The 57,671-nt window shown below is 70.2% G+C and carries 48 protein-coding genes and 4 pseudogenes; 25 read left to right on the top strand and 27 right to left on the bottom strand.

The genetic code is table 11. The features are described 5' to 3' along the window. Positions 1 to 1,115: 1,115 nt before the first annotated feature. The 9 genes and pseudogenes from ADK36_RS49720 to ADK36_RS36160 all read left to right on the top strand — a co-directional run. Positions 1,116 to 1,234 (top strand): annotated as a pseudogene (locus ADK36_RS49720) (IS5/IS1182 family transposase); the annotation flags it as partial. A 151-nt stretch (positions 1,235 to 1,385) separates the two neighbouring features. Further along, entirely contained in the window at positions 1,386 to 1,571 is a 186-nt protein-coding gene (locus tag ADK36_RS49200) for a hypothetical protein (RefSeq protein WP_159029190.1), read from the top strand. Between the two features lie 132 nt (positions 1,572 to 1,703). Continuing rightward, positions 1,704 to 2,252, top strand: coding sequence for a GrpB family protein (locus ADK36_RS36190; RefSeq protein WP_053200599.1), 549 nt, complete (start codon positions 1,704 to 1,706; stop codon positions 2,250 to 2,252). A 118-nt stretch (positions 2,253 to 2,370) separates the two neighbouring features. Further along, positions 2,371 to 2,745, top strand: a pseudogene (locus ADK36_RS36185) (helix-turn-helix domain-containing protein); the annotation flags it as partial. 93 nt (positions 2,746 to 2,838) lie between these two features. After that, positions 2,839 to 3,540 (top strand): annotated as a pseudogene (locus ADK36_RS47120) (transposase). Between the two features lie 616 nt (positions 3,541 to 4,156). Continuing rightward, entirely contained in the window at positions 4,157 to 4,582 is a 426-nt protein-coding gene (locus ADK36_RS36175; protein ID WP_053200595.1) for a WXG100 family type VII secretion target, read from the top strand. Positions 4,583 to 4,646: 64 nt separating this feature from the next. Further along, the gene (locus ADK36_RS36170; protein ID WP_053200593.1) at positions 4,647 to 6,263 is read left to right on the top strand and encodes a WXG100 family type VII secretion target; all 1,617 of its coding nucleotides are present in this window, start codon (positions 4,647 to 4,649) and stop codon (positions 6,261 to 6,263) included. Between the two features lie 17 nt (positions 6,264 to 6,280). Beyond that, complete coding sequence (locus ADK36_RS36165; protein WP_048582736.1) at positions 6,281 to 6,721, top strand: protease inhibitor I42 family protein; 441 nt, start codon at positions 6,281 to 6,283, stop codon at positions 6,719 to 6,721. A gap of 17 nt (positions 6,722 to 6,738) precedes the next feature. Then, entirely contained in the window at positions 6,739 to 7,128 is a 390-nt protein-coding gene (locus tag ADK36_RS36160; protein WP_107086942.1) for a hypothetical protein, read from the top strand. Positions 7,129 to 7,335: 207 nt separating this feature from the next. On the opposite strand, the pseudogene ADK36_RS50700 reads toward ADK36_RS36160, so the two are convergent. Further along, positions 7,336 to 7,422 (bottom strand): annotated as a pseudogene (locus tag ADK36_RS50700) (GNAT family N-acetyltransferase); the annotation flags it as partial. Between the two features lie 141 nt (positions 7,423 to 7,563). Here ADK36_RS50700 and ADK36_RS36155 point away from each other — a divergent pair. From ADK36_RS36155 to ADK36_RS36140, 4 genes are all read left to right on the top strand, one after another. Next, the gene (locus tag ADK36_RS36155; protein ID WP_159029189.1) at positions 7,564 to 8,112 is read left to right on the top strand and encodes a hypothetical protein; all 549 of its coding nucleotides are present in this window, start codon (positions 7,564 to 7,566) and stop codon (positions 8,110 to 8,112) included. A 59-nt stretch (positions 8,113 to 8,171) separates the two neighbouring features. Further along, positions 8,172 to 8,618, top strand: coding sequence for a hypothetical protein (locus tag ADK36_RS36150; protein ID WP_048582733.1), 447 nt, complete (start codon positions 8,172 to 8,174; stop codon positions 8,616 to 8,618). 34 nt (positions 8,619 to 8,652) lie between these two features. Further along, on the top strand, positions 8,653 to 9,216 hold the full coding sequence (locus ADK36_RS36145; protein WP_048582732.1) for a hypothetical protein: 564 nt from the start codon (positions 8,653 to 8,655) through the stop codon (positions 9,214 to 9,216). Between the two features lie 755 nt (positions 9,217 to 9,971). Then, positions 9,972 to 11,537 carry a hypothetical protein gene (locus ADK36_RS36140; protein ID WP_048582731.1) on the top strand — a complete coding sequence of 522 codons (1,566 nt, stop codon included), beginning with the start codon at positions 9,972 to 9,974 and terminating at the stop codon, positions 11,535 to 11,537. Positions 11,538 to 11,970: 433 nt separating this feature from the next. On the opposite strand, the gene ADK36_RS36135 is transcribed toward ADK36_RS36140, so the two are convergent. Further along, positions 11,971 to 12,507: a hypothetical protein gene (locus ADK36_RS36135; RefSeq protein ID WP_053200589.1), complete on the bottom strand. Its 537-nt coding sequence runs from the start codon at positions 12,505 to 12,507 to the stop codon at positions 11,971 to 11,973. Between the two features lie 323 nt (positions 12,508 to 12,830). On the opposite strand from ADK36_RS36135, the gene ADK36_RS36130 reads away from it, so the two are divergent. Further along, positions 12,831 to 13,568: a VOC family protein gene (locus ADK36_RS36130; RefSeq protein ID WP_053200587.1), complete on the top strand. Its 738-nt coding sequence runs from the start codon at positions 12,831 to 12,833 to the stop codon at positions 13,566 to 13,568. Positions 13,569 to 14,010: 442 nt separating this feature from the next. Here ADK36_RS36130 and ADK36_RS36125 read toward each other — a convergent pair whose 3' ends face one another. After that, complete coding sequence (locus tag ADK36_RS36125) at positions 14,011 to 14,724, bottom strand: alpha/beta fold hydrolase (protein ID WP_053200585.1); 714 nt, start codon at positions 14,722 to 14,724, stop codon at positions 14,011 to 14,013. A 167-nt stretch (positions 14,725 to 14,891) separates the two neighbouring features. Here ADK36_RS36125 and ADK36_RS51665 point away from each other — a divergent pair, with 167 nt between their 5' ends. Continuing rightward, the gene (locus ADK36_RS51665; protein ID WP_425315458.1) at positions 14,892 to 15,227 is read left to right on the top strand and encodes a transposase family protein; all 336 of its coding nucleotides are present in this window, start codon (positions 14,892 to 14,894) and stop codon (positions 15,225 to 15,227) included. Positions 15,228 to 15,291: 64 nt separating this feature from the next. On the opposite strand, the gene ADK36_RS36120 is transcribed toward ADK36_RS51665, so the two are convergent. After that, entirely contained in the window at positions 15,292 to 15,747 is a 456-nt protein-coding gene (locus ADK36_RS36120) for a hypothetical protein (RefSeq protein ID WP_234330010.1), read from the bottom strand. Between the two features lie 531 nt (positions 15,748 to 16,278). Beyond that, entirely contained in the window at positions 16,279 to 16,827 is a 549-nt protein-coding gene (locus ADK36_RS36115; protein ID WP_053200583.1) for a GNAT family N-acetyltransferase, read from the bottom strand. Between the two features lie 371 nt (positions 16,828 to 17,198). On the opposite strand from ADK36_RS36115, the gene ADK36_RS51660 reads away from it, so the two are divergent. Then, the gene (locus ADK36_RS51660; protein ID WP_078916321.1) at positions 17,199 to 17,405 is read left to right on the top strand and encodes a DUF2180 family protein; all 207 of its coding nucleotides are present in this window, start codon (positions 17,199 to 17,201) and stop codon (positions 17,403 to 17,405) included. Positions 17,406 to 17,734: 329 nt separating this feature from the next. On the opposite strand, the gene ADK36_RS51655 is transcribed toward ADK36_RS51660, so the two are convergent. The 5 genes from ADK36_RS51655 to ADK36_RS36095 form a co-directional block, all read right to left on the bottom strand. Beyond that, on the bottom strand, positions 17,735 to 17,908 hold the full coding sequence (locus ADK36_RS51655) for a hypothetical protein (RefSeq protein ID WP_159029187.1): 174 nt from the start codon (positions 17,906 to 17,908) through the stop codon (positions 17,735 to 17,737). A gap of 362 nt (positions 17,909 to 18,270) precedes the next feature. Beyond that, positions 18,271 to 18,570, bottom strand: a complete 300-nt coding sequence (locus ADK36_RS36110) for an AMP-binding protein (RefSeq protein WP_048582724.1) — start codon at positions 18,568 to 18,570, stop codon at positions 18,271 to 18,273. Between the two features lie 57 nt (positions 18,571 to 18,627). After that, positions 18,628 to 21,576, bottom strand: a complete 2,949-nt coding sequence (locus tag ADK36_RS36105) for a hypothetical protein (RefSeq protein WP_053200581.1) — start codon at positions 21,574 to 21,576, stop codon at positions 18,628 to 18,630. A 2-nt stretch (positions 21,577 to 21,578) separates the two neighbouring features. Beyond that, on the bottom strand, positions 21,579 to 23,417 hold the full coding sequence (locus ADK36_RS36100; RefSeq protein ID WP_053200579.1) for an HSP90 family protein: 1,839 nt from the start codon (positions 23,415 to 23,417) through the stop codon (positions 21,579 to 21,581). A gap of 88 nt (positions 23,418 to 23,505) precedes the next feature. After that, positions 23,506 to 24,498 (bottom strand): hypothetical protein, encoded by a 993-nt coding sequence (locus ADK36_RS36095; protein ID WP_053200578.1) that lies wholly within the window; start codon positions 24,496 to 24,498, stop codon positions 23,506 to 23,508. Positions 24,499 to 24,678: 180 nt separating this feature from the next. Between ADK36_RS36095 and pgm the strand changes: the two genes are divergently transcribed. Continuing rightward, entirely contained in the window at positions 24,679 to 26,322 is a 1,644-nt protein-coding gene (gene pgm, locus ADK36_RS36090) for a phosphoglucomutase (alpha-D-glucose-1,6-bisphosphate-dependent) (protein WP_048582720.1), read from the top strand. A gap of 59 nt (positions 26,323 to 26,381) precedes the next feature. On the opposite strand, the gene ADK36_RS36085 is transcribed toward pgm, so the two are convergent. The 8 genes from ADK36_RS36085 to ADK36_RS36050 form a co-directional block, all read right to left on the bottom strand. Then, a complete protein-coding gene (locus tag ADK36_RS36085) occupies positions 26,382 to 27,179 on the bottom strand; it encodes an endo alpha-1,4 polygalactosaminidase (RefSeq protein WP_048582719.1) in 798 nt (265 codons plus the stop codon). Next, positions 27,176 to 27,838, bottom strand: a complete 663-nt coding sequence (locus ADK36_RS36080; RefSeq protein WP_048582718.1) for a spherulation-specific family 4 protein — start codon at positions 27,836 to 27,838, stop codon at positions 27,176 to 27,178. Before ADK36_RS36080 ends, ADK36_RS36085 begins: the two co-directional genes overlap by 4 nt. Then, on the bottom strand, positions 27,835 to 28,773 hold the full coding sequence (locus ADK36_RS36075; RefSeq protein WP_053200576.1) for an NAD-dependent epimerase/dehydratase family protein: 939 nt from the start codon (positions 28,771 to 28,773) through the stop codon (positions 27,835 to 27,837). The genes ADK36_RS36080 and ADK36_RS36075 overlap by 4 nt, the downstream gene beginning before the upstream one ends. Positions 28,774 to 28,779: 6 nt before the next feature. Further along, the gene (locus ADK36_RS36070; RefSeq protein WP_053200574.1) at positions 28,780 to 29,493 is read right to left on the bottom strand and encodes a nucleotidyltransferase family protein; all 714 of its coding nucleotides are present in this window, start codon (positions 29,491 to 29,493) and stop codon (positions 28,780 to 28,782) included. A gap of 31 nt (positions 29,494 to 29,524) precedes the next feature. After that, complete coding sequence (locus tag ADK36_RS36065; protein ID WP_053200572.1) at positions 29,525 to 30,526, bottom strand: GDP-mannose 4,6-dehydratase; 1,002 nt, start codon at positions 30,524 to 30,526, stop codon at positions 29,525 to 29,527. 89 nt (positions 30,527 to 30,615) lie between these two features. After that, entirely contained in the window at positions 30,616 to 32,028 is a 1,413-nt protein-coding gene (locus tag ADK36_RS36060) for a hypothetical protein (protein WP_048582714.1), read from the bottom strand. Next, positions 32,025 to 33,536, bottom strand: coding sequence for a GT4 family glycosyltransferase PelF (gene pelF, locus ADK36_RS36055; protein WP_048582713.1), 1,512 nt, complete (start codon positions 33,534 to 33,536; stop codon positions 32,025 to 32,027). The genes ADK36_RS36060 and pelF overlap by 4 nt, the downstream gene beginning before the upstream one ends. A gap of 114 nt (positions 33,537 to 33,650) precedes the next feature. Beyond that, a complete protein-coding gene (locus ADK36_RS36050) occupies positions 33,651 to 35,777 on the bottom strand; it encodes a hypothetical protein (RefSeq protein ID WP_048582712.1) in 2,127 nt (708 codons plus the stop codon). Between the two features lie 520 nt (positions 35,778 to 36,297). Here ADK36_RS36050 and ADK36_RS36045 point away from each other — a divergent pair. Together ADK36_RS36045 and ADK36_RS36040 are read left to right on the top strand one after the other, a co-directional pair. Beyond that, complete coding sequence (locus ADK36_RS36045) at positions 36,298 to 37,659, top strand: APC family permease (RefSeq protein WP_048582711.1); 1,362 nt, start codon at positions 36,298 to 36,300, stop codon at positions 37,657 to 37,659. A gap of 629 nt (positions 37,660 to 38,288) precedes the next feature. Then, entirely contained in the window at positions 38,289 to 38,837 is a 549-nt protein-coding gene (locus ADK36_RS36040) for a hypothetical protein (protein ID WP_053200603.1), read from the top strand. A gap of 266 nt (positions 38,838 to 39,103) precedes the next feature. Here the strand turns inward: ADK36_RS36040 and ADK36_RS49190 are convergent, their stop codons facing one another. Both ADK36_RS49190 and ADK36_RS36035 read right to left on the bottom strand, forming a co-directional pair. Further along, positions 39,104 to 39,280: a hypothetical protein gene (locus tag ADK36_RS49190; RefSeq protein ID WP_159029186.1), complete on the bottom strand. Its 177-nt coding sequence runs from the start codon at positions 39,278 to 39,280 to the stop codon at positions 39,104 to 39,106. A 383-nt stretch (positions 39,281 to 39,663) separates the two neighbouring features. Then, positions 39,664 to 40,932, bottom strand: coding sequence for an MFS transporter (locus ADK36_RS36035; protein WP_199830322.1), 1,269 nt, complete (start codon positions 40,930 to 40,932; stop codon positions 39,664 to 39,666). A gap of 212 nt (positions 40,933 to 41,144) precedes the next feature. Here ADK36_RS36035 and ADK36_RS36030 point away from each other — a divergent pair, with 212 nt between their 5' ends. Continuing rightward, positions 41,145 to 41,579 (top strand): hypothetical protein, encoded by a 435-nt coding sequence (locus ADK36_RS36030; RefSeq protein ID WP_053200570.1) that lies wholly within the window; start codon positions 41,145 to 41,147, stop codon positions 41,577 to 41,579. Between the two features lie 14 nt (positions 41,580 to 41,593). Here the strand turns inward: ADK36_RS36030 and ADK36_RS36025 are convergent, their stop codons facing one another. Together ADK36_RS36025 and ADK36_RS36020 are read right to left on the bottom strand one after the other, a co-directional pair. Then, positions 41,594 to 42,151: a hypothetical protein gene (locus ADK36_RS36025; protein ID WP_048582710.1), complete on the bottom strand. Its 558-nt coding sequence runs from the start codon at positions 42,149 to 42,151 to the stop codon at positions 41,594 to 41,596. Positions 42,152 to 42,224: 73 nt separating this feature from the next. After that, positions 42,225 to 42,944: a haloacid dehalogenase type II gene (locus ADK36_RS36020; protein ID WP_048582709.1), complete on the bottom strand. Its 720-nt coding sequence runs from the start codon at positions 42,942 to 42,944 to the stop codon at positions 42,225 to 42,227. Positions 42,945 to 43,438: 494 nt separating this feature from the next. On the opposite strand from ADK36_RS36020, the gene katG reads away from it, so the two are divergent. From katG to ADK36_RS36000, 4 genes are all read left to right on the top strand, one after another. Beyond that, positions 43,439 to 45,628 (top strand): catalase/peroxidase HPI, encoded by a 2,190-nt coding sequence (gene katG, locus ADK36_RS36015; protein WP_053200567.1) that lies wholly within the window; start codon positions 43,439 to 43,441, stop codon positions 45,626 to 45,628. Between the two features lie 174 nt (positions 45,629 to 45,802). Continuing rightward, positions 45,803 to 47,755, top strand: a complete 1,953-nt coding sequence (locus ADK36_RS36010) for a pentapeptide repeat-containing protein (protein WP_048582707.1) — start codon at positions 45,803 to 45,805, stop codon at positions 47,753 to 47,755. Between the two features lie 235 nt (positions 47,756 to 47,990). Further along, positions 47,991 to 50,942 (top strand): hypothetical protein, encoded by a 2,952-nt coding sequence (locus ADK36_RS36005; protein ID WP_048582706.1) that lies wholly within the window; start codon positions 47,991 to 47,993, stop codon positions 50,940 to 50,942. 67 nt (positions 50,943 to 51,009) lie between these two features. After that, positions 51,010 to 51,516, top strand: a complete 507-nt coding sequence (locus ADK36_RS36000) for a GNAT family N-acetyltransferase (protein WP_053200564.1) — start codon at positions 51,010 to 51,012, stop codon at positions 51,514 to 51,516. A 27-nt stretch (positions 51,517 to 51,543) separates the two neighbouring features. On the opposite strand, the gene ADK36_RS35995 is transcribed toward ADK36_RS36000, so the two are convergent. The 4 genes from ADK36_RS35995 to ADK36_RS35980 are packed head-to-tail and all read right to left on the bottom strand — an operon-like array spanning position 51,544 to position 55,416. Beyond that, on the bottom strand, positions 51,544 to 52,758 hold the full coding sequence (locus tag ADK36_RS35995; protein ID WP_048582704.1) for a beta-ketoacyl-[acyl-carrier-protein] synthase family protein: 1,215 nt from the start codon (positions 52,756 to 52,758) through the stop codon (positions 51,544 to 51,546). Further along, on the bottom strand, positions 52,755 to 53,015 hold the full coding sequence (locus ADK36_RS35990) for an acyl carrier protein (RefSeq protein WP_048582703.1): 261 nt from the start codon (positions 53,013 to 53,015) through the stop codon (positions 52,755 to 52,757). Before ADK36_RS35990 ends, ADK36_RS35995 begins: the two co-directional genes overlap by 4 nt. A 41-nt stretch (positions 53,016 to 53,056) precedes the next feature. Next, on the bottom strand, positions 53,057 to 54,646 hold the full coding sequence (locus ADK36_RS35985; protein WP_234330009.1) for an MFS transporter: 1,590 nt from the start codon (positions 54,644 to 54,646) through the stop codon (positions 53,057 to 53,059). Beyond that, positions 54,643 to 55,416, bottom strand: coding sequence for a thioesterase II family protein (locus ADK36_RS35980; protein WP_234330008.1), 774 nt, complete (start codon positions 55,414 to 55,416; stop codon positions 54,643 to 54,645). Before ADK36_RS35980 ends, ADK36_RS35985 begins: the two co-directional genes overlap by 4 nt. A gap of 345 nt (positions 55,417 to 55,761) precedes the next feature. Between ADK36_RS35980 and ADK36_RS35975 the strand changes: the two genes are divergently transcribed. Beyond that, positions 55,762 to 57,186 (top strand): Gfo/Idh/MocA family protein, encoded by a 1,425-nt coding sequence (locus tag ADK36_RS35975; protein ID WP_048582700.1) that lies wholly within the window; start codon positions 55,762 to 55,764, stop codon positions 57,184 to 57,186. 271 nt (positions 57,187 to 57,457) lie between these two features. Here ADK36_RS35975 and ADK36_RS51650 read toward each other — a convergent pair. Continuing rightward, positions 57,458 to 57,671 (bottom strand): hypothetical protein (locus tag ADK36_RS51650; RefSeq protein ID WP_425315504.1); only part of this gene is annotated, 214 nt, incomplete at its 5' end.

The raw sequence follows: 57,671 nt of genomic DNA, 5'->3' as shown, positions 1-57,671 counted from the left end.
ACGAACCGAAAGGTCCATGCCGCGTAGACGGCCAGGACAGATCCGTGCCGGCGCCCCCGCCAGCCACCGGACAACGGGTGCAAGGCCAGTCATCGACGGCCTGTCTTCGCGTGCACTGTCCGAGATCATCCGTCTCGAGCACACCCGCAACTATCTGCAGCCAGGCGACGTCAGCGCGGCTGTGGGCCTGTGGAAGGACTACGTCCACCAGCCCGAGCGCGATCTGTGGCACGACTACGAGTGGGGCAATGTGCACTGGTACTGCTGCGGCAACCCTCTCGAAGCCCGAGCCCTCCTCGACACCGTGATGCAGGCTATGTCGCCACGAAGCGCCCGCGAACTTCGAAAGATCGTCAGCCGGTCAGACGCCGTCTGGAACCTTCCGTCCCCGCCCTACGACGCGGACGGAAGATAGAGAACAAGCTCCGTGGCCGCCGCCATACCGACCGTACGCGGCCCCACACCATGGCCGAAGCCCGAGATGGCCCCGGGCTGGGGAAGGGCGGCGCGGCGCGGCCACTGGTGTGCGGGCGGGCTTGACTGGTGGGGCAGACAGCCCGAAAGGCCGGCCGACTCAAGAGCATCGGCCGGCGGGAGTTCCGGTTGGGGCGGTGCTTCAGTGGCGGCTACGCGAGCCAGAGCGAGCTACGCCGATGACGCGCCGGCGATATCTCCACCTTGTCCACGGCATCGAGTGCGAGTTCGTTGGAGCTGGAATTCACCAGCCTCAGGAGAGTCCCTACTTGGGCTCGCAGCCGCTGCCGCGCCCTGCGTTCCTCCACTGCGGACCACTGGGCGACGGAACGGTCCTCCTGGTGTCGAGCAAACGAGTAGACATCCACCGCGCGGCGGACCATGCGAGGTTGGGGCCTTCTGGACTCTCGTGCCGCATCGGCGAAGCAGTGTGCGCTGTACCTGAGGTCGTAGAGAACCACGGAGCGCCAGGGGTTTCCTGATGACCAGTCGTGTGCACTCTGGCTGAGTGAAGCGGGAAGATGGTGGGCGGTGCGTGTCACGGGACTCCGTTCGCAGCAACCGCCAGGTAGCTCCTGGCGGGCTACCTGAAGCCCGTTGGCCCCGTCGAACGTGTGCGTTCCATGCGCGTAACCCTATCTCGCGGATTCTTCGCAGACCGCGGTTACGACTTCGACAAGCACGGGACATGATCCGCAAGCGCACAATCACCCCAAAGATCGCCCGGCGCGGCGGCCCGCACGGCTCCGGCCTGGGCAAGCCGTTCGGTGGTGGAGCGGACCTCTCCTCGACTACAGAAGACCAGCGAGGATCCAGCGTTCTTCGGTCTGCCTGCGATAGTTGAATTGCGACGCGAACTACACGAAAGGGGGCTTTGGGTGGCTGTGTGTACTCAATGCAATGTCGGCGACGTGTCGGCATTCAGGCTGATCAAGGACGGCCGTCGCCTGTGGGTGTGCCACGAATGTGACGCCGTATGGTTCGGCCATGCCCCACCCAAAGGCCCTGCGGAAGGCACGCTCTACCAGTACGTCGAGCCCTACGGAGGCCCGGGTACTCCCGCGGACTGGGAGCAGATAGAGGCCGTCGGCGAGTGACCAAGCGCGACGTGGACGAGCCCGGAGCCTCTACTTCGAGCAGCCAGTGAGCCTTTTCCAACCTCGGACGGTGAGGGCGGGCGTGGTGGCTGGGCGGAATTCCGATGGACATCGCAGCCTGCGTTGACCAGGATGACGGCCGTGCCCAGCGCCATCCACGTAGCCGACTATGACCCGAGCTGGCCACGGCAGGCCGCTACCGCCATCGAGGCTCTCCGAGCAGCGGCGCCTGGGCTGTTCGTGGAGATCGAGCACATCGGCTCGACAGCTGTCCCGGGACTGGCGGCCAAGCCCGTCAACGACCTGATGGCCGCAGTCCACGACCTCACGCATGCTGCACCCCACCAGGCGGCGCTCGCCGACCTCGGCTTCCACCCGCACGACAACGGGATGACTGACCGGCTGCTGTACGTCCGCGCAGATAACGGGGCCCGCAGCCATATCCTGCACGTGGTGACCCTGGAGAGTTGGCCTACCCGGAACCAGCGGATCTTCCGGGACTACCTGCGCGCCCATCCCAAGGACGCGACCCGATACACGCAGCTCAAGCGGGCGATCGTCGCCTCTGGTACAGGGCCGGGTGAGTATGCGCGAGCCAAGACGGCGCTGGTGCAGGAACTCACCGACCGTGCTCGCGCACAACTGGGTCTGCCATCGGTACCCGTGTGGGAGAAGCACTGAAGTCTTTGCCAATATGGCTGTTTGCAGGACGGGTTGACAAAGGCTGCGTGCGGGAAGGGGTGAAGCTCCTGGTAGATGGGTTGTCGACCAAGAGCAACCTGTCCGCCCGGAGCTTCGTGTGCTTGTCCACCCATCGGGTATCGATTTGTCCAGCTCGACCCTGCGGTTCCTGTCCGGCCTGCTGGTCGCGCGACAGAGCGAGCGAGGGACCCGGTGGCGTCGGCTTCCGGCGGGCCGGCAGGCCCTGCTCGTACTGGCCCATCTGCGGTGCGGACACACCTACGCCCAGCTCGCCGCCGGTTTCGGCGTCGGGACCACCACGGCCTATCGGTACGTGGCCGAAGCCGTCGAGATCCTTGCGGCCCGCGCGCCGGATCTGGCCGCTGCTGTCCGGACAGCAGCCTGTAAGGCGTTCGTGATTATCGACGGGACGCTGCTGCCCGGCGCGGTCCACGACATCCGGGCGGCCCGCACCCGTGAGATTGGAAAAGCCTCAAGCAGAGTCTTGCGCCGTTTCTTCACCATGACCTGACGCCATTTTTTCAGTCGGCGGCTTTCCCACATCGAGGTCGGTGAGTTTCCGGATGTGGTGCACTTGGACGTCTTCCGACGTCCCGCAGATCTTTTGGGTGCCGTTCAGCGTGGTCCCTGGCGGCTGCCGCTGGAGGGCCGGGTGTTGCTGGTGACGACGTACTGGCGCACGAACCTGACGTTGCGGCAGGTGGCGCCGCTGTTCGGGGTCTCGAAGTCTGCGGCCGGCCGCATCCTTGATCACCTGGCGCCCTTGCTGGCCATCTGGCGGGCTCGTCGGCCGCGCAAGGACACCGTCTACATCGTCGACGGCACCCTGGTTCCCACCGGCGCCCGCAGCGTGGCCGCCTCCAGCAAGGAGCTATCGCTACTCCACGAACCTGCAGGCGTCATCGACGCCAACAGTCGCCTGGTGGTGGCGATCGGCCTGCCGCTGCCAGGCAGCCGCAACGACTGCCGGGCCTTCAGGAGTCCGGTGTCGACCGGGCCTGCTGCGGCGCACCGACCATCGCCGACGGCGGCCATCAGGGCACCGGCCTGCTCATCCCGTACCGCAGACGACGCGGTCAGAACCATCTCAGCCCACAGCAGGAAGCGGAGAATGCCGTCCACCGTCGGGCCCGGGACCGGGTGGAACACGCCCTGTCCCGGCTGGAGGACTGGGAAAATTCCGGCCGTCTGCCAGCTCAAGGGCAACAGCGTTCACCAGGCCATGCTCGGCATCGCCCGGCCCTACAACCTGGCCCTCACCGGATAACTCACACCCCATACGGGACAACCTCTACCTGCCGGACCGTCGGAGCGCCCGCGACCTGACGCGAACTGCCCTCACCCCCGCCGGCCGGGCCCCGCGGCGTACGAACTGTTCGCCGGCCGCTCCGACGGCGTCCGCAAGATCCTTCTCGACCCCACACGCTGACACTCCCCCGCGGACCGCCGCATCAGCCCCGCTGCGGACCCGGCGGACTCGGCGGACCCGGCAGACTCGAATGAGGTGCCGGGTTGCCGGCCTCGAATGGTGAGGACCGATGGGGGCAGCCCCACGCGCGCGCAGCCCTCAGAAGTGTCGCTGCCTGCGAGTACGCGGCACTCGGCCGTTTCCGGGTCCGGGAGGATGCTGCGCCCGCCGCTAGGCCCGATTCAGGCGCCGTCGGCCGCGCGAAGAGCTGGTTGACCGGAGTTCGGCGACCACGGCTTCCACAGGCCCTGGACCTTGCCTTGGAGGCCGATAGCCGACCCGGCTATGAGCCGTACCCGTCAGGGAGACGCGGTCACCACCCGCTGTTGTGCGCGGGGGCGGTGAAGGTCGTTGCGTTCATGCCACCGTCCGCTGCTACATTGCGCCCTCAAGATCAGAAAAACGGGGGCCGGACATGACCGTGCAAGGGCACGCCGGGGGCTATCGCGTCCAGGCGAGCGCGATGGACAGCGAGGCGCAGACACTCGACACGGCGGGTGACGACGTCGGTGCCGTCGCCAGGGCGGTCAGGGACACCGCCTGCTACAGCTCGGACGTCCTCGGCGGCTCCGACGCGGGCCCCGCCTACAACAACTTCGCCGGTGACTGGCAGGCAGAGGCCAAGGTCCTGGAGAGCGCCCTGCACGAACTGGCGGACAAGGTGCGGGTGTCCAAGGCGAACTACCAGGGCGCGGAGCACGCCTCCATCCGGGGCATGAGCGCGGCGAGCGGAGAGGGCGTGACGACGATGCCCGCGCCCGCGGGGGATGTTCCCGCGCCGGGCTACCGCACCATGCCCGCGCCCGGCACGCCGCCGCGCGGTCTGTCCGACTTCGGCTGAGCCTCCTTCGTACCGCGTACGAGTCAGCACTCCTGCCCTCACCACGACAGAAGGCCGTACCGTCATGCCCGACGCAGGCGAATCCACAACCGACCGCCGCCAGAAGCTCGCCGAGTACCACGACTCCATCTCCTCGGCCGACAGCAAGAACGATCTCATCGGGGCCATCAACAACGCCCTGGGCGTCTCGGCGCCGGTAGGTGACCCCGGGGTCATCGAGGGTCTCGCCAAGAACTACCGCAAGCAGATCGACGACGTCGCCGACGTGCGCCGGCGGGTGCAGAAGGTCGCGGGCGAGGGCCTGCCCGACGCGTGGGTGGGCAGCACCGGGGCGCGGGCGTCCGAGGTGGTGATGGCGGCGGCGCGCTCCGCCGAGCAGATGGAGCAGGCGTTCATCGGCGCGGCCGGGGCCCTGTTCCGCTTGGCCGACGCGCTGACCAACGCCAAGGCCCAGGACAAGGGCGGCCGCGAGCAGTTGCGCGAGGCGCTCGGCGTGCTCGGCGGTGAGGACGGCTTCTTCGACGACATGGTGGAGAAGGACGCCGAGGAGGCGGAGCGGCTGCGGGCCCGCAGCCTCGCGGCCGCGGGCGCCAAGACGATGCACACCGCGGCGGAAGTGGCCGACGACGCGGCGCGGGCCGCGGCGCGCGACCTCAACAAGCTGGCGTCCGAGGCCCGGGCGGGCCAGATGAAGACCGACAACATCTCCGCCGCCGACCGCCTCGTGCTCGCCGACATCGCGGGCCCCGGCGGCCCGGCGGACATGAACGAGCTGCTGACCGCGAACGACCTGGAGCGCTCGGGCCGCGCGATGGAGCGCCTCAATGCCCGCGAGGAGGCCGAGTTCGAGCGGATGCTCGCCGAGGCGAAGACCCCGCAGGAACGGGCGTACCTGATGAAGGCACTGGCCGCCGGGTACGACGTCAAGGAGGTCGGCGAGTTCCGCGACAAGATCCACGGCAAGGACCCGGACTGGCTGCAGCGGCACCTGACGCCGGTCACCACGGCCGGGGACAGCATGAAGGACGAGGGGATCAACACCAGCGGCCCCAACAAGGGTTCCAACCACAACACGGACCAGCAGACGTTCAAGGGCGAGAGGTGGTCGCAGGAAGGCAACACCTGCGTGCCGTCGACCGTCGTCACCGGGCGCGCCATGGTCGATCCGGTGTACGCCCTCGAACTCACCGGCGGTCCGTCCGGGCAGGAGGACGACCCTGGCGCCTTCCGGGAGCGGCTGCGCGACGAGCAGCTGCGGATGCACGACGAGGGCGACGGCAGCGACGCGTACGACTTCCCCTTCGGCACGACACCCGACGGCATGGACAACGACGGCAAGACCGAGATCTCCAACAAGGAGATCAGTCCGCACACGGGCGGCGAGTACGAGTTCCAGGAGGTCAGGAGCGCGGACGACCGCCGGGACGCCCTCCCCGACATCCAGCGGGCCGTCGCCGAGGGCAGACCGGTACCGATCGGCGTCGAGGGCAAGGACGAGGACGGCGACCGGGTCGGCCACTCCATGATGATCATCGGTCAGGAGGGCGACATGCTGCAGGTCTACAACCCCTGGGGGACGACCACGTGGGTCAGCGAGGACGACTTCGTCAACGGCAACATGGGCAAGGCCTCCGACAGGGACCTGCCCGACGCATACGGCGTCCACCTGCCCGCCCAGTGAACGGAAGGCCGATCCCCGTGAAGTCCAGCCACCGCCTGTCCACCGCCCTGGCCCTGCCGCTGACGGCCGTGATGCTGTCCGGGTGCGGCCTCTTCGGCCCCGAGACGTTCGAGGCCGACGAGCGGTCCATCGAAGTGGACGCGGGCGACACGTTCGAGCTGGTGCTCCCGGCCAACCCCTCGATGGGCCAGGACTGGAGCATCGTGCGCCCCGGTCCCGACCATGCAACGGTGCGCCAGGAAGGCGACCGGGACGAGGACTTCGCGGGCGACAGCGGTATGGACGGGGGTGGTGACGGTACGCAGACCTTCACCTTCCAGGCCGTTGCCGCGGGCACCACGAAGATCAAAATGAGCTACTGCGTGCTGGGCGAATGCCCCGACGGCGACGACCGCACCGCGACGGGCGACCCTGGCAACGACCCGGCGTACTTCATCTACACGGTCACCGTGCGATGACCGGAACGGAGGTACCGATGAACCCCGGCAAGACCGACGAAGAGTCGGCGCAGGCCGACGTCGCCATGCTCCTGCGCTACGGCATCGGCGCCCCGGGCCCGCGTCGCAGCGCCCTGTTCGGCGACGGAGCCGTGGGCGCCGCGGTCGCGCTCGACCGCCTCGGGGTCCAGCCCCGCTCGGTGGCGTTCCTCGGCAGGACCGTCCGCAGCGGTGGTACCGGCTACACCGCCCGGCTGCCGGAGCTGCTGCCCGAGCCGGCGGCCTCGGATCTGGTGCGCGGCTGGCTGGATGCGGCCGCGTCGGTGGCCCGGCCCGTGGAGGGCGACGAGGTCGTGGCCCGCTGGCTGGAGGCGGTCGCCGAACTCATCGGACTGCGCCGCACCACCCGGGAGCGCGCCGCCCGCTGAGCGCGCCTCTCACCCGCCCGCGACGACCCGCGGGGCATCGAGCGCCTCAGGCGGGGCTGCGGGCGGAATTCGGCGGGCCACGGGATGAGATCCCGCCAGCCCGCGCTCCGCCCCCACGGCGAGCCGCCCACTGACCGGGGCCGTGTCCGCTCAGCCGCAGTGTGCGCCGCCGCTGGCCGGGGGTGCCGGGTGCGGCCCTTGGCGGCCGGGATCGGCGTTCATCGCCGTCCACGGTTCAAGGTCGGAGTCACGCCATCGGCGCAGGACGAGGCGATCGGTTCGCAGTTCAGCCATGCTGCTCGGCCAATGTGAGCTCTGGCTCCGAGGCGATCTCCTTTTCTTCTGCGACGGAGCAGACGAGCCGCGAACGCGGTTCGGTACCGGGGTGACGGCCGCGCGGGACCCCTCCCGGGCATCCGCGTGTAGAACCGCCCCATGACCACATCGGAAACATCGGCCCGCCGCCGTACGGGCAGGCCGTCTGCGGTACGTGGCGCGGTGGGGACTGTCTGCGCCCTCCTGGCCCTCGCCGCCACGCTCGCCGGCTGCGGCTCCGACTCGGGCGACGACGCGGGGGCACCCGCACCAGCCGCACCATCGCGTACGGCCGAACGGTCGCCCGCCTCACCCACGCCCACGAAGGCCTCCTCGTCGCCGTCGCCGTCGCCGACCGCGGTCAAGCCGATGAAGCCGTCGACGCCGGCCGAGCTGCGGGCCTGTGCAGACGGCAGCTGCACGGTCGTCGTGACGAAGGGCACCGAGCTCCCGCGCGCCGCCGGCCTGGGGGCGGGGCCGTTCACGGTGAGCGCCGTCGCTGCCGGCGGTGTGGACCTGACCTCGGTCGACGCGAGCGGATTCACCTCCAACCTGCTCGGGCAGCGACCCGACCAGGGCGGACCCTCCACCGTCAACGAACTTTCGATCGCCGTTCTCGCCATCGCGGAGGACACCGCGAAGCTACGGCTCTTCCCGGCCGAGCACTAGCAGTCGCACATATCAACCAGAAGTGAAGCTTTCGCACATGTCTTCGAGGAGGGGTGGCCATGGGACAGGTACGCGAGGGGGCACGGTTGGGGGCATGGGCCGTCGGCGGAGTCATCGGCCTGGCGGTGTTGTACGTGATCGGGGTGTTCGCCTTCGGCGGCGCGGGGTGGATCACCGCCCCGTTCCGCGGTGAGGCGGACAAACGCGAGAACACCGTCGGCTCGGGCGAGTTCCGACAGACCACGTATGAGGAGTTCTTCGATCTGTGCGAGGCCGCACAGAACGCCGAAGGGACGATCCGGGCGCTCCAGGAGGAACGGAGGACCGCTTCAGAGACACGCACGACGCAGATCGACCAGTCGATCACCGCGCTGAAGGCCACGCGGATCGAGTCGGTCAACGCCTACAACTCGAAGGCCGCCCAGGAGCACCGCGCGCCCTTCCGTGACAAGAATCTTCCGCACCGGCTGGATGCCACCGCCGAGCGCACGACGTGCACCAACTGATCCCCATCTCATCCCGGGAAGAGGGCAGCACCGCATGAAGAAGTTCGCACGCATGGCCCTGGCCACCGTCGTCGCGCCGGTTGTGGGCCTTGCCCTGACGTCCTGCACCGACTCCAGCCAGGACAAGGAGAACAAGACCAAACAGGAGAACTACGACCACCTCGTTGCCCAGCAGCCGGCGGGTCGCATGGAGTACTCGCCGACCCGCGAAGCGATCAACCAGTGGATCAAGACGTGGGGGACGCGGGGCAAACTCTCGTACGTCTACATCCAGAACGCCAAGGGTGAGTACGGGTACTTCATCATGAAGGGCCTGCCGGTTCCGCGCTGCAAGATGCTCACTCCGACGGAGAAGGTGGAGTCCTCCTCCCACGGCGTCGCGGTCATCGCGCAGCCGGGCATGGACGGCGTGTACTCGTCGGGTTCCACCTGCAACGCCTACTACGGATTCGACGCCACAACGGGCGCATACATGGAGTTCACGGTCGGCACGAACCAGTCGTTCTTCCTGTTCGACAAACCCATGCCCATGCCGGAATACGCCAACGCCAAGCAATTGGGGCCGACCTCCGTCAACGACATCGAGAAACAACCCTGAACGGCCCGGCGCCGGTTGAAAGACCCGCCCCCCCGGTATCCCGTTACACGCTCGCCACGAAGCTGGTGAACGAGCTGGTCGAGGCCGCCGACGAGAGGTGGCTGAACAAAGACCGTCGCCCATTACGGACGTGTCGATACACACGCCCGGCGTACTGTGCTGAGGGCCAGGCCGACGTCCTGCCCGGCGCCACCGTGCACGGGATGGACGTCGGACGGCTTCTCGCCAAGAGCCACTGACACGTGCTCTGGCGGGACCTGACGGACGGGCACGCCAGCGCCTGGAGCGACTCGGCATCATTCCCCTGGCCCCCAGCGGGGCGTTGCGTCCTCGAAGGCCCGCGTGGGCTCTGTGAAGGTCCCCAGGGCCCACGTCCGTCGCCGATCGCGCCCGGGCCCGCTACGGGCACCAGGTGATCTGCCGCGCCGCCCTGGCCGTCTGTGCCCGTTCTATGACCTCTTTCAGCTCCACGCGGGCGCCCAGAAGGGCATGGTCTCCTCCTGAGTGCACGCCGAGCGGCGAGTCGCCGCGCACCGAAGACAACGGGCGGGAGCAGCTGAGGTAGTCGAATCGGGGCCGTCTCGTCGAAGCGGCGACGCATACGCGTAGGTCGCCCTGCACCACCGACGATTCGCTCCGCCGGCACTGACTGGTCGTCTCGGCCTGGTCGTCTCGGCTCAAGTGGGTAAATCCGCTTTCGCCAGCGCCAGTTGAGGGAAGGTTGGTTGGGCAGTGGCACGGGGGAGGGAGGGGACGTGGTCGGCGATGAGGTTCCGGACGATCTGACGGCGGCCGAGGTCGGCATGTGGCAGGCGTTCCGTAACGGTTCCGAATACGACCTGCGGATCGGGTCTGCAGAAGAGGACGACGCCAACGGCTCATCGGCGTGGGGGCCCGAGCGCACCGTTCGGGCCCGGATAGTTGCTCTCTTGCTGCTGAGCGGTCCGCAAGCGCTTCCGGGCAGAGCCGCGGCATTGAAGATCACAGGGGTCCGTATCGACGGCCCCCTCGACTTGTCGAACTCCCAGATCGACGTGCCCGTCGAGGTGCGCGGCTGCCGTTTCGAAAAGCCTGTCCGTCTCGTCGACTGCCACATGCGCACAGTCATTTTCCATGGCTGCGCGATACCCGCTCTGGAAGCGGCCCGGCTCGCCACGACAGGGGACCTGCAGCTGAGCAGCTGCACCGTGTATGACGGCATCTCCATGCCTCAGGCGCAAATCGGCACCGACCTCACGGTCAATCTGCTGTGCCTGTACTCCGATCGCCGGGACAGAGCGTGGAACGGCGACGGAATGAACGTCGCACAGGATCTCAACGCCGAGGGTCTCAGTTCCCACGGCATGATCTCGCTGAGAGGGGCACGCATCGGCGGGCAACTCAACTTTCGCGGTGCTTCGCTGCGGCACCCGCACGGCCGGTGGGCGCTCAATGCCCTCCGACTTGTCGTAGAGGAGAGCCTGGTCATCTCCGCGATGGCTGAGCCGGACACGCCCGATACGGGAAACGGAATCCCGACTCGTCTGGCCCGAATGCGGCGGGCCGAAGTGCACGGCGGAATCCTGTTGGACGGAGCCACATTCGGCAACAGCCTCGTCGTGGACCATGCCAGGCTCCATCTCACCGATGGCCAGGAAATGTCCCTGCGAAGCATCCAGGCACCCGAACTGCGCTTCATGCCCGAACGTCCGGAGCGCGGACGCATCAACTTGACCAACGCCACTGTGAGCCGTTTGGTCGACAGGGCGGACAGCTGGCCCGGCCCGGGCCAGCTCAATCTGCAGGGCTTCACCTACGAAACTCTCATTCCTGGAGGCCCGTTCCCGCTGCGCGCCCGCCTGGCGTGGTTGGCCAATGCCACCCCCGAATACTCTCCCGAGCCCTACGACCGTCTGGCGGCGTCACTTCGGGCCTCTGGTGAGGACCTCGATGCCAACGAGGTCATCCTGGCCAAACTCCGTCGGCGAAGAGAATCACTGCCCCTGCTGCTGCGAGCGTGGGACGGCTTTCAGGACGTCGCCCTCGGCTACGGCTACCGCCCAGCACGCGGGTTGTTCTGGCTCCTGTCACTCTGGCTCGCCGGATCACTGTGGTTCGCCTTCCACCCGCCACCCCCGCTGAGTTCGGAGGAGTCACCGCACTGGCAACCCGCCATCTACACCCTGGATCTCCTTCTGCCGGTTCTCAACCTCGGCCAGGAAGCAGCGTGGCGTACGTCTGGCGCCTCCCAATGGATAGCTCTCTCCCTAGTCATCCTTGGCTGGCTCCTGGCCACCATCCTCACGGCCGGCGCGGCGGCGGTCATTCTGCGTCGCAACTGAGCCGACCAGGAGGCGGCCACCGCAGAGAGGCGCTGACAACCCCCGTGTACGGACCAGCTGTTGGTGCCTGTGAGGAGCAGGAGCATTCGCACGGCGGGCGGCGCGCCGCTGAGGCAGCGGCCGTCGCAGCCATGACTCGGCGCTCGTAGCGTCGAGCCTGTTCAGCTGGTCCTTCCATTGAGGATCGGAGGCGGGCGCTGTTCCGATGGGCCTTCAACACCCATGCGTCTTCAGCGGAGTTCGGCGAACTGGTCATGCCGTGACGGCAGGCGGCACCACTGACAACACCCCGGGTCGGGTGAAATCGCGTTCCGCGCACCACCTCCGCCGTGCCGGACAGGTACGGACAGACGTGGAACCGACCCGAGAAGCGCATCTGTCATTGCCACTGCTCATCTTCACGATCCACGTCGGGGATCGGCCCGAGGATCACTCACCCCGGCTTCAGTGAGCGGGTGCTCCGGAAGCCGTGGTCCTTCGCGTACGCCGCCACGTCCGTGCCGGTGGATGTCGGGAACTGCCGCTGGTCGTCCGGAAGCTCGGTGATCCGGAACGTCGACACCTGCTGAGGGCTGAGACCCTTGATCGCGGCCGAGGCCGTGGTGGAGCCGCCGTTCGCGGACCGCGTCACGTCGAAGGCGGACTCCGCGGCACGCGGGTCCGACCCGATCCGCGTCTCCTGGCCGTCGTCCACGCCGTCGCCGTCGGTGTCGGGCTTGGCCGGACTCGTGTGCCGGCCCAGCTCCTTTCCGTCGGCCAGTGCGTCGCCGTCGGTGCCCGCCCGCGCGAGTGGGGTCTTGAGCTGTGTCTCGCGCTGGTTCTGCACCTTGTCGCCGTCCGAGTCCTCCCTGCTGTCCTGGACCCCGTCACCGTGGCTGTCCGGCTTCAACGGACTGCTGCCGGTGCCGAGTTTGTCACCGATACCCGCCTCTACGGCACGGCGACCGCGCAGGCGTGGGACCGGCTGCACCCGAGGTGATGAGGATCTCGGAAAACGGCCCAGGCTACTCGTCGCCCCATTTGGTTCCGAGTTCAACGGAGTGGCGTAGCTTCACCCAGCGTCGCGCGTGTTGCCGGCTGGGGTCGCCCGCTGGTGGAGCGGGCGGGCCGAATCGGCCGACGCGGGCTTGAGCAGCAATCGATCGGTCAGGGGCGTCGGCGTCGGGGCTTGCCTGCGTTCACAGGACTCGCCCCGGTCGGAAGGCTCGGCAAGCGCGACCACAGTCACCACCTGGTCGAGCACATGTCTGATCGCGGCGGCCTGGGCTGGCGGAGTTTTCTAGGATCTGCGGCATGGGAACACGACTCGTGCAGATCAACATGAAGGCCCAGGACGACTCCGCGCTCGGCCGGTTCTGGGCGGAGGCACTCGGTTGGGGTATCGACAGCGAGGGACCCGGCGTGACCAACCTCGAACCCGTGGGCTTCGCCTATCCCGACCCCGTGGCCGTCTGCGTCGACATCGTCGCCCGCCCGGAACCCAAAACGGTCAAGAACCGCGTGCACCTTGATCTGGCCACTACTTCGACTGCCCATCAGGCGGAATTGGTCGCGCGCTTGAAGGATCTCGGCGCGACGCTCGCCGACGTGGGGCAGGGCGACGTCCCCTGGACGGTCATGGCCGACCCGGAGGGCAACGAGTTCTGCGTCCTGGAGCCCCGTCCGATCTACCAGGACACCGGGCCGATCGCTGCGGTGGTGGTCGACTGCACCGACCCACGAGGGATGGCCCGGTTCTGGGGACACGCGATGGACTGGACGCTGCACGAGGTCACCGACGACCACGCGACCATGCGCTCCCTCAAAGGCGTCGGCCCCTACCTGGAGTTCCTCCGCACCCCCGACACCAAGAGCGTGTGGAACCGCGTCCATCTCGACATCTGCCCCTACCCCGGTGACGACCTGGCCGCAGAGGCAGCCCGACTGCGCGCCCTGGGCGCCACCGACCCTGATATCGATCAGTCCGCAATCTCCTGGGCGGTTCTGGCCGACCCGGAAGGCAACGAGTTCTGCCTCCTCACGCCTCGCTGACCTTGAGCACGACTCCGGCTGGTTCCGGGGCAGCGGCGAAGACCGCTTGGCGTCAGCCCATGCCGCCGGAGACGGGGATGGCGTCCCCGGTCAGCCAGCGCGCGTCCCGGGGGGGCAAGAAGTCCACGAGCGGGCCGTAGCCATCGGCGGTGCCCGTACGGCTCCGGCGCCTACGGCGGCGCTACGCGCTGACCTCAGGCCACCCTGCAGGCCCCCCCCCGGGTGGGGCCGGCTGCCCATAGCGGTCTCTCCCTTGTGGTGCCCGGCGCCAGGTCAGGTGTCACATGACTGGGGAGATCCATCGAGCAGGTGTGGGGTGACTCCCCATCAGGGGGTGGCCAGTTTCCAAGGCGTGACGGCGGGAGGATCAGGGTGAGGGGGCGGGTGCAATCGGCAACGCCCGCAGTTCCGCACGTGACAACAAGCCGGCGGCTGCTGAGTCTTACGCTTCCTGTGCTGGGCGGGGTTCTTCCTCCGACCGCAGGAACGCCAGAACGGTCTTCGTGAACGCCATCGGTTCGGACTTGTGGATCAAGTGCCCGGCCGGAATGGTGACGACTCGCCCGTGGGGAATACGACGGGCCAACTCGAGGATGCCCTCCTGGGGCACATGACTGCCTGGCCCGCCAGCCACGACAAGGGTCTTGGCAGTGATCCTGTCGAGGCGTTCCAGCCATCCCGCATCCGGCGTGTCGACCTGCCGCCTGACGGCCAACACCACTTCCCAGTCGAACGTCAGCTTCCCATCCGGCCTGGTCGGAGTGGACTGTTCCCGAGGACGTGGGATCGGGACGTCCTCCAAGACGAGCCGGACCACACGATGCGGATGGTCCTCAGCAAGCAGATAGGCAACGATCCCTCCCATCGAGTGCCCCACCAGATCCACCCGGTCGAGTGCCAGTGCATCCAGAAAACCGAGCACGTCGTCCCGCATGAGTTGCAGCGAGTACTCCCCTGGCCAATCACTCCGGCCGTGACCGCGAAGATCGAGAGCATGGACACGCCGGCTGCGGGCGAAGACGGGTGCCACGCTGTCCCAGTCCGTGGCATCCTCGCCCAGCGCGTGCAACATGACGAGCGGCGGAGCGTCCGGCGGTCCCGAGACCTGATAGGCCAGCCGGACGCCTCCAACGTCAATCACGTGATGATCAGCCATGGCGGGAAAAGTATCGGGGCGCCCGCGCCGCAGAGGCACCGTTCACCAACAGCCGAACCGACTTCTGCCAGCGGCGGTGACAACAGCCCTGATTACCTTGCACGGGCCGCCCGCCTCACCGGCGACTTCCCCACCGCATACGCCACCGCACCGACCCTGGGAGCCGAGTGTTTCCTGGCGTGGCAATCAAGACGGTCGAGGCGCTGCTGTTTCCCTGCCGGTGCCCGGACTGCCGGAAACAGGCGGGCCACATACACAGCTCGTACCAACGCACCTTGGATGAAAGGCCGTTGAGTTCTCGACGGGTCATAGTCCGTTTGCCGTTGCGCCGGTATTTCTGTGATCGGAAGAGCTGTTCCCGCAAGACGTTCGTCGAGCAGGTGCCGGGCCTGTCCGAGCGGCCCCGCCGCTCCACCACCGGGCGGCATCGCACCTCCGAAATTCGACGGCTTCCTACTTCACGGCCACCTCGTCGACCGCGGCGGCCGACAAGGTGGCCGTGAAGTAGTGCGACTTGTTGGACAAGCCGTGGTATGTCAGTGCCGCGCCCGCGGACGCTGGAGCGGACTACGCGTAGAGCTTGATGCTGTTGATCGGCGTGATGTCGGCCACGCCGACGGTGTAGCTGTTGATGATCAGGCCGGTGCAGTTGGCACCGTTGTACCCGAAGCACAGCCGGGCCTTCGCGCCGGAGTGCTGGTTGTTGAAGACCCACTTCGTGCCGTACTGGTTGTTCAGGTTGTGGGCGCCGTACTCGTACCAGCGGTGGCTGGGCTTGCCGGCGTTCCAGTCGGCCTCGTTCTGGTACATGCAGACATAGCCGACCTTGCAGCCCGCGTAGTCCCCCTGCCGCGCTCCCACTTCACCGGCCTGCGCGGTCGCGGCGGTGGCGGCGAGAGTACCGGTAGCCAGTGCCAGCGCCACGGCGGTCCGCTTGATCTTCTTGAGCATCTGTTTCCCCTCGTTGGACGAGTACGCGGCGGCGAGGTGTCGCTCTCCGCGCCCCGGTTGCGTATGCAGCATCCTCACAAGCGGTCCGTGTTGCATGAACCTCTCATGTCCGAGGTTGACGCGTCCCGCCCCCCTGGCCCCCTGCGTATGGACAATCGACCAGAGGTTGACCGTCCTGAGTGAGCGGTGTGCATGGTGATTTTGCTGGTCACGGTCTCGCGCGGACATGCCGTCGCTGACACCCACCCGCTGACCCCAAGCCGGCAACGTCGCAGACACCGACCCCAGAGACACAGGGCGCCAGTACCTCACACGCGGCTTGCCCCGGTCCGCACCCTCACGGGACCAGCAACGTGCGTCAAGCTCCGCCCCGCCGGCATCGACCAGCGAACGGTGCAGCAGTGCCACGGCACCGGCATGTGCGCCCAGCGCAGTCCCTGTCCTTGCTGCCGGAAGTCGCAGACCACCTCAGGGCCCATCGCGTAGCGCGCAGCACGTCCGGGCCCGCGACGTGCTGCGGGCCCGGTATACCGCGGTTGAGGCGCCACCCGGGCGCCCACTGGCAGGGCGCCCCTGATGCGGGAGCTGTTCTTGAGGACGACCTCAACGGGACGGCGTGGCCGAGGACCACACACCGAACCACTGCTCGGCGCCGTACTCCTCGAACCGTTCCACCTCAGTGAACCCCAGCTTCGCCGCGAGGCGCATCGCGCGGTCGTTGGCAGTCTGGGTGCAGAGCACTACCGGCTCGCCGGGAAGCGCATCGGCGAACCAGTCGAGTGCCGCCGCGCACGCCTCCGCGGCGTACCCGCGTCCCCACGCCTGCGGCAGGAACATGTAGCCGAGCTCGGCCTCACCGGCATCCGGACGGACGTGGCCCGGACGCCCTGCGTCGCGCCGATCGAGCGTGACCATCCCGATCATCGCTCCGTCGAGATCGATCACGAAGAAGCCAGGGCGCCGCCCGGGCACCTCAGGCACCGCACGCTCGAGCTCAGCACGCAGCCGAGCGCCACCGACATAGGTGCCCACCTCCGGCGAGGCGAACAACTCGATGAACGCCGCGCGGTCCCGGGCCTCGGACTCACGGAGCACGAGCCGTTCGGTCTTCAACGGGGCAGGTGGCCAGGTGACGGGTCCGAGTTCAGTCATGGCGGTCATGGCGGGCAACCTATCGCACACCCCGGACAGGAACCCGGACGAGATGACAACTCCAGCAGCTTCTGACCCGCCGGCCCGAACCCGAACCCCGTGGATCGACAGCTCAGGATGCGGCGGGGTCCGACGGCTGCGACCGTATAGGTGAGGGGCGTATTCCACTCGGGCCGGAACGCCGGAAGGCAGGGGCAGAGCGAACGATGCGAGAGAGTCCAGCGCCGGCTGGCCACCCATCAGAGCGCCGCCGGTCAGAGCGGCGCCCGTCGGAGCGCCGACACCGCCCGTCGGCTTGAAGGCGCGACTTAGTCGCCCGCCAGCAGATGGCCCAGAGCATGCGATGACATCGTCCGAAGGAAGGGCCGGCCATGAACTGCTACGAATGTGCCCAGCTGGGTCGAACGGTGGCCGCGATCGCCGTCTGCCGAGTGTGCGGAGCAGCTGTGTGCGCTGATCACGTGCGCTCCGAGAGCAAACTTCTGCGTGAGACCGCGAGTCCGGGCAAGGTGACCCATGACCAAGCGGCCCGCGAGCTGACGTGCCCCGTATGCCGGCAGGCTGAGGAATCCGGGTAGGGCTTGGCTGTCGGCGGCGCCGACGACTTCGGCGACACCCGTCGGCAGGGCGTCGGTGATGCTTGCGAGGCTGGTGCGGATTGCGGCGCCAGGTCGGCCGCGTGGTGGGTGCAGTGCGGGTCGGTCAGTGGGCCAGGGCTGCGGAGCCGGCCACGAAGGTGTGCCTCGACGGTCTGTCCGGCCTCGCGCAGCAGTACGGCCACCTGTTCGACGTACCGCTCGGCCATCTCACTGATGCTGCCGGGCAGTTCGCCGCCGCCGATTCCGGCGGCCTGGACGGCGTACAGGGCCGTGTCCTCGTCGAGGTGCGGGCCGAGGGCCGCGCAGCCTCAGTCGATCCCGTCCAAGACCTCCACGAACTCGGTCGGCACGAGGTAGGCGGGCAGCTTCTTGGCGAGCCGGGCCCGCCGCTCGCCGGCGACAAGCGGCTCGGACCTTGGTCGACGCGGCACGACGTAGGCGACCAGCCGCTGGTCGCCCGGGCGCTCCTCGCAGGCGATCACGGCGGCTTGTGCGATCCCCGTCGAGCGCGGTCGGCGCGGTCTCGATCTCGCCGGGCCCGATCCGGTAGCCCCGGGCCTTGACCTGGTCCTCGACGCGTCCGGCGTACCCCAGCGCCCCGGCGGGGTTGCAGAGGGCCCGGTCGTCCGCCCGGTAGATCCGAGTGCCGGGCGCGCCGTACGGGTCGGCGACGAACCGTCGCTCGGGGCTCTGGCCGGGCCGGCCTGCGTGGCCGCGGGCGTGTCCGGCGCCGACGAGGTACAGCTCGCCCCACACACCGTCGGGCCCGCGGCGAGGTCGTCGTACGGTTCGAGCCGGTGGACGACACAGCCGACGGTCGCCTCCGTCGGACCGTACTCGTTGATCACCACGGCCTCGGGTGCCTCTCGCGCCACGCCTGGAGAGCGGTGCCGTCGAGTCCCTCGCCGCCGATGACCGTGCCGGTCTTCAGCACCGCGAGCAGCGCCACGACCACCTCCGGGCGGCGCGGCAGCACCGCAGCGACGTCGGTCCCCGCTCCGGCCCCGAGTTCGGCCAGGTGGTGGGCGAGCCGGCCCGCGTGGCGGTTCAGCTCGTCGTACGTCGGCTCCGTACCGTCCGCGACGACGGCCACGGCGTGCGGCGTGCGCGCCGCCTGTGCCTCGAACAGCTCCGTCTGCGGCACCCTGACACGCAACGGGCAGGGCGGCCCGCACCGCAGGCCACGGCCGCGCCTACCGGGTCACTCCTCCTCGCGCAGTCGGGCCGCCAGGGAGGTGAGCGCTTCGAGGTCCTCCGTGTGGCCCAGGTCGGTCAGGTGGGAGAGGGCCGCGTCGAGGCGGGTGAGGGCGGGGGCGGGGCGTTCCAGGTAGATGCCCTCCACTGCGCCCGCGAGGCGGACGCACTCGGCCCATTCGCCGGCGCGGCCGTCCTCCGGTCCCGGTTCCCCGAGCAGGGCCAAGGCCTTCTCCAAGGCGGCCAGTGCGGTCTCGTACTCGCCCGCGTAGGCGTTGACCCGGCCGTGTTCGTAAGCCAGGGCGGTGTCCAGGGAGCGGCCGTGACTCTCGTAGCCGGCGGCGCGGGCCTCGTCGGCGATCCGGCCGGCGTCGGCGAGGAAGGCGAGGGCGTCCGGCAAGCCGTCGGGGCCCTGCTGCTGCGCCTGGAGGCGGGCGAGTTCGCGCAGGCAGCTGCTGAGCTGCTCGTAGCGCGGGTCCCGGGCGTGGGCGGCGAGTGCCTGGTCCGCGGCCTCGCGGGCCCGGCCGAACTCGCCGGACTCGCCGAGGAGTGCGGCCGTCTCGGCGGCGATCATGGCGTGGCTTCCCGGGTCGTCGTCCCAGTCGGCCGACTCGGCCGCGAGGGCGACGAACTCCGCTGTGGCGGCCTTGAGGTCCTCCCCCGCGTGCAGCGCGCGGGCCCGGGTCAGACGCAGCTGCGCGACGAGCCGGTCGTCCAGCTCTCCGGCGGTGACGTCGGGTTCGGCCAGCAGGGAGTCGAGCAGTGCGATGCAGTCCTCGACGCGGCCGAGGTCGAGGCTGAGCTGGGCCGCGTTGCTGTAGGTGCAGAACGCGTCCGTCCGGCTGCCGTCGCGCAGGTCCAGCTCCGCGGAGCGCGTCAGGTGCCGCAGGGCCTCGTCGGGGCGGCCCAGGTGCATGCATGCCTCGGCCAGGTCACCGTGGAGGCGTCCGGTGTCGACCGCGTCGGCCGGCCAGTCGGCGGCCAGGCGCAGGCCCTCGGTGAGGTTCGCGTGCGCGGCCTGCGGGTCGCGGAGGGCGAGCTGGATCCGGCCGCGCATGCCGAGCGTGCGGGGCAGGTGCCAGGCGGGGCCGTGCGCCTTCAGTCGGTCGAGCAGGGCGTCGATCTCGGTGACGGCGGCGGGCAGGTCGCCGGAGATGGCGTGCGCGCTGGCGCGCAGCAGCAGGGCGCCGGAGATCTGTCCGGCGAGATCGTGCCGGGTGGCGAACCGGTGCAGCAGGTCCGCCTCGGCGAAGACCGGCGCGACGTGCTCCTCGTTCCCCGTCGTCTGAAGGCGCAGACCGAGGGCGGTCGCCCGCAGCCGCAGCAGGCGGGCCTCCTGGTGCGGAACGAGGCCGGGCGTCTCCTCGTGCAGGCGGACCATGGCGGCGTGGGCGGCGGTCAGCGCGGCCGCCTTCGCCTCGGTTCCGTCCGTGGCCTCCGCGCCCTCCGCGGGGATCTCGGCGGTGGCGAGCAGGGCGCAGGCGCGGGCGAGCACCGCGTCACCCGGCCGTCCGGCGTCGTCGTAGAGGGCCGCGGCCTCCTCGTGGAGGGCGGCGGCGTCGGCGTACTCGTCCTTCCCGCCCGCCCGGCCCGCCTCCTCGGCCAGCAGGTCGGCGCGCAGCCGGCCGAGCGGGCCCACGGCCGGGTCGTCGGGGTGGGTGTAGTCGCGGGCGGCGACGAGGGTGCGCAGCCGCGCCCAGCAGGCGCGGGCGTCCGGGTGGCCCTGCTCCTCCAACGTCCTTGCCCGGGCGATGAGTTCGGGCAGGTCCTCGGGGACGGCGGCGGCCGTGCGGGGGGCGGGTGCGGCAACCGGGACGGCCGGGGCGACGTCGTCGAGGCTGCGGGTGCGCAGGGTCAGTTCCAGCGCGTCGAGGAGGGGAGCGCGCTCGAGGCGGGTCCTGCGGCGGTCGGTGTGGGCCGTGGTTCCGTTGCGGGCGTCGAAGCGGGCGGCGAGGTCGTCGGCGCGCCCGCGTACCTCGGTGCGCAGTCCGGCCACCGTCCAGGTGCGGCCCGCGTACCCGGGGGCGGGCAGTTCGCCGTGGCCGAGGCCCTCGACGCGCTGGAGGAGGACCTCCACGCCGGTGAGGAAGCCGAGCTGGTCCAGCGGCGAGTCGACCTCGTCGAACAGGTTCCGGTTCTCGGCGAGCAGTTCCAGGCCGCGTGCCTCGTTCCCGGTCAGCGCGCAGAACTCCAGGTGCCGGCCCACCTCCTGGGCCATGGACGGGTTGCGGCGGCAGCCGCGGTAGCCGGTGAGATGCAGTTCGCGGGCCCGGTCGGCGCGGCCGGTGCGCAGCAGGGGCAGCAGCGCGTACGAGAGGGAGCGGGCGGGCTCCTCCTGGCAGGACTCCTTCCCGGCCAGGACGGGCTCCCAGGCGCGCAGCGCCCGCTCGTCGTCGCCCGTAGTGAGGTGGTACAGGGCGCGCTCGCAGATCTCGCAGGCCTCGCAGTCGCTGAGCCGGGTGCGGGTGCGGCCCGCCCACAGCTCGTAGGCGAGGGCGGTGTTCTCGCCGACGTGGGCGGCGAGCTGGTACGCCTGCCCGTAGTAGGGCTGGAGGCCGAGGTCGGCCTTCTCGTAGCGGTCGCGCATCTCGGTCAGCCACTGGCGCAGGCTGGCCAGCGGTATCTCGGGCAGCTGGCGCAGGGCGTGGCCGACCCACTTGAACCGCCAGAACAGCATGTGGCGCAGACGGTCGTCGAAGACGTCGGGCTGCTCGTCGAAGAGGGTGAGCAGGCGGGCGAAGACGACGGGCGACTTCCGGGGTTCGGAGCCGTAGGTGTACGCCTCCTGGAGTTCGAGGAGCGCCTGGACGAGCGCGACGGGCTCCTCGAACTGCTCGGCGGCGTCGACGAGTTCCTCGGCGGTGACGGTGCGGGTGCGGCCGTAGGGGCGCCGGTCGTTCTCCTGGAGCGCCTGGTACAGCTCGTCCGTGTTCTGGGGATGCGGTGCGGTCGGCATGGTCAGCTGTCCTTGCGGAGGGCGTGGGCGAGAAGGTCGAGGAAGGAGCGGTTGATGAGGCTCGACTCGGCGGGCCTGAGCGGGCGCCGGGACAGCATCGCGGCCTGCCCGTAGAGGGCTTCGACGCTGGTGCGGGCCAGCTCGGGCTCGTCGATGGCGACGGCGGTGCGGACCAGGGGGTTGAGCTGGTTGAGGATCAGCTGGGCCCGGGGGGCCTCCTGGCGCAGGGCACCGAGGATGTCGCCCCACAGGCCGCCTTCCTGCTCACGGGCGAGCTGGGAGCGGGTGCGTTCGTGCCGGGCCTCGCGGCTGTCGATGAGGAGGGCGGGCGCGGAGACGGGCTGGAAGGTGCGCAGCGCGACGTCGCAGTCGAAGACGGCGAGGGCGTCGCGGGCCTGTGCGAGGTAGGCCGCGGCGGCGAGTTCGGTCTCCCGGTCGACGGGGTCGAGGTGGGCGGTGAGGGTCGCCGGGTCGAGGTCGGCGACGGTGGCCTCGGGCCTGATCTCGGGCAGCCGGTGGACCAGTTCACGGTCGTAGGTGTAGCCGCCGTTGACGACGCCGAGCCCGGCCGCCGAGGCGATGGCCGCGACCTGCCGGAACTCCTCCACGCTGGATGTGACGAGCACGGTGCGGTGGGTGCGCGCGAACTCGTCGAGGGTGCAGTGCCCGTCGGTGGTCTCGAACGGCAGCCAGGGCAGCAGCATCCGCAGGATCTCGTCGTCGTGCACCGCGAGGGACTTCACGGCGAGGTGGTGGGCCTGGAGGAAGCGGCCGAGCAGGTCCGGGTCGCTGGCGGCGGCCCGGGCGATCCAGTCGCGCAGCCGCTCGGCGAGGGCGTCGCGGACGGCGGCGAGCGTGTCGTCCTCGTACAGGGACTCGCGGGACGCCGTCGGGCGCAGGCTCTCGGCGTCGACGACGCAGCGGACGAAGAAAGCCCATTCGGGCAGGATCTCCTCGGCCTGCTCGGACAGCAGCATGCCCTTGACGTGCACGCGGTGGCCGTGGCGGCGGCCAGCCGGGACGGCCTCGGGCAGCACGCAGGCGATGCCCTTCAGACCCACGGCCGGCAGGTCCAGTTCGATGGTGTCCAACGGCTTGAACCCGAAGACCTCTTCGCCGTACGCGGCCAGCGCGCGGGAGCGGGCTCCCGGCGTGGGGTACGTACCCGTCCAGGGCGCGGGCTCGGGGTTGACGGGCGCACCCGGGCCGCCTGTGCCGTCGTCGAAGGTGACCGGGTGGCGCAGCAGGGAGCCGAAGTGGCGGGCCAGCGCGTGCACCTGGGCCGGGCGGGTCCACTCCCCCGCGTCGGCGCGCGGTGTGAGCGTGACGGTGGTGCCGGGACGGGGGCGGGCGGAGGCGGGCAGGGTCCGGACGGTGTAGCTGCCGTCGCCGCGTCCGCGCCACTCCACGGCGGGCGCGTCAGGGGTACGGGCGGAGCGGCTCAGGACGTGGATCTCGTCCGCGACCAGGAAGCAGGAGAGCAGGCCGATGCCGAACTGGCCGATGAAGTCGGCACGTTGCTCGGCGATCCCCTCGGCGCGCTTGCTGCTGCGGCCGATGGTGGCGAGGAAGGTGTGCACGTCGGCCTCGGTGAGACCGACGCCGTCGTCCTCGACGCGTACGACGGAGCCGTCGGCGTACAGGCGGATGCCGAAGGCGCCGTGGGACTCGATGGCGTGCCGTGCGGTGAGGGCGTCGACCGCGTTCTGCATGAGTTCGCGCAGGTAGACGCGGGGGCTGGAGTAGAGGTGGTGGGAGAGGAGGTCCACCAGGCCGCGGAGGTCGACCTGGAAGGTGCGGTCGGTGGCGGCATGGTCGGCGGTGTTGTCGCGCAGGGGCATGGGTCAGTCCGGGGGTGAAGGGAACGGCAGGAGTGGGCGGTGGTCCGCGGGACCGGCCGAAGACGGGCGGGACGGTGTGGCCGGTGGCTCAGAAGGCCTTGCGGAAGCGTGCGTACGCTTTCTCCGGGTCCGCCATGAAGGTCCACGGCCACTCGGTGATCACACCGTCCAGCTCGCGGAAGACATTGGAGGCCTTGCTGCTGCCCGCCAGCGAGAGGGCCATGGCAAAGATGTTGTAGTCGCCCTGCCAGCCCAGGCTGCGCTCGTACGCGTGGTGCAGGATGCTGCGCTCCGCGGCCTCTCTCAACTCGGTCCGGATCCGCGGCTGCTGGAGGCAGTCGCGGTCGTCGGACTCCACCCAGTCCTCGATATGCGCCATGGCGACGACGCAGCCGAGCCGGTGTCCGTCGGGCGCGGCGGCGAAGGCCTTCCGGGCGAACTCCAGGGCCTGGCCCGGCTCTCCGCCCCAGCGGGGCTGGAGGTGCGACACCCACTCCAGATGGATGTCCAGGTTCAGCGGATCACGGCGCAGGCCCGCCGCGAGCCGGGCGTCCTGGACGCTGTCGTCGACGGACATGCCGCGTCCCGAGGTGAGCAGGTGACGCCACGGTGTGACCCACTCGGGCCGCAGCTCGGCGGCCTCGAGCAGATGCTCCTCGGCGATGCGCAGCCGTTCGTAGAAGGTCTGCCACTGCTCACGGCTGACGTCCACGGCACGGGCGGACGTGCGCGCCTCCCAGCCCCAGGCGACATGGCGCGCACCCGATATCAGCAGTGCGGTCGCCCGGAGCTCCTTGTCGTCCTTGTCCTGCTCGGCAGCCCGGACGATCCACTCCTCCACACCGTCCACATCGGTCAGTTGCCCCAGGACCGCCTGCTCACGGCCTAGGTCGAAGGGGGTCAGCGCCGCCTTGACCGCCTCCCAGTCCCCCGCGTCGGCCGCCTCCACCAGAGCGAGCACCCGGGTGTCGCCGAGCGCGCGCAGCGTGTAGGTCCCGTTCTTCTGCCTGCGCGGGGCCGGCAGGGCGTACGGATCCGTCACCGGTCTCTCCGCACCCCTGCCGAACAGCTTGCCGAACATGCCGCGCCCTCCCCTGGTCCCGCGTGATCTTGCGGTGCAGCATAAACGGCCCCACCGACACCGCTTCCACAGGGTTTTCACTCGCGCTTCACGGACTGGTTCACGACGCCCGGCGACAGCCCGCCGGCAGGGGAGAATGAACGCCGTACCCCACGGTCGACTCTTCTTGAGGAGCGGGAAATGCAGGACGCGCGAGCGGGACAGGTCGCCGGACCCCAGGACCTCGTCGATGTGGCCCGCCTGGTCACGGCGTACTACGCGCTGCACCCCGACCCGGCCGAACCGGGGCAGCGAGTGGCGTTCGGCACCTCGGGGCACCGCGGCTCGTCCTTCGCGGCGGCGTTCAACGAGGACCACATCGCGGCCACCAGCCAGGCGATCTGCGAGTACCGCGCCGCCCAGGGCACCGACGGCCCCCTCTTCCTCGGCGCCGACACCCACGCGCTGTCCGAGCCCGCCCGGATCACGGCGCTGGAGGTGTTCGCCGCCAACGACGTGACCGTCCTCATCGACCAGGCCGACGGCTACACGCCCACCCCCGCGGTCTCGCACGCCATCCTCGCCCACAACCGCGGCCGTACGTCCGGCCTCGCCGACGGCGTCGTGGTCACCCCCTCGCACAACCCGCCCGCCGACGGCGGCTTCAAGTACAACCCGCCGAGCGGCGGCCCGGCCGGTTCCGAGGCGACCTCGTGGATCCAGGACCGCGCCAACGAGATCATCACGGGTGGCATGAAGGACGTACGGCGCATCCCGTACACCCGCGCCCTGGCCGCACCCGGCACCGGCCGCCACGACTTCCTCGGCACGTATGTGGCCGACCTGCCGAACGTGCTGGACCTGGACGCGATCCGGGCGGCCGGCGTGCGCATCGGCGCCGATCCGCTCGGCGGCGCCTCCGTCGCCTACTGGGGCCGGATCGCCGAGCAGCACCGGCTCGACCTGACGGTGGTGAACCCGCTCACCGACCCCACCTGGCGTTTCATGACGCTGGACTGGGACGGCAAGATCCGCATGGACTGCTCCTCGCCGCACGCCATGGCCTCGCTCATCGAGCGGCGCGACCGGTTCGACATCGCCACCGGCAACGACGCCGACGCCGACCGGCACGGCATCGTGACGCCGGACGGGGGCCTGATGAACCCCAACCACTATCTGGCCGTGGCGATCTCGTACCTGTTCTCACACCGGGGGCAGTGGCCCGCGACCGCCGGGATCGGCAAGACCCTGGTGTCGTCCGGCATGATCGACCGGGTCGCGGCGGACGTCGGCCGGCAACTGGTGGAAGTACCGGTCGGATTCAAGTGGTTCGTGGACGGCCTGTCCGACGGCACGCTCGGCTTCGGCGGCGAGGAGTCGGCGGGCGCGTCCTTCCTGCGCCGCGACGGCTCGGTGTGGACCACCGACAAGGACGGCATCATCCTGGCGCTGCTCGCCTCCGAGATCACGGCCGTCACCGGCAAGACGCCCTCGGAGCACTACGCGCGGCTCACCGACCGCTTCGGAGCCCCCGCCTACGCGCGCGTCGACGCCCCGGCCTCCCGCGAGGAGAAGGCGCTGCTCGCCAAGCTGTCCCCGCGCCAGGTCACCGCCGACACCCTCGCCGGCGAGCCGGTCACCACGGTGCTCACCGAGGCTCCCGGCAACGGCGCCGCCCTCGGCGGAATCAAGGTCGCCACCGCCAACGCCTGGTTCGCGGCCCGTCCTTCGGGCACCGAGGACGTCTACAAGATCTACGCGGAGTCGTTCCTGGGCCCGGACCATCTGCGTCGCATCCAGGAAGAGGCCAGGTCCGTCGTGCTCGCCGCGCTCGGCGGCGCCTGACCCGGACGTGAACGACCGTCCGGAGCGCGCTCAAGTGCCAGGGCACTTCGCGGCGGTGGTCAACACGGCCTGCGCCAGGTGTCCAGTTCCGGCTTCTTCAGCATCGACGACAGGCGCAGCTTGCGGGACGTCGGGCAGAAGCGGTCCGTGGGCTCCGCGTACTCCACGTGGAAGACCGCCTTGCCCGCCGCGGTGAACGGTTCGAGGAGTGCGCACTCGTCGTACTGCGCGCACTCCTCGTTGACCGCGAAGTCGAAGTCGTCGAGCAGGTGGGGGATCTGGGCGAGGTCGTTCTTGAGGCCCACGGCGAGGCCGCGCTCGTGGGCGATGGCGGCGATCATGCGGTTGTACCGGAGCTGGTGCCGCGCCGTGAGCGGGAAGCCGGTCTCGTTCCCGTAGCCCTCGACCAGGTCCGGTTCCACGGCGTCGAAGCCCTTGTCCCGGCACATGTCGAACCGGCGTTCCATGAGGGGCCGCAGGAGCGAGAGTCGGCGGATGTCCAGCCAGCGTTCGCCGTGCCAGCCGTTGGGCCTGCCGAGTACCGAGCGGGGGAAGGCGCCTCGGTCGGGTCGGAAGTCCTCCCAGGCGCCTACGTTGACGTAGCAGATCACCTTGCGGCCGTCCCGGTGCAGGCGGGCGACGTCGTCGGCGGAGTTCTCGAAGCCGTCGATGTCGTAGACGGGTACGTCGACGGACGGGTCGACCTCGCCGTCGAGCTGCCACTGCCACGCGAGCCCGGGTCGCGGCTGCCAGCGCACGCCGGGGGCGGGGGCGGGGGCCGGGGATGGAGCGTTGCCGCCGGAGCACCCCACCAGGGTGATCAGGGCGGCCACGACGGCCGGCACCGTCCGCCTCACCGGTCCGCCTCCGCCAGTGCGGGGGTCAGCCGCGACCAGGGGTTCGGTGGTTCTCCCGTGACCGGTCCGCTCACACCCGCGCCCCGCTCCCCCGCGGTCCGCAGGGCGAGCGGCACGAGCGGTTCGGGCACCCCGTAGACCAGGTGGCACAGCCGCTCGGCGGGCAGCCGCGTGGTCCACGAGGGGCGGCTGAAGTCCGACACGTACCGGGACCAGGGGCCTTCGAAGGTGACCGTCAGGTCGGCGAGGCGGGCGTAGCCCGGTGCGGGGTGCACGCCCGGGTTGAGGACGACGGTCGAGGCACCGAGCCGGCGTGCGGAGCGGACCAGCCGGCGGCAGTCCGGCAGTCCGTGCGGGGCCGCCGGTACCTGGTCCAGGAAGCAGCCGTCGACGGCGTACCACTCCTGGTGCCGGCGCAGTTCGGCGGTGATGTCCCCGGGGTCGCGGGCGCCGTAGTCCGTGTCGAGGTAGCCGAGCAGCCGGGCTCCCGCCGTGCGCAGCGCCTCGGCCGCCGCGACGAACGCCGGATCCGGGGCTCGGCCGGGTCCGTTCGCGGGGTTCAGCACGACGGCGTAGGTGCGTGCGGCGCAGGTGATGAGCCGGTGCCAGGCGGCCGGGTCCTCCGCCGGATGCACGTACAGCGGGATCAGCAGGCTCACCGCGCCGGTACCCCCTCGTCGGTGTGGGCCCGTGGGCGGGCGGCCGCCCACAGCGCTGCCAGAGACGCGCCGAGGGAGTGGGACGGCGACCAGCCGAGGGCGTCGCGTGCGGCGGTGATGTCGGAGCACTGCCACGACACCTGCGCGGACCGGGCGGATCCGCCTGCCTCCTCCTCGGCGATCCGGCCCCGGAAACCGGCCGCGTCCGCCAGCGTCCGCACCAACTCCCGCACCGGGCGGGCGTCGCCGCCGCCGATGTTGAGCACGGGCGGCAGTGGTCCCTCGGCGGTGACCGCCCGTCGGGCCGCCCACGCCACGTCGCGTACGTCCACGAAGTCGCGGTGCGCGGACAGGTCACCGAGCCGCAGCACCGCCTCCGTGTCGTCACCGGCGTCCGCGAGCGAGGCGGCCAGCAGCGCGGCGACCCGGCCGGGCAGCCCGGTGGGCGGGGCTCCCGGGCCGACCGGGTTCCCCACCCGCAGCACCACCGCGTCCAGCCCGGACGCGGTCACCGCCACCGTGCCCGCCAGCTTGGTCGCACCGTACGGCCCGGCCGGCCGGGTCGCGGCCGACTCGGTCACCCGCACTGCGGGGTCGGTGGGCCCGTACTCGGCGGCCGAGCCCAGATGGACCAGGCGGGCCCCGGGCGCCGCGTCCCGGAGTGCCGCGCACAGCACGGCGGGGCCGCGGGCGTTCACTTCCGCGAGCGTGACGGCGTCGCCCCCGGTCGCGCCCGCGCAGTTGACGACGGCGTCGGGTGCGAGGGCCGCCAGCGCCGCCGCCAGGTCCTGTGGGCGGTCGGCGGCCAGGTCGACCCTGGCGTCGGCGGCCAGGGAGCGACCGCCGACGAACACCGCTGCGCCCGGCAGGGTGCGCAGCCGCTCGGCGACGTGCGTGCCCAGGTAGCCGGTGGCGCCGAGTACGAGGATGCGCATGGCTCCTCAGGCCCCCTTGAGCAGCAGCGACTTGCGGCTGGTGAACTCCGCGTTGGCCCGGTCGTAGTCGTCGGGGCGGCCGATGTCGAGCCAGTAGCCGTCGAACGCGTAGGCGTGCGGAGGGCGTCCGGCGGCGAGCAGGTCCATCACCAGTTCGTCGAAGCCCAGCGGCAGCCCCGGCGTGTAGTCGTCGAGCGTGGCGCGGGAGACGCCGTAGACGCCCATGGACACCCGGTAGTCGATGCTGGGCTTCTCGGTGAAGGCGACCACCCGGCTGGCGTCGGTGGTCAGCACCCCGAAGTCGATGTGTACCTTGCGGGCGTAGGTGGCGATGGTCAGGGGCGTGCCCGACGCCTCGTGCGTGCGCAGCACGTCGGCGTAGTCGAGGTCGGTGAGGACGTCGCCGTTCATCACCAGGAAGTGTTCGGGCAGCCGGTCGCGCAGGATGAGCAGCGGGCCCATGGTGCCGAGCGGGCTCTCCTCGGTGGCGTAGTCGACCTTCAGGCCCCACTGGGTGCCGTCGCCGACGTAGGCGCGGATGATCTCGCCCAGGTGGCCGATGGCGATGGTGCAGTGGGTGAAGCCGGCCGTGGACAGCTGGCGCAGCACGATCTCCAGGATCGCGTGCTGGTCGCCGATGGGGACGAGCGGCTTGGGCAGCGCGGTGGTGTACGGCCGTAGCCGGACGCCCTTTCCACCGGCCAGGATCACTGCGTGCATGGCGTACCTCCTGCGATACGTGCCGGTCGGGTCAGATGTTGTAGATGCCGGTCTTGTAGCGGGCCAGGTTGGCCGGGTCGGTGAACCACCGCGCGGTGCGTGCGAGCCCCTCCTCCAGCGTGCTGCCGGGCCGCCAGCCGGTCGCCGCGGTCAGCCGGGTGGCGTCGGCGACGAGCCGCATCACCTCGGAGCCCGCCGGCCTCAGGCGCGCGGAGTCCTCCCGGACGTCGAGCGGGGCGTCCATGACCTTGCCGATCAGCGCGACGAGGTCGCCGACGGATATCTCCCCGCCGGTCCCGGCGTTGAAGGTGCGGCCCACGACCTGTTCCGCCGGGGCGGTGCCCACCGCGAGGAACGCCTGAGCGGTGTCCTCGACGAAGGTGAAGTCCCGGGTGGGGCGCAGGTCGCCGAGCGTGATGGTGCGCTGCCCGGCCGCCACCTGGCCGACGACGGTGGGGATCACCGCACGCATCGACTGGCGCGGGCCGAAGGTGTTGAACGGCCGCAGCGTCACCACGGGGGTGCCGAAACTGGCGTGGTAGCTGTCGGCCAGCCGGTCGCCGCCGGCTTTCGAAGCGGCGTACGGGGACTGGGTGTTGATGGGGTGGTCCTCGGTGATCGGCACGGTCTGCGCCGTGCCGTACGTCTCGCTGGTCGAGGTGTGCACCAGACGCGGGGTCTGAAGGGCGCGCACCGCCTCCAGCACGTTGAGCGTGCCGGTGACGTTGGTGTCCACGTAGCTGTGCGGGGCCTGGTAGGAGTACGGGATCGCGATGAGCGCGGCCAGGTGGTACGCGCAGTCGGCGCCGTCGAGCAGGCCGCGCACCGAGCCGGGATCTCGTACGTCGCCGAGGACGATCTCCACCTGGTCCAGGACGTCGGAGGGCAGGGTCTCCAACCAGCCGTAGGAGGAGAAGGAGTTGTACTGGGCCATGGCCCTCACACGGTGGCCGGAGACGACGAGCGCCTCGGTGAGATGCGAGCCGATGAATCCTTCGGCCCCGGTGACGGCGGCGAGCGGTGCGGAGGTCAACTCGTTGTCCCTTCGTAGTGGTCGTCGGACGGGGGACCCCGGCGTGGACGGGATGCGGGGTCTGTGGTCCGCCGGGGTGGTTCGCGTGGTCAGGCGTGCGGTGAGGGCCGGCCGAGCAGGCGTATCGCGCAGGCCGCGAGACACGCGGCGGCCACCCCGCAGGCGGACGGCAGCACGACCGGTTCCGGTGGCAGGTGCAGCAGGGTCACCGCTCCGGCCACGCCGGCGGCGGCCAGGCAGAGCACGGCGGGCGGCCAGGCCACCCCGAACGCCTGCAGGAGCAGGGCGGTCCACAGGGCCGCCGCGAGCAGGAGCAAAGTGGCCTCGGAGTCGGTGAGCAGGGCCGCCGGCAGCAGCAACAGCAGATAGCCGGACAGGCACAGGCCGAGCACGGCGGCCGAGCGCAGCAGGAATGTGCCGGGCGTCGCGCTGACCCGTAACGCCGCGACCGACCAGCCGCGGTAGCGGTACAGCAGCCACTCCGCGGGGCCCATGCTGAGGGTCAGTGCGATCACCGCGTACGGCTGCCGTCGGCCCTCCAGCATGACCAGCACCGCCGCCGCGAGTCCGAACAGTCCGTACGGCACGGATGCGTGCAGTCGGGGCCGCCCGGCGTCGGAAGCGGCCGGGCCGGCGCGGCCCGCCCACAGGACTCGTCCCGCGGCCATCGAGGTGGCCAGCAGGGCCAGGAGTGGCAGGGCGACCCGCGGCGCCGGTCCGGGCTCCCACCACGGGAGCACCCCGGCGCCCGCGATGAGCGGGCTGAGCGCGGCCAGGAGCAGTCGCTCGCGGCCCAGGACGAGCAGCACGCTCGCTGCGGCCAGGTACAGCGACTGGGCCGCCGCCACCGCGATGGCCGACGCGCCGTCGGCGGGCAGCGCCCCGAGGGCCGTGGCCAGTGCGGCGCCCAGCGCGGACCCGGCGAGCAACGTGCCTGACGCCTCCCGGCGTCCGGTCACCAGCCGCAGGTGTGCGCGATGGCCCAGTGCCTGTCCCCACGCCCACGAGGCGATGCCCGCGACGATCAGTACGGGGGCGTGCCGGTCGACGGGCCACAGCGGCGCGATGAGCAGGTACGCCAGGGCGGGCAGCGCGAAGAGCACGCCGCGCAGCAGGCAGCGCACGGTGTCGGGTCGCCATGGGTCGGTCGCGGGTGGCGGCTCGGGGAACGTCCGGGGCACCCTCTCGTACAGCGCGGTCGCCAGCGAGAAGAGGTCGGGGTGGCCGTACCTCTCCTTGATCAGCGAGGCGGACAGGCCCTCCGCCTCCAGCAGCGCCGCCACCTCGTACGGGTGGACGGCGGGCCCTATGGCGTCGGCGAGTTCGGCGGCGAGCGTGCTGACCGCCTCCTCGTCGGGACCGTGGCCGGGCAGCCGTATCGCGAGTGTGGCGTCGTCCAGGGCCCAGCGTGGGCGGCGGCGCGGCGGGCGGGGTTCCGCCAGCCGCAGGGCGAGGGTGTCCTGCCCCGCGTCGCCGGGTTCGAGGGATATCGGTCCGCTCATCCGGTGAGGCTCCTCGTGCCGGTGACCGTCGGAGCGGGCAGCACGACTCTGGCGGGCAACTCCGTTTGCCCTGCCGCCAGTTCGTGGTAGATGGCGCGGAAGGTGTCGATGGTCTGCCGCAGTGTGAACTGCTCGATCACCCGCAGCCGCGCCGCCTCGCCCATCGCCCGGCGCCGGACGGGATCGTCCAGCAGCTCCAGCGCGGCGGCGGCCATCGCGGCCGGGTCGCGCGGCGGCACCACCAGGCCGGTGTCGCCGACGGCCTCGCGCACGCCTCCGACGTCGGTGGAGACGGTCGCCCGACCGCACGACATGGCCTCGATCAGCGTGAACGGGAAGCCCTCGCTGATGCTGGACAGCATCACCACGTTCCCCGCCGCGTAGGCGTCCCTGATGTCGTCGACGCGGCCTTCGAAGGTCACCGCGTCGCCCTGCCCCAGCTCGGCGGCCAGTGCCTCGCAGCGCTCGCGGTATGCCTCTCCGCCCCGGGGCGTGCCCCCGAACAACCGCAGGCGGGCGTCGGGCAGTCGGTCCCGGACGAGGGCGAAGGCGCGGATCAGGGTCTCCAGGTCCTTGATCGGGTCGACCCGGCCGGCCCAGCTCAGGGTGAGGGACTCCGGCTCCGGTCCGGCCGGCGGGAAGGCGGCGGGGTCGACGCCGTTGTAGACCGTGCGGATCGACGCCGGGTCGGCGCCGCCCTGCTCCTCCCACAGCCGGTTGTAGCGGTTGCCGGGGGTGATCAGGGCCGCCTGGCGGTAGCTCTCCTCGGCCAGCAGCCGGAAGAAGCCCAGGATCACCGCCTTGACCGGCCAGCGGTACGGCGCGGTGCGATAGCCGAGGTAGCGCTCGCGCAGATAGACCCCGTGCTCGGTGAGCAGCAGCGGAACCCCGTGCCGCTCGCGTGCGGCCAGCCCCGGCAGGACGGCGACGCCGCCGCTGACGGCGTGAGCGACACCGTCCTGCGGGGGCGGCGCGGCCAGCGGGCGCAGCGCGTGTTCCAGCAGGGCGGTGGCGGTGAGCGCGTCGTGCAGGGTCGGCAGCGCCTCGCGCACGGCGAGCCCGGGGCGCGTCCATACGGCGGTCAGGATCGCGATAGCCGTGTCGCCCCGTAGGAACGCGCTGAGTTCGCCGCCTGCCGCGGCCCGCGCCAGGGTGTGCAGGGCGGGTGCGAAGGCGTCCTCGGCGCCGGGGTCGACGAGCGCGGTCAGAAACCGCTCGTACGCACCGACGAGCCGCCTGCGGGACCGGCCGCGCGGTGGGCGGCCCTCCGGAGCGGCGCCCCACATGGGAACGGACAGGACGCCGCGGACGTGGTCGGGTAGATCCCACACGATCGGCTCCCGGCCGGTGCCGGTGACGGCGATGACGTCGAACTCGATGTCGGGCATTCCGGTGACGAGTTGGTCGCACCAGACGCTCACACCGCCATGGCTGTGCGGGTAGGTGCCTTCGGTGAGCAGGGTGACGCGCGCGGCGGCGTTGCGTCGCGCGCCGTGGTGAACGTGCATCGATGTGCTCCACGGCCGAGGTGTGGGGAGGGGTGCCGGTCCCGGCCGCCGACGCGACGACGCCTGGTAGCGCCGTACGCCGCGGCCGGGGACCGCTCGCTGCCGGTGTTCCGGTCAGCTCCCTGCGGGCAGGACCGGCTCGGCCACGCCCGCGGGCACACGGGCGTCCGGTGCCGGGTCGGTGGCCGGCGCGGAACCTTCCGTGCCGGTGGCCGTGGAGGGGGCCGCGGACTGCGGCAGGGTGAGGGTGAGCGGCGTGGCTGCCGCGGCGGTCCATGCGGAGCGTTCGCCCGCGTACGCGTCGCCGAAGGCTGAGCCGGCTCGTGTGGTGCCCTCGGGCATCGTGGCGGGGACGTCGACGCCGGCGGGGCTCTCGATGGTGACGGTGTCGCCGATCCGGTAGGCGGTGACCTGCCCGTCATCCACGGTGGTCCGCCAGGAGGCGCGCCTCTTCAGTTCGTTCCCGATGTCCTTCATCCGCGGATTGACCAGCGGTGTGTTCTGCGCGAACAGCGTGTCGTAGGTGTCGAGCACACCGTCCAGGACCGGGTAGGCGATCCGGTCCTCGGCCAGGTTGGACTGGTGGATGAAGTGCGGCTTGGGGTCGTTGCCGAGGACGTGGCCGAGGGCGATCTGCCGCTCCAGGGGCACGATGTGCCGCGTGTAGCCGGTGGCCGTGTCGAGCGGCTCGGGCAGGCAGGTGGTGGTGGCCGGGTTGTCCTCGCAGATGCCGCTGCCGCCCTGTGCGCGGCCGGTGTAGATCCAGTTGTACTCGTCGACCTGCTCGGCGGCCCGGCCCGCGTTGTAGAAGATGTTCATCGGGTACCGCGGGACGGTGGTGGCGGGGCCGACCTGCCGCTGGGCGGGCTCGCGGGAGTTGTCCGAGGCCAGCCAGGTGATGCCGGTGTCGGCGAGGGCGAGCGCCAGGTTGGGGTTGTCGGCCGGCTGCTGCGGCAGGACCCGCAGTCCGGAGTGCTCGCCGGTCACCAACTCGTCGTTGTCCAGGGGCAGTCCGGCCGTCCGGCCCCACGCGGTGTTGTGGGCGATCTCGTCGGCGACGTCGGTGCGGCTGACCCACTTGGTGCTGCCGTCGGCGTTGGTGGCGCACCGCCACGGCACCACCGATGTGTCCTGTTCGCAGCCCAGGAAGGCGTGCGTGTAGGTGTGGTTGATCCAGCGGAACTCGGCCCGTTCGGCGACGAGCCGGTCGGCCAGCGGGTCGGCTCCGTCGTTGTCCTCGCGGTGGTCGACGCTGCCGGCGCCGTTGTAGGCGAGGTCGAGGGTGAAGCCGCGCTCGCGCTGCCAGGTGACGGCGTGGTCGACGTCGGCGGGCGTCATCCTGATCGGGTCGGGCGTGGCGTTCGGGTCGGTGCAGTCCACGTCGCCGGGTGTGCAGTTGAGCGTGGAGTTCCAGCGGTCGTCGGCCGCGAAGACGTCGTCGACGTGTACGGCGAAGTAGTTGCGGGAGGCCCCGAGGTGCACGCCGCCGGTCATCCACTCGACGATGCCGCGGGCCAGCAGCCGGAACTGCTGCTGGTACTGGTTGTAGACGAAGGTGACGACGAGTTCACGCCGCCCGTCGTGCCGGTACTCCCCCACCAGCGAGCCCTGCTCGGCCGTGCCCGGGATCGGCGCCTGCACGTACGGGGTGAAGTCGGCACCCGCCGCCGGGGTCGACAGGAAGGCGTAACTCTCGCCGACACTCGGCGAGTTGTCCTCGAACGGCACCGGCCCGTCGAGGTAGCCGAACGGGCCCGCCCGACCGGCGTCCGTCACCTGGGCCCGCACTCCGTCGACGCTGCCCGAGTAGCCGCCGTCGACCGGGTACTGGAGCCCGGCCTCGGGGCGGGCGTAGGTGTACGCGTCGACCTGCGGGATGTCGTAGGTCTTCTCGTACGCCACCAGCGCGGCCATCTCCGGCGAGTCCGCCGGGAACGGGTTGTCGTTGGGCAGCACGACCGCCTGGAACCTGGCGCGGTCCCGGCCGTCCACGGTGTCCGCGAGGTAGCCGGCGTCGATCACGGGGCGGTCGGACCGTGTGAGGTCGATCTCCGTGTACGGCGTGCCCGCGGTGTCCAGTTCGGCGGCGATGGCGTCGGTGGCCGGGCCGCCGTCGCTCACGACGAGCACCCGCAGGTCGATGCGGGGCGGCGGCGCGTCCACCGCGTGCGCGGCCGGTGCGCCGAGGGCGGCTATGAGCGCGCCCGTCGTGAGCAGGGTGGTGCGTAAGGTCCGCTTCATGCGGCGTTGTCCCCTCCCCGGGCAGGGGTGAGCATTGCTCCGCCGAGCGGACGCACCCCCGCGCGTGACGCCGGCTTCCCCCTCAGAGACCGGTCGTCGACGCATCCGTCGCGTCAAATAGTGAGGTATCTGTGGAGCTTTCGTGTACCCGGCGCGCAACCTGACGGAAAAACGCAGGTGCGCCTCGCAGGGCCGCTCCGGCCGGACCGTGTGCCCGGCCGAGGATCACGGACATCCGTGGACGCCGCTTCGGACTCTGCCACCCAGGTGGGAGGGGAAATCACCGCATCCGCGGACCGCCGGGGCACGCCAGCGCGACCGCCACTGGTATAGACCTGTCCGCCGGTGGCCCGCGTGCCGGTTTCAGGTCACCTCCCCGGCCGTCGTGGCGGCCGCCACGCGTGACGGCGTCGAAGAAACAGGTACGTCCTTGAACGAAGGAGCGAAGGCATCACTCACCGTCGGCCGGGCAAGTGAGTCGTTGTCCGGCTCAGTGGTCAACGCCTTAGGGGGAGCCTTCGTGTCCGCAACCGGAAGTGACGCCACCGCACCGGAGAGACAGGACGACACCGCACTGCGGCGGGCCATCGGTCCGAAACTGCTGGTCCTGTTCGTCATCGGGGACATCCTCGGTACCGGGATCTACGCCACCACCGGCCAGGTCGCCGGCAAGGTCGGCGGAGCGCTGTGGCTGCCGTTCGTCATCGGCTTCGTCGTGGCCATCCTGACGGCGGCCTCGTACGTGGAGCTCGTCGGCAAGTACCCGAAGGCGGCGGGCGCGGCGCTCTACACCCAGAAGGCGTTCAAGGTCCCGTTCCTCACCTTCATCGTCGCCTTCATGGTCATGTGCTCGGGCCTGTCGTCGGCAAGTGCGGCGGCCCGCGCCTTCAGCGGCGACTACCTCGCCGAGTTCACCGACTTCTTCCCGCCCACTCTCATCGCGGTCCTGTTCATCCTCGCCCTGGCGGCGCTGAACCTGCGGGGCGTGTCGGAGTCCGTGAAGACCAACGTGGTCCTCACCGTGGTCGAGCTGACGGGCCTGCTCATCATCCTCACGATCGGCGCCTGGGCGGTGCTGTCCGGTGACGGTGAACCCTCGCGGCTCGGCGAGTTCCAGGCGGAGGGCACCGGCTTCGCGCTGATGACCAGCGTGCTGGGAGCGACGGCACTCGGCTTCTTCGCCTTCGTGGGGTTCGAGGACTCCGTCAACATGGCCGAGGAGACGAAGGATCCGGTACGTACGTTCCCGCGCGCCATCTTCACCGGTGTCGTGGTGACCGGCACCATCTACATCCTGGTCGCCCTCGTCTCCTCGCTGCTCGTCGACTACCGCGTACTGGAGGACTCCAGCGGACCGCTGCTGGAGGTCGTCAAGGCCGGCGGACTCGACTTCCCGCCCAAGCTGTTCGCGCTGATCGCCCTCTTCGCGGTCACCAACTCGGCCCTGATCAACATCATGATGGCGTCGCGGCTGTGCTACGGCATGGCCAACGAACGCATCCTGCCGCGCGCCCTGGGCCGCGTCCTCCCCCGCCGCCGTACACCGGTGGTAGGCATCGTCTTCGTCTCACTCCTCGCCATCGGGCTGGTCTCCACCGGGGAGATCGAGGGCCTCGGCGACACCACGGCCTTCCTGCTCCTGTGCGTCTTCGCCGTCGTCAACATCGCCGTCCTCGTCCTGCGCCGGGACCCAGTCGATCACCAGCATTTCCGTACGCCCACGGTCCTGCCGGTCCTCGGCGCCCTCACCTCCCTGATCCTGGCCAGCCCGCTGTCCGACCGGCCCGCGAACGTCTACATCCGGGCAGGCGTACTGCTGGCGATCGGAATCGGGTTGTGGGGACTGAACAAGCTGGTGCTACGGGCGCGCGGCGAGGGGTGATCGCGTCGCGCGTCAGGGTTCCGGCCGGTCACACCGCCAACGCGGTCGACGCCCATGGGAAGTTGGGAAGTGCTGGGTGGCTGCCGCAGGGAGCCACCTGGGCGCGGAGCTGACACCAGGGGAAGGCTGTGCGCCATCGGCCGCCGGGCCCGACGAGCCGCCACTCCGGCTGGTCGGGCCCGTGCCGGATCAGCTGCGCCGGGGGCGTGGTCGCCACGGTGAGCCGGTGGTTCACGCCCCGGACGCGGGCGGCGCTTTCGTGGAAGGCGACTTCCCTCGCTGCCGGTGGGCCGCGCGGCGCCGGGCCGCCGGGACGAAGACGAACAGCACCGCCGGGAACGGCCGCTCCAGGGGCGGCCCGGCGTAGGTCTCCTGCCAGCGGCTCAGGGGGCCTGGGCGGCGTTGCCGGGCCCACTCGCAGGCGAGTTGCGGTAGGCGTCGTAGCGCAGTCGGCCAACTCGCCCGGCCCAGCACCCCGTTCGAAGCAGACCGAGCATACGAACGGATGGAGAACGGCCAGTTGGCGGCCATGGCAAATCGGTACCGGCGGACGTCGTTCGACCCCTGCCATGGGCTCTTGGCCTGCCCCCGCCCTTGCCGCTGATGTGACCGAGCGGCAGAGTGACGTCGTGATCATTCCATTCTTACGCGACGACGTGCAGGGTGCGGTAACGGTGACGCTGGAGCGCGTCGATGATCCTGCTGCGATCGGCAAGCACCCCTCAGCCGATGGTTTCCCCTGCTGCACCGCTGAGGTGGACTATCCGGGCAAGGGATATCGGGCCCTGTTCGGCTGGGTTCAGCTGGTGCGTTCGACGGACAATTCCTCCGGCGGGGCCGCCTTCGACATGGACCCGTTCTACCTGTTCGAGGATGCGCCGTCACCGTACGCCTTCTTCGGCATCAACCCCACCTTGTTTGACGCACCGTCACGGGCCGAGAGGGACCCCCTGGCCTGGACGGCCCACAGCTATCTGGCGTGGACACCGATGGAGGACGCCGAACGGCGCGTCCTGCCGCTGGCCGGCTTCTCCTGGGGGTTCAACATCGACGCCGCCAGCCGCATCACGCTGCAACAGGTTCAGTCACTCACTGCTGTGGACTGGGACACGCACCTGCCCCACCTCGGCGCTTCCCATCCGGGCTGGGTATTCGAAAAATGGCAAACCCCGCAGTGAGCCCTGACGGCCTTCGCGGCGGGTGGTGGCCGTGCTGAGGACAGGCCGGGATGACCAGTCGCGTTCGTGCTCGCGGGAGGTCTGCTGACTGTCGCGGCGGGAGGTTCGCCCGGCAATTCGCCTGGAATGCACGATCCAGGCCGTTGTCAGCCGGATGAGTGCCCTGCTTGGGTGGCGCTACGACCACGGTCAGCCCGGCGTGTCGGTTCCCTGCTGGGCCGGCGTGACGAAGGCCCCGCTCGCGTGGACCGGGGCCTTCGTCGTGTTCAGGTGATCAGGTCCTTCGGCGGGTCGAAGGAGGCGACTGGCGGCGCCGCCGGCGTGGTGGCTGTGCTGCCGCCGCTCTCGGGTTCCGAATCGGACTTGTCGTCGCTGCCGCTGCAACCGGCCAGCAGGACGACAGCGGCGACGACGCTGACGACGGCCATCGGACGCTGCATCATTGGGTACTCCCCCAGTCAACCCGTAATGATCGGCTCGAGCGCGGGCAGTTCCCCGTCCCCCGGCTCAGGCAGCCGTATGGCCCGTACGGTCCACCAGACGGTCCGCGCTGAACCCGTAGCCGTACCCCCGCTCCTGAACCACTGGATCGGCAACAAGCTCGCACAGGAATCGGGCGGCGTGAGACCACCGCTCCACGAAGTGGACGTCTGAGCTCCGCGGTCGTCGACCTCTTGAGGCCATTGAGGTCTTCTCAGTGGTGCGATTCTTCCCATCCCTTTTGGGCGCTGATCGTCGCGATGACAGCTCCGGCGCTGGCTGGGAGCGACATGTCAACGAGCAGCGCCCCTGCCATCGAACAGGACCCTGCGCGAGATGGTCTGTTTCAGGATGCCTTTTGGTCGGCGGGCTTCTCGATCTCGGTGGTCACCCGTGCCCCTCGGAAGAGCACCGGGAGCCACAGGAGACATGCCAGCAGGGGGACCGCGGCGTAGGTGGCCATGCCCACACTGGAGCCCAACCCGTCCATGACCGCGCCGAGGACGAGATAGCCGATGCCGATGAGCGCCGACTCCACGAATGCGATCATCGACAGCAGGCTCGCCCGGTGGCGCGACGGCACTGCCTCGTTGAACACGTTGTCCACGATCACGGCGGTGATCTCGGGAATCCCGGCCAGGACCAGGAACGCGGCGATGGTGACCCAGACAAGGCCGAGACCGCTCAGGCCGAGCGCCACGGCGAGCGTCAGGAGAGACACCGGGACGATGACCCGATACCCGATGCGCCGGTCCGCGCGGTCCGACAGCAAGGGAGTGAGCCCGCCGACGAAGAATCCCGCCGCTATGACCACGCTGACCAATGCGGTGCCCGCTCCCTGATCGGACAGGGTCTTCTGCGTGAAAATGATGTACGGCGTCAAAGTCGCATGCATCAATCCGGACACCACGACAAGCGTCACGAGCGCCGGCGTGGCGACCCGAAGCATCGCCCGCCATGCCGTGGCGTCGCCGTGCCCCTCGGCTCCGTCCTGCTCGTCCACCGCGTCCGCGCCGCGGATCTCGGGCACCCCTGACATCAGCACCACCACGGCCAGGACGAGGCACGCCGCCGAACCGACGTAGACGACTCCCCAGGAAATCTGCTGCAGTTGGCCGCCGAGGACGATGGCGGCTCCCGAGGCGACCGTCCCGAGCATGGTGAACCGGGACTTGATCTTGACGTAGCCGGCCGTTGCACCACGACGCACGAGCAGGTCGTACAGCAGGGCGGTGTCCGAACCGGACACACATGCCATGCCCACACCCTGCCCGATGAACAGCGCCAGGAACACCCAGTAGTTGGAGAACGCCACCTGACCGAGCAGACATCCAGCTATCAGCACCTGGCCGATCACGATGCTGGCACGCCTGCCGATCCGGTCGGCGATGACTCCCGTCGGCAACTCCACAAGTCCACTGACCAGGTAGAGCAGTGTCTGCAGTAGGGCCACTTGCCCGACGGAGAAGCCGCGCTGATAAAGGAAGAGGACGAATACGCCGCGCTGGAACAGCGTGTTGGCGAGCACGGCGTATACGTAGAACGGGCGCGTGACACTTCGTGCTGCATCGTCGACCGCAGCCGACCCGCCAAGGACCTCCGTGGTGCCGGTCATGCCGCGGGCTCCCCCTGGTGACTCCGGTGATCATTAGTGTTGGGCCTCCGCCGCCGACCGAGACCTCAAGCCCATACCTCGCGCAGGATATTGGGCCGACCATCCGGGAACCGTTTCCTGTCCGCCCCGGACGGCACCCCGCTGTAGGTCTCCGATGTCGAGCCGGTCTCCACCCCCGACATCACCGCCGCCGGCTGCACGTCCTGCCCGCGTTGCACAAGGCAGCCGCAGACGGCCTGCCCACCCTGGCCGACAAGGGATACATCGGCGCCGGCATCGGCATCCGCGTCCCGGTCCGCCGCCCGAAGGGGACGTTGGAACAAGCCCGCGACACCGATACCGATACCGACACCCGCACCACGAACTGCCTGTTCAGAGACCTCCGCGCCCTCGGTGAGCGCACCGCTGCCGAACTCGAAGAAAGCCGGCGCACGCTCAAGCGCGTCACCCTCAGCCCCACCCGTATCGGCGGCACGGCCCGCGCCGCCCTTGCCCTCAACCGTCACTGGAAGTGCTCTTCACTGAGAAACCCTCATCGTGTGGAAGTGCCGCATCCGAACAAGCGACACAACGCTACGGACGACCTCGTCATCGCCCACCTGACCGCACCGCACCTCGCTGCGATCCTCATGTGGATCCGGCGCTGACCGAGAACCTGAACCTACGACAGCGGCCGACCGCCAAGGCCCGTTCGCCTCACGCCGCGAGGTGAGAACGTCATCGGTCCTATCCAACCGTGGCGGACAAGGGCGATCTGGGAGGGCAACGGTGACACCGGATCGAGGGCCCTGCCACGTGACCAGTTCTCGAACAGCCCCTCGGTCGTCTCGACGGCGGACACCACCATGGTGACCTTGAAGTCCCCATCGCTCCAGGTGTTCCACAGCGCCCAGCCCTCGGACCTGGGCTCCACGCCGATCCGTGCGCACGCCTCCTCGTACCCTTCCTCCACTCCGGCCGGCATGGCCCCGGGCTTCAGAACCGAGGCTCCGACGAGTCGGACCCGAGGCCGGTCCTCCTCCAGACAGCCATCGCCCTCGAAGTGGTAATGGCGCAGAGCCCTGGCAACGGCGTTCACGCTGCGCTGCAGCGGTGTCGAATCTTCCGGGTCCTCCTGGTACGAGAGCCATCCTTCGTTGGACGCTTCCACGCCGACGCGGTTGGCGAGGCGCTCGATCTCCCGGAGATAGTCCCGTTCGCTGAGCTCGGGTGCAGTCATGATCCGAAGTTTCGCACCATGCCCGCTGGCACCAACACACGTTTTCGGTGGGATCAAGGAGACAGGTCCTGGTTCAGTTCTCGGGCGACCGAGGACGCGCCCCACAGACCTGGTCGAGTTGATCGGCCAGGCCGGCCAGGTCGTCGGCGTACAGGTCGAACCGGTCCGAGGAGGTGGGCGGGTCACCGGCAGGGCGGGAGACGTGAGCGGTGCGCAGGCCGAGGTTCTGTGCTCCGCGCAGGTCCCAGGCGTGGGCGGCGACCATCAGGAGTCGCTCCGGCGGTCGTCCGGAGAGGGTGACGGCCAGTTGGTAGACCGCTGGGTCTGGCTTGTAGGTCCGGGCGTCCTCGGCGGACAGGGCCTGGTGCCAGCGCAATCCGGCGTGGGCGTTGAGCTCCAGCAGCGCCGTCCGGCTCGCGTTGGAGAGTCCGATCAGCGGGAACCGCTCGGCGAGTCGGGCCAGCGCTGCCACGGTGTCGGGCCACGGCGGGAGCCTGCGCCCCGACTCGGCCAGCGCCGCCACGGTGGTCGAGTCGTCGACCCCGGCGGCAGCGGCGACGAGCCGAGCGGCTTCCAGGTCGAGGAGGTCGCTGGTGAGGTACGGCCGGACACCGTCGAGCATGCGACGTTGCTCGCGGTCGACGTGCTGCTGCCACAGAGACACAAGCTGCTCGACCTTGGGCTCGTCGAGCGAGGGGGCGAGTTCACGAATGCCGGCGCGGATTCCGGCGGGTTCGTCGACCAGCGTGCCGAGTACGTCGAACACGACGGCATCGATCTCTGGCTGGAACATGGGTGAGGTCTCCCGGAAGAAGAAGCAGGGAAGGGAAATGAGTGGGTGTTGGCCGAACACCGCGGAAGCCACCCGGATTCCCGATCCGCATGGCGTGTGCGGCACGGATGGCCGGTAAGAGATCGCTGTCCCACCGGTTCCGCAGGGACGTCCGCCAGGACGAATCCCGTGGATTCACCGACGCGTCCGACGGCATGCTCGAACAACTCGCCTCGCACGGCGCCGCACCGCAGCGGTCCGTCACGAACGGCTCCCTCGACGCCTCCCACAAACGTATTCACGGCACGCCTCAGGCATCGTCCCGAGCGGCGCCCGCTGGATCGTTGAGCGCGCACGCCCGAACGGAAAAGCAACCTCTTCGCGGACGTTTCTTGTGCCGGGTGCTCTGCGTGTTTCATAGCGGTGCCGTCTGTGGTGCGCGACCATACGGACGCCGACCCATCACAATCATCGGCATTGCGCGTGGAAACACCGAAACAGAAAGAAGGACGTACGTGTCCGGCAGCGAAAGCGAAAACCCGGCAATCGCCTCCCCGACCCCCACGCCGACTCGGCCCAGAACAATCCGGGACTGGTGGCCGAATCAGCTGGACCTTCAGATTCTCCACCAGCACTCGTCCCGCTCCAATCCGATGGACGAGGACTTCGACTACGCGAGAGAGTTCGCGGCCCTCGACCTCGATGCGCTGAAGCAGGACGTCTTCGAGGTGATGACGGCGTCCCAGGACTGGTGGCCTGCCGACTACGGCCACTACGGGCCGCTCTTCATCCGGATGAGTTGGCACGCCGCGGGCACGTACCGGGTCGACGACGGCCGGGGCGGTGGCGGCTCGGGCGCTCAGCGCTTCGCCCCCCTCAACAGCTGGCCGGACAACGCAAGTCTCGACAAGGCGCGCCGTTTGCTCTGGCCGGTCAAGCAGAAGTACGGCCAGAAAATCTCCTGGGCCGACCTTCTGGTCTTCGCCGGCAACTGTGCCATGGAATCCATGGGCTTCAAGACGTTCGGGTTCGGCTTCGGGCGAGAGGATATCTGGGAGCCAGAGGAAATCTTCTGGGGTCCCGAGGACACCTGGCTCGGAGATGAGCGCTACAGCGGCGACAGGGAACTCGCCGCTCCCTTCGGCGCCGTCCAGATGGGACTGATCTACGTCAATCCGGAGGGGCCCAACGGCAACCCGGATCCGATGGCCGCCGCCAGGGACATTCGCGAGACATTCGGGCGCATGGCGATGAACGACGAGGAGACGGTGGCCCTCATCGTCGGCGGCCACACGTTCGGCAAGTGTCATGGCGCTGTCGATCCCGCGTACATCGGTCCGGAACCCGAGGCCGGCGCCATCGAGCTGCAGGGCCTCGGCTGGCGCAACACATACGGCAGCGGCAAGGGAGCCGACACCCTCACCAGTGGGCTCGAGGGCGCCTGGACCTCCGAGCCGACCAGGTGGGACAACGGCTACCTGGACAACCTGTTCCGGTACGACTGGGAGCTGACGACGAGTCCTGCCGGTGCCAAGCAGTGGACTCCCACAGATCCTTCGGCCAAGGACACGGTGCCCGACGCTCATGATCCGTCGAAGAGACATGCACCCATGATGCTGACGACGGACCTCGCGCTGAAGCTGGATCCGCTCTACGGCCCGATCGCGAAGAGCTTCCACGAGAACCCGGACCGGCTGGCCGAGGCGTTCGCCAAGGCGTGGTACAAGCTGTTGCACCGCGACATGGGACCCGTCACGCGCTACCTCGGCCCCTGGGTCCCCGAGCCGCAGCTGTGGCAGGACCCCGTCCCTGCGGTCGATCACGAACTGGTCACGGACGAGGACATCGCTGCCCTCAAGGAGAGGATCGTCGCCTCGGGGCTGTCCGTCTCCCAGCTGGTCACGACCGCTTGGGCGGCGGCGGCCAGCTTCCGCGGCACCGACAAGCGCGGCGGGGCCAACGGGGCCCGGATCCGGCTCGCGCCGCAAAGGGACTGGGAGGTCAACCACCTGCCCGAGGTGGCGCAGGTGGTGCAGACGCTGGAGCAGATCCAGCAGGACTTCAACCTCTCACACGCCGGCGGAACGAAGGTCTCGCTCGCCGACCTGATCGTCCTGGGCGGGTGCGCGGCCGTCGAGCAGGCCGCGAGGAACGCCGGGTACGACGTCACGGTCCCGTTCGCACCGGGGCGCACGGACGCCTCGCAGGAACAGACCGATGTGGAGTCGTTCGCCGTACTCGAACCCAAGGCCGACGGGTTCCGCAACTACCTCCGGGCGGGAGAGAAGCTGTCGCCGGAAACCCTCCTGCTGGACCGCGCCAACCTTTTGACGCTGACCGCTCCCGAGATGACGGTCCTGATCGGCGGCATGCGGGTCCTCGACACCGGCTACAAGCGATCCCCACACGGTGTCTTCACCCACCGGCCCGAGACATTGACCAACGACTTCTTCGTCAACCTGCTCCACATGGGCACGGAGTGGAAGGCCGCGGCTTCGGACGAGAACGTATTCGAAGGCCGAGATCGCGTGACGAACGAGCTCAAGTGGACCGCCACCGCGGTCGACCTCGTCTTCGGTTCGCATTCCCAGCTCCGAGCCGTCGCGGAGGTCTACGCGTCCCAGGACGCGGGAGACAAGTTCGTGCGTGACTTCGTGACCGCGTGGGACAAGGTGATGAACCTCGATCGGTTCGACCTCACCTGAACCCGACGTCCCGGCAGGGGAAGTTGCGCGGATCGCTCAGAGCTCCCGTAACGCTCCCGTGGTGGGCACGCGAACTCCGCTCACAGCACGCGTGCCCGCCCCCAGGGCGCCGGCCGGTGATAAGTCGAATGGAAGTACCGGCGCCTGCCTCGACGATGATGTAGATCTGTCGATGTGGCCGAGCCCTCCCCGAACCCCGAGCTTCCTCCGTGGCCCCACTGCGGGCACGGTGCCGACCCAGCGGCCGAATCCGTCGGCTGCCGCGGCATCCATGTATCCGGGCACACAGCATGCCTCGCCCACCTGAGAGACGCGGACCGCGCCGCATACCTCGCCACGCTGGCGCCCGGCTCCGACGTCGACCACCGTGGCACCCCCTTCACCGAGGCGCTGCTCTCCTCCCTCCTACGCGCTCTCCACGACCCCGCCACGGGACAACCCCACTTCGGCACCGCCTGGTTCGACGAGGCCCGCTTCTCCGGCGACACCTGGTTCGCCCATGCCCGGTTCGCCGGCGTCGCTGGGTTCACCCATGCGCACTTCTGCGGTGACACAGGGTTCGACCGCGCGCAGTTCTCGGACGCCGTGCGGTTCGAGGAAGCCCGGTTCTCCGGCATCGCGGGCTTCACAGGCGCGCAGTTCTCCGGGGCCGCCCGGTTCGACGGTGCCCGGTTCGCCGGCGACGCCTTGTTCACGCGTGCGCAGTTCTCGACCACCGCGGGGTTCGGCAGGACACAGTTCTCCCACGACGCTCGATTCGACGGCGCCCACTTCTCCGGCGATGCCTGGTTCGCGCAGACGCAGTTCTCCGGTGCTTGGTTCGATGCGGCGCGGTTTTCCGGCGACGCCTGGTTCATCCATACGCGGTTTGCCCGCACGGCGGGGTTCATCCGTGCCGAGTTCTCCGGCCATACCTGGTTCGAGGGGGCGCAGTTCTCGGACATCGCCCGGTTCACCGGGGCGCAGTTCACAGCGGCTTCGTGGTTGGGGCCTGTGGTGTGTGCGAAGGAACTCGACCTGTCCGGTGCGTTGTTCGAGGTGCCGGTGACGCTGCAGATAGCGGCGCGCATGGTGCGCTGTGGGAGGACGAGGTGGGAATCAACGGCGACGCTGCTTCTCCGCTACGCGAAGGTGGACCTCAGCTACGCTGTTTTCTCCTGCCCCGTCGCGATCGCCGCCTATCCCGCCCCGTTCACCAGCGGCGATCCCGCTCCGTTCACCAGCGGCGGCAGGGCGGTGGACGAAAGCCTGCTGGCAGGCTCCGAAAGCAGGGTACGGGTGACCTCGGTGGGCGGGGTGGACGCCGCGAATTTGGCCCTGACCGACACCGACTTGAGCGAGTGCCGCTTTTCCGGCGCCTTCCATCTGGACCAGATCCGCCTCGAAGGCAGCTGCGCTTTCGCCTACACGCCCACCGGCCTGCACCTCCGCCACGGCGTGTGGCCGTACAGGTGGACCCGTCGACGTGTCCTGGCCGAGGAGCACCATTGGCGCACGCTAAGGGCCGATCAGACACTCCGGTCCCCTTCGTCCCGGCACTGGCGGCTTGGACATCACCACGCCAATTCCGTTCTCAACCCCGCCCCGGAAGCCATAGCCGTGCTCTACCGCCAGCTTCGCAAGGCATTCGAGGACGGAAAGAACGAACCTGGTGCCGCCGACTTCTACTACGGCGAGATGGAAATGCGCCGCCACGACCGCACCGGCACTCTGCCTGGTGAACGGGCTCTTCTGAGGGCCTACTGGCTGGTGTCCGGCTACGGCCTGCGCGCCTCACGTGCCCTCGGCTGGCTCACCGCCTCCATGCTCGTCACCATCTTGCTGATGATGGGCTTCGGGCTGCCCCACGAATCCCCCAGACAGGAGGCAACGGGCACCGTGCCACCCGGTGGGGGCAAAGTCACCTTCCAGATCGACACGGAGGACCCGAAGAACCCCACCGGCGACCGGTTCACCAGCAAGCGGTTCGAGAAGGCGCTCAACGTGACCCTCAACTCGGTCGTGTTCCGCTCCAGCGGCCACGATCTGACGACGGCCGGTGGGTACATCGAAATGGCATCCCGCTTTTCGGAGCCGATTCTTCTCGGCCTCGCGGCCCTCGCCATCCGGGGTCGCGTGAAGCGGTGACAGGCAGGGTGGGCTGCGTACGCGACGCCTCCTGGCCCAGCCGACTTCCGGTGCCCGAACTCGCGTCGAGCGCGTCTTGCGTACTCGTCACAGCGTCGCTCGTGCTTCAGGTGGCCGACGCGCTCTGAAAGGTCGTAAGAATCCCGGCGTTCATGCGGTGCAGCGCGTTTCGGTGTGGGTATCAGCATCGGATCCGGCAGTGCCGGGTCGGGCGGATGCGACGGGGGCGGAGCGAGTGGCAAGAGAGGTCTGGAGCGGCAGCGCCGGGATAGAGGCGGCCGACGCGGTGTTCGAGTTGACGAGACGGCTCATCGACAACTTCCGGGACAACCCGCCGGTGACGCCGCTGGTGGTTCTGCAGGCCGGTGAGGAGGACGACACCGGCACTCTGGACCGACGGGTGGCGCAGGTCGTGGAGTTCGTCCGCCAGGGCCATCAGCCGCGGGGGCTGATCGCCAAACGGCTGGACGGCGGAGGCGGCGCGGACGCGTACTCCTCGGCGATCGACATGGTGCGCCAGTTGTGCGAGCACCCCTGGGACAACCAGAACCAGTCGCAGTACAAGGCGTTCGCCTTTCCGCGCTCGCGGCTGCTGCGTGCCATCGAGCAGGCCGCGCCGGAGGTCGGCGGAGACGTGAGCACGGTGTGGTCCGCCGCCCAGCGCCGTGAGCGGCTGATGCGGCGGCTGGCCGAGCTGCGCTGGCGGCCGGGGCGTGATCCGGACGGCACCGACGAGGAGCGGCGGGTCTCGGCGGTGACGGACACCGTCGGTGCGGTGGTGAACCCGTCCGGTTTCGTGGGCGCGATGTTCATCGCGTGCCTGAGCGTGCTGCTCGGCGAGGGCGGGTGGCAGACGGCTGTGTGGGGCGGTGGCCTGGCGCTGGCGGCGTTCGGCGTGGTGCATCTGCTGGCGCGGAGCGCGCCGCCGCTGCTGTGGCTGCGGCGGGCCAGCAGGTGGTTCGCGACCACGACGTTCCTGGCGCCTTCGAGCGACCGGCCGGAGGCGGCCGAATGGTCCCGGTGGCGGCCGACGAAGTCCTGGGAGACGATCCGTGGCCGGGCCTTCGCCGTCGCCCAGCAGGTGGTGGCCGCCCAGGCGGGTGATGCGACGGCTCGTCAGTTCCATCTGGAGCTGCGGGTGCTGGCGTTGCTGGAGGACCTCCGCGAGAACTTCCGGCCCCGGACGCTGGACCTGCGCCGCCGCAAGCGCACGGTGCCGCCCGTGGTGTATCTGCCGTGTGCCACCGAGGACGACGGCGGCCTGCTGTTGCTGCGGGCGATCAGCAACGTACGCACCCGCCGCAGCGAGGTGGATCCGCTGCTGGTGCTGGCCGCGATCCCGGCGGCGGAGCGGCTGCGGCCGCCGGGGTCCGAGGACCCGGAGCGGCTCACCGCAACGCTCCCCGACGGGCCCGCGCAGGACGATCCGGAGCGTGCCTTCGCGGCGGACGCCAGGTACCAGGAGTGGGTGACCGGCCTCAACGTCGGCCAGTCCCCCGGGCGGTCGGCCGCGCTGCCGTGGATCCTGTGGATACCGTTGTCGGCCGACGAGTTGCGCCGTCGGCACTCCGCGCAGCACTCCACCACCCGCATCCGCCGCACGGCCGCCTGGCTGCTGTGGTCCCGGCCCTGCCTGGCGGTGGTCCTGGCCATCGCCCTCGCCCTCGGCTTCCTGGGCAATCGATGGATGGCCCAGCGCTACTGCGAGGGCCGGCTGATCGGCTCCAACACGGACTCCGTTCTGGTTGCCGGTGAGTGCGTGGGGATCGCGACCGGGGACGTACGGCTGGCCGCGGGCAACGGGCTGGAACTGTACGGGGCCGGCAAGGGCGTCACCTTCGAGGCGGTCGAGGAGGCGATCAGGGCCGAGAACGCGAAGATCGGCCCCGCGGACAAGTACGTGACGATCGTCTACGCCGGGCCGATCACCGCTGCGGACGAGTCCGACACCCGCAAGGGGCTCGAGGAGATCACGGGTGTCTACCTCTACCAGCACTACGCCAATGTCAGCACTCACCAGCCGACCAAGATAAGGGTCCTGCTCGCCAACAGCGGCGAGAACATGCTCCACGTGCTGCCCATGGCCCGGCACATAGCGGAGCTGGCTCGGCGCGATCGGTCGGTCGTGGGCGTCGTCGGTCTGGGACGCGACACCACGGAGAGCGACGACGCCGTGGAGATCCTCAAGGGCGCGGGCCTGCCCGTGGTGAGCACCACCAACTCCGGCAGCCATCTGGCGCGGAAGCTGTCGAACTGGTTCGGTCTGGCCGCCACCGACGAGGAGGAGGCGGACGCGCTGCTCGTCGTCGCCAGGCAACTCGCCCGGCGCGAGGAGGGCGCCCGGGCCGTGGTGCTGTCCCGCAAGGTCGGCAGCGAGAAGGACTTCTACACGACCGAACAGGCCAGAGTGGGCAAGGGGATGCTGGACCGGGCCGGCTTCACGCCGCTGCCCTCCCACTCGTACGGGCTGAGCCCCAACGGCGAACCGGAACTGACCGATCCGGTCGAGGACATCTGCGCGAGTGACCCGGTGCCCAGGGCCCTGTACTTCGCGGGCCGGGTGGAGGACGTGCCCAACCTGATGTCCCAACTGGGCTCCACGCCCGGCTGCTCCGGCCGGCCCATCACCGTGTTCACCGGCGACGACCTGGCCAAGAGCAACTACGACGAGGGCGAGAGTCTGCGCATCCCCCCGGAGGTCACCCTCTACCACTTCGCGCTGGCACCGATGGACCTCGTCGGCGCGGCCGGCTTCTACGAGGACGCCCGTCGCGTGCTGGTCGACCTGCTCCCCGCGGGCACGCCGGCGACCGCGCTCACCGAGCCTGCCCGGCCCTGGAACGACGCCCTCTTCTCCAGCGGCCAGGCGGTTCTGGCCTACAGCGCCACCGCGGTGCTGTACCGGGCCTCGAAGAACGGCGACGCCCCGCAGACCGCCCCGGAGACCTGGGCCGACCTGCGCTGGCGCCCCAACCCGAACCTGCCGGTCGGCACGGTCAGTTTCGCCGGCAGCCAGCCGTACGCCGATCAGCGGGGACACGGCTACAAGATCGTGCGGGTGACGTACCGTGGGCACAAGGTGCGATCGGTCACCGTGTGCGGGCGGCCGGCCGGCAGCGACCAACCGCTCTCCGCGCCGCCGGGCCGCAAGGGCGCCGACCCGGACACGGTGTGCCGGGAGGAGTGACCCCGCAGCGAAGCGAGCTCGCGGGGCGTCCACACGAACACCACCGCCGAACGGATCTCCACCCATCATGCGCAACTGGACCACGCGCGCTGAGACCAGCGCCGACATCCCCGCCATCCGTGACATCGTCCTGGCCGCGTTCGACACCCCCTTGGAGGCCGACCTCGTCGACGCGCTGCGTGCCGACCCCTCCTGGATCGAGGGGCTGTCCCTCGTCTCCACCGGCGAGGACGGCCGCCCCGTCGGCTACGCGCTGCTGACCCGCTGCCACATCGGCGACACCCCGGCCCTGTGCCTGGCCCCGTGCGCCGTCCGGCCCGAGGAGCAGAACGGCGGCGCCGGCTCCGCGGCCGTCCGCGCAGCCCTCGCGGCGGCCAGGGACATGGGCGAGCACTACGTCGTCGTCCTGGGGCACCCCACCTACTACCCCCGGTTCGGCTTCACCCGCGCCTGCGCCCACGGCATCGGCCTGACCATCGACGTACCCGACGAGGCCCTGATGGCCCTCGCCCTGGACGCCGAGCACCCGCTGCCCGGCGGAATCGTCCGCTACGCCGCACCCTTCGGTATCTGAAGCCGTCCCGGTCGGCCGAACCGTGGGTCAGCGGCTGGTGAAGACCAGGGCGGCGTTCTGCCCTCCGAACCCGTAGGAGGTGCTGACGGCGGCTCCGGCGCGCGTGGTGCGGGGGGCCTTGGCGACGATGTCGAGGTCGATGTCGAGGGCGGTGTCCTCGTGGTTGGCCGTCGGTGGGATCAGACCGTACTGGAGCGTCAGGACGGTGACGGCCGCTTCGATCGCGCCCGCGGCGCCGATGGCGTGGCCGATCGCCCCCTTGATGGACGTGACGGGAGGCGGCGTGGCGAACACGGTGTTGAGGGCGCGGGCTTCGGCGAGGTCGTTGAGGCGGGTGGCGGTGCCGTGGGCGTTGATGTGGCCGATGTCGGCGGGTTCCAGCGCGGCGTCGGCGAGTGCGGCGGTGAGCGCCTCGGCGGCGCCCCGGCCCTGGGGGTGGGGGGCCGCGTAGTGGTGGGCGTCGCAGGTGGCCGCGTAACCGGCGAGGTGGGCGCGCGGCTGGCGGCCCCGGGCCCGGGCATGTTCGGATCGTTCGAGGACGAGGACGGCGGCGCCCTCGGACAGCACGAACCCGTCGCGGGAGGAGTCGAAGGGCCGGCTGGCCCTCGCTGGGTCCTCGGTGCGCTGGGAGAGAGCGCCCATGCGGTGGAAGCAGGCCGCGGGGATGGGGTGGCGTACGGACTCCGCGCCGCCGGCCAGCACGATGTCGCACGTCCCGGCGCGCAGCAGGTCGCGGGCGGTGCCGATCGCGGTGGCTCCGGACGCGCACGCGGTGGACACGGTGAAGTTCGGTCCGCGGGCGCCGGTGTCGAGACCGATCTCGGCGGCGGACATGTTCGGCACGCTGCGCGGGATGGCGAGCGGGGAGATGTCCAGGGGCCGGTCGTCGGCGAGTTTGGCGAACTCGCGGTCGTAGCGTTCCATGCTGGCGGTGCCCGAGCCGATCACCACGCCGACGCGGAGCGGCTCCCATGTCCGCGGGTCCAGGCGGGCGTCGGCGAGGGCTTCACGGGCGGCCAGGATCCCCATGGCCGTGAACCGGTCCAGCCGCCACGCGGACGCACCGATCAGTCGGCGGGCGTCGAACTCGGGTACCTGGCAGGAGATGTCGACAGGCAGCCCGGCCAGCTGTTCGTCCCGCTGTGCGGTCGACCTGCCCTGGAGCAGGGTCTGCCAGGTGCTCTCCGTGTCGAGGCCGGCCGGGCTGACGATGCCCAGGCCGGTGATCGCGACACGGGTCATGCGGTGTTGTCCGTGGCGGCCAGCACCGTGTCGCCTCGCGCGGTGTCCAGCAGGGTGACCAGCTGACCGACGGTCTTCGGCAGCTCTGTGTCGTTGAGCGTGATGCCGGTGCTCTCCTGGACCGCCAGGCCCATCTCCAGCAGCGCCAGCGAGTCGAGGCCGAGGTCCTCGAAGGTTCGCTCGGGGGTGATGTCGGCGGCGTCGATCGGGAAGGTCTCCGTGAGTACCTGGGTGATGGTCTCCAGGGTCGTCGCCATGCGTGTCTCCAGACCTGTTGGGGGGTCAGCGGTGTGGGTGGTCAGTCGGAAAGGGGCGTCCCCGCCTCCGGAAGCGGTGCTGGGCGGGTGCGCGGTGGCGGCAGGGGCGCGGTGCGTGGGGCGAGCCAGCGGGCCGCGGCCGCGGCGGTCAGCAGCACGACGGCTGCCGCTGTCATCGCCGTGAGCGTCAGGGCGTCGATGAACGCGTCGCGGGCGGCCGAGAGCACGGCGACGCGTTGAGCCGGTGGCAGGAGGCCGGCCTGGTCCGGCACGGAGAGGAGGCTGTGCCGTGCGGCGTCCGCCACCGCGGGAACGGCGGCCGTCACCGCCGGTGTCTCGACGAAGCGGCTGGTGAACACGGCCGTCAGGAGGGAGCCCTGGACAGCCACGCCGAGAGCGGATCCGACCTGCCGGGTCGCGTCGTTGATGGCGGAGCCCAGGCCGGCCTGCTCGGTGGGCACCGACTCCATCACCGATTCGGTGCCCGCCGCCGCCACGAGTCCGGCTCCCATGCCCGCGATCGCCTGGAACAGCGCGCAGTGCCCGTAGCCGGACTGGGCCGTGGTGGTGGCCCAGACGCCGAACGAGGCAGCGACGACGAGCAGCCCGGCCACCACGGTGGTCCTGACCCCCAGTCTGCGCTGGACGGCGACGGCGGCCGCCGCACCCACGGCCAGCCCGGCCGGCAACGGCAGGGTGCGCACCCCTGCCTCGACCGGGCTGTAGCCGAGCACGCCCTGCAAGTACAGGGTGAGGACGAACAGGGCGCCGAACAGGGCGAAGGACATCAGCGCCAGTGCCGCCGCGGCGACTCCGATGCCCGGCCGGGCCAGCAGGTGCAGCGGCAGCATCGGCGCCGGCACGTGCCGCTCCCAGGCGAGGAACGCGGCCAGAACCAGCCCGGCGAGCGCGAACCCCGTCATGACCGGCCCGCTGGTCCAGCCCCGGTGCGGACCCTCGATGATCGCCCACACCAGGGCCAGCAGCCCGGCGGTGGACAGGAGCGCCCCTACGGCGTCGAAGGCGGCTGACCGGTGTGCGCGCGACTCGGGGACCACGAGGCAGGCGGCGGCGATGATCACCACGGTCAGCGGGAGGTTGATCCAGAACGCGGCCCGCCACGAGGCGTGCTCGACCAGCCAGCCGCCGATCACCGGGCCGCTCAGCCCGCCCAGCCCGCCCACCGCCGCCCACACGGCGATCGCGCGACGCCGCAACTCGGGCTCGGGAAACATGTGGTGCAGGGCTCCCAGGGTCGCCGGCATCAGCAGCGCCGCCCCGGCTCCCATGCCGCACCGCGCCGTGATCACCTGCCACGGTTCCCCGGCCAGCGCCCCGCCGACCGAGGAGGCACCGCACACGGCCACCCCCAGGACGAAGCAGCGCCGTCGCCCCCACCGGTCGGTCACCGCGCCCACCGCCAGGACGCTGCCGCCCAGCATCAGCGCATAGCCGTCGACGATCCACTGCACCTGTGCCGTGGTGGCATCCAGCGCTTCACGCAGCTGCGGCACGGCCACGTTCAGGATGGTCAGGTCCATGCCGAGCATGAACAGCCCGAGGCACACCACCCCCGCCGCCCATGGCCGTCGGATCCCGGAATCCGCCTCTCGACCGGGGCGCGCCGTCATGCGGCGGACACCGCCTTCCGGACCACCGAACCGAGGTCGGCCACCACCTGCGTCACCAGGGCCTCCGCCTGCCCGTGCATGTACATGTGGCCGCCCTCGAACAGCCGCGGCTGCGCCGGCGTGCTGAACAACTCGTTCCACCCGAGCAGTTGCCGCACGCTGGTGGTCGGGTCCTGAGCACCTCCGTAGAGCGCCAGAGGTACCTCCAGGGGAGGCTCGTCGCGGTGGCGATGGTGCAACAGGAGCAGGCAGTCGGCCAGCAGCGGCGTGCACGCGGCCGCCATCAACACCGGTTCCCTCAGGAGCCGTTGGGGGATCGCCCCGCCCACCAGCTGACCCAGGCCTTCCAGGCCCCCCGTCAACAGCGGCAACAGGCCCTTCGCATACGCGCCGTCCTGCGGCCCGCGAAGCGACGACAACCCCACCCACAACGGAGGACGGCCACCCGAGGCCCGCAGGTTCCGTACGGCCTCGAAGGCCACGAGGGCCCCCACGCTGTGGCCGAACACGGCGAAGGGCCGCGGATCGGCCGTATCGTCCACCGTCTCCGCGACCAGCGCGGCCACCGCGGCCGTGTCCGTCAGCGACGGCTCCTCCAGGCGCGGCCCCCGGCCCGGCGTGCTCACCGAGCACACCTCGACCCACGCCGGTACCAGGCCCACCCACGGCGCGAAGAATCCCGCTCCGGCACCGGCCGGCGGCAGGCAGTACAACCGCACCGCCGCCCCGGGACGCTCCTGAAGTACAACCCGCGTCAGTCCGCCAGTCACGGAAACCGTCCACATCCGCTCGCCGTACCTGCCTGGCCTCCAAAGCACCCCCAGGCGCCGCGGCTGGGGAGTCGGGAGTCAAGGCCATCGTTCCGCCTGCCGGGGACAGAGAGGAGATCAGCACGCCGCAGGCCGGACGACATTCACTGAAATGAGGCATCTTGCGACAGCGACCGGACCGGTCCGGCAAGCCGTCACTCAGCCGACTTTATGCTCGTTCCTGCTCGGAACTGCTTTCTATCGAGCACATATTGACAGGCACCTTCGGAGCCCGCAGAGTCATGCCCCGAAAGTCCCGACAGTGCCCGGCAGTGATGCAAGCAACCCAATGGGAGTGTTGCCGTCATGTCCGAAATACCCGCTGTCTCACGCCGTCTGCTCCTGGGCGGAGCCGTCGCCACCGGCGCGCTCGCGGCCGGGGTGACCGCCGCGGCCCCGGACGCGTCCGCCGCGACCGAACGCACGCCCCGCCGCCGGCCCGGACAGAAGTCGATGATCGGCGTGCCGTTCGAGGCCCACAGAACCGTCCGCGTCGGTGTCATCGGCCTGGGCAACCGTGGCGGAGGCATGATCATGGGCTGGGCTGCCGTGCCCGGCTGCACCGTGACCGCCGTCTGCGACATCCGCGCCGACCGCGCGCGCCGCGCCGCTGACCGGCTGGTGAGCAAAGGCGAGCCCCGGCCCGGCGAATACGGCGGATCAGCCGACTCCTACGCCCAGATGCTCCGACGCGACGACATCGACCTCGTGTACGTCGCCACGCCGTGGGAGTTCCACTACGAACAGGGCAGAGCCGCGCTGCTGAGCGGCCGGCACGCCGTCGTGGAACTCCCCGTCGCGACCGAACTGCGTCAGCTGTGGGACCTGGTCGACACCTCCGAGCGCACCCGAAGGCATCTGCTCCTCGCCGAGAACTGCAGCTACGGCCGCAACGAACTGGCCATGCTGCGGATGGCGCACGCCGGGCTGTTCGGAGACATCACCAACGGCCATGGCGGCTACTGTCACGACCTGCGTGAACTCCTCTTCTCCGACACGTACTACACCGACTCCTGGCGGCGGCTGTGGCACACACGCAGCACCGCGTCCCTGTACCCCATGCACGGGCTGGCCCCGATCGCGGCGGCCATGGACATCAACCGCGGCGACCGGATGACCACGCTGCGCGCCACCGCGACCACCCCGAAGGGACTGGCCGACTACCGCGAGCGCTTCATCCCCCGGGACCACCCGTCCTGGAAGGAGACGTACATCAACGGCGACCTGGTCACCTGCCTCATCGAGACGGACCAGGGCAGGGTCATCCGGGCGGAGCACGAAGTGAGTTCACCCCGCCCGTACAGCAGGATCAACACCCTCGCCGGCAGCCGCGGGATCGTCGAGGACTACGCCGGACCCGCCCCGACCGGCGCCCGCGTCTATCTCGAACCGGACCACGGCGGCCACACCTGGCGCGACTTCGCCGACTACCGCAAGGAGTTCGACCACTGGCTGTGGCGGAAGGTCGGCGACGACGCCGCGAACAACGGCGGGCACGGCGGCATGGACTACGTCCTTCAGTGGCGCGCCGTCCAGCTGATGCGTGCCGGGCTGGTGCCCGACATCGACGTGTACGACTCGGCCGCCTGGTGCGCGGCGGTCCCCCTGAGCGCCGCGTCCCTGGCGAGGAAGGGCCGCCCGGTCGAGATCCCCGACTTCACCCGCGGCGCCTGGGCCGGCAAACGGCCCGGACTCGACTCCGGCCCCACGGAGATGCCGCCCGTCGGCTGAGGTGGGGCCGCGCGAAGCCCGGCCGAAAACAAGCTCACCGACATCAGGCCATTTCATACCCCAGGAACTTCGGCCAGACCTTCCTCCGGCGAGCGGAATGAAAGACCTCTCACCTCCCCGTCCATGAGGACCGTTTGACCGTTCGAGCCACTGTTTGAATAGGCAATAGGGTCCGAATTCCAGTGGCCGGACAGAATTCCGCTCTAGGCTCCTGAGACGACAGCGACAAGGCGGGTACTTCGAGGCATCGAACACCGCGAACAGAAGGGAGTTACACCATGCAACCAATGACACGCTGGGCAATGACTGGAGTCCTGCTCACCACGGCTGTTGCGGGCCCCCTGAGCATGCCGGCCCACAGCGCGCCCGCCTCGCGCAGCTGCTTCCCACCGGCCGGGCACAGGCCGCCAGGACACCGTTCGTCCTGCTGGTCGTGCTGTTGCTGGGCGGCGGGCTCATCGCACTGCTGGTGCTGAACTCGGCGC

It is taken from the genome of Streptomyces viridochromogenes, from assembly GCF_001270495.1.
Classification (GTDB): Bacteria; Actinomycetota; Actinomycetes; order Streptomycetales; family Streptomycetaceae; genus Streptomyces; species Streptomyces viridochromogenes_A.
Note: the sequence above shows the minus strand (reverse complement) of the source record. Positions and strands in the feature narration are given on the sequence as shown.

Bases quoted from the DNA above. Each gene is read 5' to 3' on its own strand.
- ADK36_RS36190 (WP_053200599.1), top strand. From the start codon at position 1,704: ATGACGGCCGTGCCCAGCGCCATCCACGTAGCCGACTATGACCCGAGC.
- ADK36_RS36175 (WP_053200595.1), top strand. From the start codon at position 4,157: ATGACCGTGCAAGGGCACGCCGGGGGCTATCGCGTCCAGGCGAGCGCG.
- ADK36_RS36170 (WP_053200593.1), top strand. From the start codon at position 4,647: ATGCCCGACGCAGGCGAATCCACAACCGACCGCCGCCAGAAGCTCGCC.
- ADK36_RS36160 (WP_107086942.1), top strand. From the start codon at position 6,739: ATGAACCCCGGCAAGACCGACGAAGAGTCGGCGCAGGCCGACGTCGCC.
- ADK36_RS36155 (WP_159029189.1), top strand. From the start codon at position 7,564: ATGACCACATCGGAAACATCGGCCCGCCGCCGTACGGGCAGGCCGTCT.
- ADK36_RS36150 (WP_048582733.1), top strand. From the start codon at position 8,172: ATGGGACAGGTACGCGAGGGGGCACGGTTGGGGGCATGGGCCGTCGGC.
- ADK36_RS36145 (WP_048582732.1), top strand. From the start codon at position 8,653: ATGAAGAAGTTCGCACGCATGGCCCTGGCCACCGTCGTCGCGCCGGTT.
- ADK36_RS36130 (WP_053200587.1), top strand. From the start codon at position 12,831: ATGGGAACACGACTCGTGCAGATCAACATGAAGGCCCAGGACGACTCC.
- ADK36_RS36125 (WP_053200585.1), bottom strand. From the start codon at position 14,724: ATGGCTGATCATCACGTGATTGACGTTGGAGGCGTCCGGCTGGCCTAT.
- ADK36_RS36120 (WP_234330010.1), bottom strand. From the start codon at position 15,747: ATGCTGCATACGCAACCGGGGCGCGGAGAGCGACACCTCGCCGCCGCG.
- ADK36_RS36115 (WP_053200583.1), bottom strand. From the start codon at position 16,827: ATGACTGAACTCGGACCCGTCACCTGGCCACCTGCCCCGTTGAAGACC.
- ADK36_RS51660 (WP_078916321.1), top strand. From the start codon at position 17,199: ATGAACTGCTACGAATGTGCCCAGCTGGGTCGAACGGTGGCCGCGATC.
- ADK36_RS36105 (WP_053200581.1), bottom strand. From the start codon at position 21,576: ATGCCGACCGCACCGCATCCCCAGAACACGGACGAGCTGTACCAGGCG.
- ADK36_RS36100 (WP_053200579.1), bottom strand. From the start codon at position 23,417: ATGCCCCTGCGCGACAACACCGCCGACCATGCCGCCACCGACCGCACC.
- ADK36_RS36095 (WP_053200578.1), bottom strand. From the start codon at position 24,498: ATGTTCGGCAAGCTGTTCGGCAGGGGTGCGGAGAGACCGGTGACGGAT.
- pgm (WP_048582720.1), top strand. From the start codon at position 24,679: ATGCAGGACGCGCGAGCGGGACAGGTCGCCGGACCCCAGGACCTCGTC.
- ADK36_RS36075 (WP_053200576.1), bottom strand. From the start codon at position 28,773: ATGCGCATCCTCGTACTCGGCGCCACCGGCTACCTGGGCACGCACGTC.
- ADK36_RS36070 (WP_053200574.1), bottom strand. From the start codon at position 29,493: ATGCACGCAGTGATCCTGGCCGGTGGAAAGGGCGTCCGGCTACGGCCG.
- ADK36_RS36060 (WP_048582714.1), bottom strand. From the start codon at position 32,028: ATGAGCGGACCGATATCCCTCGAACCCGGCGACGCGGGGCAGGACACC.
- pelF (WP_048582713.1), bottom strand. From the start codon at position 33,536: ATGCACGTTCACCACGGCGCGCGACGCAACGCCGCCGCGCGCGTCACC.
- ADK36_RS36050 (WP_048582712.1), bottom strand. From the start codon at position 35,777: ATGAAGCGGACCTTACGCACCACCCTGCTCACGACGGGCGCGCTCATA.
- ADK36_RS49190 (WP_159029186.1), bottom strand. From the start codon at position 39,280: ATGATGCAGCGTCCGATGGCCGTCGTCAGCGTCGTCGCCGCTGTCGTC.
- ADK36_RS36035 (WP_199830322.1), bottom strand. From the start codon at position 40,932: ATGACCGGCACCACGGAGGTCCTTGGCGGGTCGGCTGCGGTCGACGAT.
- ADK36_RS36025 (WP_048582710.1), bottom strand. From the start codon at position 42,151: ATGACTGCACCCGAGCTCAGCGAACGGGACTATCTCCGGGAGATCGAG.
- ADK36_RS36020 (WP_048582709.1), bottom strand. From the start codon at position 42,944: ATGTTCCAGCCAGAGATCGATGCCGTCGTGTTCGACGTACTCGGCACG.
- ADK36_RS36000 (WP_053200564.1), top strand. From the start codon at position 51,010: ATGCGCAACTGGACCACGCGCGCTGAGACCAGCGCCGACATCCCCGCC.
- ADK36_RS35995 (WP_048582704.1), bottom strand. From the start codon at position 52,758: ATGACCCGTGTCGCGATCACCGGCCTGGGCATCGTCAGCCCGGCCGGC.
- ADK36_RS35990 (WP_048582703.1), bottom strand. From the start codon at position 53,015: ATGGCGACGACCCTGGAGACCATCACCCAGGTACTCACGGAGACCTTC.
- ADK36_RS35985 (WP_234330009.1), bottom strand. From the start codon at position 54,646: ATGACGGCGCGCCCCGGTCGAGAGGCGGATTCCGGGATCCGACGGCCA.
- ADK36_RS35975 (WP_048582700.1), top strand. From the start codon at position 55,762: ATGTCCGAAATACCCGCTGTCTCACGCCGTCTGCTCCTGGGCGGAGCC.